Source organism: Arthrobacter sp. NPDC080031, assembly GCF_040702485.1.
GTDB lineage: Bacteria > Actinomycetota > Actinomycetes > Actinomycetales > Micrococcaceae > Arthrobacter.
The window spans coordinates 115343-173013 of sequence record NZ_JBFBLA010000003.1; the positions used below are offsets into that span (position 1 = coordinate 115343).

Sequence of the window (57671 nt, forward strand, 5' to 3'; positions counted from 1 at the left end):
GCATTGGATAGGAGATGGCCGAAATTGGCGTGGAGCAAGGGGAACGTCAGGATGTCGAACACCCCGTCCACGCTCCGCGGCCGCAGCCCGAACAAGACGTTGAGGCTGTGCGACATCAAGGTGTTGACCAGTTCAATCACAGCCAACAGCGCCACGAAGCCGCCCATGAACAGCAATCCGCCCTTGGCGCGGGCGGCCAGTGATTCCTTGGCCGGAATCTGCCCGTCCCCGTTGCGGTAAAGCGCCATGGTCAGCGGCCCGTCAGTGCACCACGATCGGGTGGAAGCCTTCGGCCCGAAGGGCCGCCAGGACCTGCTCACTGTGCTCGTGGCCTTTGGTTTCCAGGTTGACGGTGATGGAGACGTCGCCCATGCTGATCGCGCCGCCCACGCGGGTGTGGTCCAGTCCGGTCACATTGGCATCGTTTTCGGCAATGATGCGGGCGATGGTGGCCAGGGAACCGGGCCGGTCGTCCAGCATCATGCGCACGGTCATGTAACGTCCGGCCGCGGAGAGGCCGCGCTGGATGACCTTGAGCATCAGCATGGGGTCGATGTTGCCGCCTGACAGGATAACGGCAGTGGTTCCGGGATTTTCGATCTTGCCGTCCATGAGGGCAGCGACGCCGACAGCACCGGCCGGCTCGACCACCATCTTGGCCCGCTCGAGCAGGAAGATGAGCGCCCGGGCCAAGGAGTCTTCGCTCACGGTCACGACGTCGTCCACGAGTTCGCGGATGATGCTGAAAGGCAGCTGGCCGGGGCGACCGACGGCGATGCCGTCCGCCATCGTGGAAACCTTCTTGAGCGGCACCAAGGCATCAGCGGCGAGCGACGGCGGGTAGGCGGCCGCATTCTCGGCCTGCACTCCGATGATCCGGATCTCGCGTCCGAGCTCCCTGGCCCTCGCTTTGATCGCGACGGCGACTCCAGCCAGCAGGCCACCGCCACCGACGCCCATCAGGACAGTGTCGACATTGGGGACTTGATCCAGGATTTCGAGCCCGACGGTGCCCTGCCCTGCGACGACGTCGACGTTGTCGAAGGGGTGGACGAAGACGGCACCTGTTTCGTTCGCGTAGCGCTGCGCCTCGGCCAGTGCCTCATCGACGTTGTGTCCGTGCAGGACAACTTCGGCTCCGTGGCTGCGGGTCGCGGCAAGCTTCGGAAGCGCTACACCGAGCGGCATGTAGATGCGTGCCTTGATTCCCAGGCTTTTCGCCGCCACAGCAACGCCTTGCGCGTGGTTGCCTGCCGAAGCCGCGACCACACCGCGCTTCTTTTCCTCAGGAGACAGCCGCGCCATCCGGACGTAGGCACCACGGACCTTGAAGGAACCTGCCCGCTGGAGGTTCTCGCATTTGAAGAAGACCTCTCCGCCTACCATGGCTCCCAGTGCCCGCGAGGACTCGATGGGGGTCTTGGTAATAATGCCCTCGAGCAGCTCCCGCGCCTTAAGGACATCGTCCAGGGTGACGGGCAGGGTATCGAGGGTATTCACGGGTTATTCTCCTTTGTTGGTGTGCTCTGCGGCATCCTTGGGGAATGTCCGTTCCGCAGCCGCGTGCTGACCTGCGGCGCCTTCGCCGCTGTTGGACCGTGCGCCCGCGTTGGCGCCGGGACGGTGGATTTCCTTGATGGTGGGTTCCTCATCGGAGTCCGGTGGTGCAATCCCTGCGCCGGCGTACGCCGTCATCAGTCCTTGATCATGTTCCCACGTCCGCGCGGCAATATAGCGAACCGCCGTATTTGCTACGGCGAGGAGCGGGACGGCAAAGAGCGCTCCCGGGATTCCGGCGAGATAGGAACCGGCCGCAACGGACAAGATCACGGCGACAGGGTGCAGCGATACGGCTTTGCCCATGATGAGCGGCTGGAGGATATGGCTTTCGAGCTGCTGCACGAAGAGCACGATGGCCAGCATGACGAGCGCGTTGACGGGACCGTTGGCCACCAAAGCCAGCAGCACGGCGATGGCCCCCGTCACGAGGGCGCCGACCACCGGGATAAATGAACCGATGAACACCAGGACACCCAGCGGCAGGGCGAGGGGAACCTGGATAATCGCAGCGCCGACGCCGATCCCCACAGCGTCGACGAACGCCACGAACATCTGGATGCGCACGTAGCTGACCATGGACGACCATCCGCGCCGGCCGGCGCCGTATGCGGCTGCCCGTGCGGTCCTGGGCAGGAGCCCGACGATGAACCGCCAGATCCTGGAACCTTCCAGAAGGAAGAAGATCAGGATGAAGAGGGCCAGCAACATGCCAGCGGCAAAGTGCCCTGCAGTACTGCCGAAGGACAGGGCGCCGCTGAGGATGCTGCTGCTGTTGTTCTGCAGGGCCGAAGTGGCGCTCTGGATGTAGGTGTCGATCTGGTCCGCGGTCAGGTGCAGCGGCCCGTCAGCGAGCCACGCCTGGATTTGCTGGATGCCCGTGAGCGCTTCCTGCCACAGCTCACCAAATCCCACAGCGAGCTGCCGCCCCACCAACGCCAGGGCCCCCGCAATGACCCCGAGGAAACCCACCACCGTGATGGCAACGGCCGCTCCATTGGGCACCCTGAGCTTCCTGAGCCACACCGTGACCGGATAGAGCAAGCCGGCAAGCAGGGAGGCGACCATGAGCGGGATGATCAGGAAGCTGACCTTCCCCAACAGCCAAATAAAGGCTCCAACTACCACCAATATGAGGCCCACCCGCCAGGCCCAGGCGGCAGCGATCCGCACACCGTAAGGGATGTCCTGTGCAATGCGACGCTCAGGCACCGGCCTTGGCCCGGTCGAAACGGGATCACTTGACGGTGTGGCGTCCTGTGCTGGCGTCATTCACCCATAATTCCGCAGGGAGTGCCGGATGGGAAACCCATCTACAGCGCGCCCACAATTCCCCACCTCATGGTGAAGGTTCCGCCTGGTTCAAGCCACCGGAGGCCCTCCCCCGAGTTGAAGGCGTTCGCCGGGCCGGTCATGGGCTCGATCGCAACGGCTTTCGAGCGGCCCGGAAAAGTATCCGTGACGAAGACATGGACGTAGGCGCAGTTTTCGTCCTGCTCTAAGGAAACGCTCCGGCCGTCCGGCGCCGACAGCGTTTGGCGCGCGATGCCGCCGTCGAACGCCAGATCGGTGAACGCCACATCGATATCCAGGCCTCCCACGCTCCGGCCGCCGCCGAGGTCAAAATCGCCGTCGACAGGCACCGAACCACGCGGGATCATCCGCTCGTCAGCCACGAGCCGCGTGCCGGCGTGGATGGTCAGGACCGTCTCTTCCGGCGGAACGTCCCCCACGCGCAAATACGGGTGCGCCCCGAGCACGAAGGGCGCGGGGGCCGCCGAATCGTTGATGAAACTCTGGGAAACCCGCAACGCGAGCGCCTCGTCGATCTCGTAACGTACCTGGTGCCGGGCCAGGAAGGGATATCCGTGCTGCGGGAAGATCACGCCTTCGAGGGTCACGGAGAATTGGTATTCGGCCACGAGGGCGTAGGACGAGTTGCGCAGGAGCCCGTGGCTCGCGTTGTTGCGGGACACTTCCGTGATGTCCAGTTGCTGCTTCTTGCCGTCGAGGTACCAGATCCCGTCCTCGATCCGGTTGGCCCAGGGGGCCAAGGTAATTCCGGTGGCGCCGGGCGGAAGTTGCCCGTCGCCGTAGCTCTCGGTGAGCTGGACGCCGCCGCGGCTGAACAACCGCAAGCCTGCTGCAAGCTCGGTGACGACGGCGAGTGCGTCACCGCGGCGGATCTCGAACTGGCGTCCGCTGGCAAAGCGGCGGGATACGGTCTCTTCGCCCGGCGCGGAAAGCGGTGTGGTGGAAGGCATGGCACCACCGTACTGCATCCCGCGTGTTGCTTGACTTCCCAGCACAATGTTCACTTTTGTTAGTTCTTTTGCCTTTTTGAGCACTCTGTGGCACCATGAATCCATGACTCGCCTTACCAGCACGCGCCTCGCCGATGGCCGGGAGCTGATCTATTTCGACGACGCCGGCTCACCGGAGCGCGACCCCGGCTCGCTGACGGATCACCGTGAGCTGCCGCCGCGCGCTGATCCGGGCGAGCTGCGCTACGACGCGCTGAGCGGTGAATGGGTCGCCGTCGCGGCACACCGCCAGAGCCGCACCCACCTGCCCCCCGCGGACCAATGTCCGATCTGCCCCACTACGCCGGCAAACCCTTCGGAAATTCCCGCGCCGGACTACGACGTCGTGGTTTTCGAGAACCGCTTCCCGTCGCTGGGACCGGCGGTCGGGACGATTCCGGGCAGCCCTGCCTGGGGAACGGCAGGCCCCGCCTACGGCCGCTGCGAAGTTGTTTCGTTCACCCCCAGCCACACCGGATCTTTTGCCGAACTTGGCGAAACCAGGGCGCGCACGGTCATTGAGGCCTGGGCGCACAGGACCGAGGCGCTTAGCGCGCTCCCCGGAATCCAGCAGGTGTTTCCGTTCGAAAACCGCGGTGCGGACATCGGGGTAACGCTCCACCACCCGCACGGACAGATCTATGCCTACCCCTACGTCACGCCGCGGGCGGCAAGCCTTGGCGCCGCCGCCAGCCGGCACTTCGAGAACTCCAAGGGCCGGGAATCGCTGACGTCCTCGATCCTCCAGGCCGAACGGCACGACGGGAGCCGCATGGTGCTCGAAGGCGAGCACTTCAGTGCCTATGTGCCGTTCGCCGCCCGCTGGCCGCTGGAGGTACACCTCGTCCCGCATCGCCAGGTTCCAGACCTCGCAGCCTTGAGCGGCGAGGAACGGGACGAACTGGCCCACGTCTACCTCGAGTTGCTCAAGCGCATGGACGCCCTGTATCCAACTCCCACGCCGTACATTTCCGCGTGGCACCAGGCACCCCTCGACGCTTCATTAAGGTCCTCCGGCCACCTGCACCTGCAACTGACCTCCCCGCGCCGTGCCGCCGACAAGCTCAAGTACCTTGCCGGTTCCGAGGCGGCCATGGGAGCCTTCATCAACGACACAACGCCCGAATCCGTGGCGGAACGGCTCCGCGCCGTCGCCAGCGATTCGCAGCGCGCCATTCCCGAAGGGGCACCAGCATGACCTCCACTCCCGACGCCCCCGCCCTGAGCGACCTGTCCGGGCTTTTCGAATCGACGTTCGGTTCAGCCCCCGACGGCGTATGGCAGGCACCGGGACGCGTGAACCTGATCGGCGAGCACACCGATTACAACGAAGGTTTCGTGTTGCCTTTCGCAATCGACAAGACGGCGAAGGTCGCAGTCCGGATCCGCCGTGATTCACGCGTCCGGCTGCTGTCCACATTCGGCGGGCAGGGCCTGGTCGAAGCCGACGTCGACATGCTGGTTCCGGAAGCGGCCAGGGGCTGGACGAAGTATCCGCTCGGTGTGGCCTGGGCCTTGCAACAGCGCGGCATCCTTGTCCCTGGCTTCGATCTCCTTATGGATTCGGATGTCCCCCTGGGCGCGGGCCTGTCCTCCTCGCACGCCATCGAATGCGCGGTCATCTCGGCGCTCAACGAGCTGACTGGTGCGGGGCTGGCCGCCGAAGACATGGTCCTGGCAACGCAGAAGGCCGAAAACGACTTCGTGGGCGCCCCCACCGGAATCATGGACCAATCGGCGTCGCTTCGCGGGTCAAAGGGCCATGCGGTCTTCCTGGACTGCCGCGACCAGAGCGTACAACTGGTCCCCTTCGACGCCGAGGAAGCCGGTCTCGTGCTGCTGGTCATCGACACCAAGGTTTCCCATTCGCATGCGGACGGCGGCTACGCCTCGCGTCGGGCTTCTTGCGAATTGGGCGCCCAGGTACTGGGGGTCCCGGCCCTCCGCGACGTCGGCATCGGCGATCTGGAGGAAGCCAGCGGCCTCCTGGACAGCACGACTTTCCGACGGGTGCGGCACATCGTCACGGAGAACGACCGCGTGTTGCAGACCGTGGAACGACTCACCACGGACGGACCCGCCCATATCGGCAAGCTCCTGGATGCGAGCCATGCGTCCATGCGGGACGACTTCGAGATCTCGTGCGCGGAACTGGACCTCGCGGTGGAAACCTCCCGTGCCCACGGCGCCATCGGAGCCCGGATGACAGGAGGCGGTTTCGGCGGCTCGGCTATCGCCCTCACCCCGGTGGGCCACGAGCGGGAGGTGCGCGACGCCGTCGTACGCGCCTTCGGGGCGGCCGGTTTCACGACGCCGGACATCTTCACGGTGACCCCGGCCGCCGGGGCCAAACGCCTCGCCTGACTGGAGTGCACTCGCAGCCTTCGGCGAGCGGGCCCCGGCGTAAGCTGGGGGCATGACTGAGGCCGTCATCGTTTCCACCGCAAGAAGCCCCATTGGACGGGCCTTCAAAGGGTCCCTCAAGGACGAACGTCCCGATGACCTCGCGGCGGCGATGGTGACTGCTGCGCTGGAAAAGATTCCGGCATTCGACCCGGGAGCAAGCGACGGCCGCGGCCTCGATGACCTCTACCTTGGCTGCGCCGAGCCCAGCGGCGAAGCCGGTTCGAACATGGCCCGGGTGGTGACCGTCCTGGCAGGTCTGGACACTGTCCCCGCGGCCACGATCAACCGCTTCTGCGCCTCGAGCCTGCAGACCCTGCGGATGGCCTTCCACGCCATCCGCTCCGGGGAAGGCCATGTCTTCGTGTCGGCGGGGGTCGAGTCGGTGTCCCGCTACCAGAACTGGGTCGGCGCAGGGGAAACGGACACCAGCCTGCACAACCCCCTGTTTGAAGCAGCGCGTGCCCGCACGGCGGCCCGGGCGGCGTCCAACACCCCGTGGACGGATCCCCGCATGGGCGGACGGATGCCGGACATTTACATCGCGATGGGACAGACCGCCGAAAACGTCGCCACGAGCCACGGAATCAGCCGCGAGGAGCAGGACATGTGGGCGGTCCAGAGCCAGAACCGCGCCGAGGCGGCGATTGCCTCCGGTTTCTACGCCCGGGAGATCACGCCGTACACGCGCCAAGACGGCACAGTGGTGGAGCGCGACGATTCACCCCGCGCCGGCGTCACCCTGGAAGCGGTCAGCGCCTTGGAGCCGGTCTTCCGGAAGGAAGGGACCGTGACCGCGGGGAATGCCTGCCCGCTCAACGACGGCGCCGCCGCCGTCGTGGTCATGAGCGATGTCCGGGCGCGGGAGCTTGGCATCGAACCGCTGGCACGCATCGTCTCCACAGGCGTCAGCGCGCTTTCCCCGGAGCTCATGGGCATGGGACCCGTGGAATCCTCCCGCCGGGCCCTGGCCCTGGCGGGGTTGAGCATGGCAGACATTGACCTCGTGGAGCTCAATGAAGCCTTCGCCGTCCAGGTAGTGGCGAGCGCCCGCGAACTAGGCATCGATCCCGGGAAGCTCAACGTTCACGGCGGCGCCATCGCCCTTGGCCACCCCTTTGGCATGACAGGCGCCCGGATGACCACCACCTTGCTCAATGGCCTTCGCGAGCGGGACGGCCACTTGGGCCTGGCCACCCTGTGCGTCGGTGGCGGACAAGGCATGGCCGTGGTCTTCGAGCGGCTGTCCTAAGCCGCTCGAGGGCCACCCCGCGTTAGTTAGTCGTCGCCGCGCAGGATCGCCAGCAGGCGGATGATCTCCACGTAAAGCCACACGAGCGTGACGGTCAGGCCGAAAGCGGCCGTCCACGAGTATTTCTCCGGAGCGCCCTGACGGACACCCTGCTCGATGCTCGTGAAGTCCATGACCAGGGAGAACGCGGCCAGGCCGATAGCCAGGATGCCGATGAAAACGCCCAACGGGATGCCGAAGATGTGCACGCTGCTGCTCAGGCCGAACGGCGACTGGACGGCGCCGGTCCACACCAGGACCATGTTGATGACGGCGAAGACGAGGTAGCCGAGGGTGGCGATCATGAAGAAGCGGATCGCCTTGGGGGTGGCGCGTACCTTGCCGCTCTTGAAGAGAGCCAACGTCACGCCGAACACGGCAAGGGTACCGATGACTGCCTGCAGGCCGACTCCCGGGAACATGCCATCCAGGAGGCGGGTCAGGCCTCCGAGGAACAAGCCCTCAAGGCCGGCGTAAGTCAGGATCAGTGCCGGGGACGGCTGCTTCTTGAAGGAGTTGACCATGCCCAGGGCGAAGCCGCCCAACGCACCGACAATCATGAGGAGGCTTGCCGTGCCGGGAGCCACGAACAATGTGACGGCTGCGCCAAGCAACAGCACCGCAAGGCACGCCGCAGTCTTGACGATGACGTCGTCGAAAGTCATACGGCCGGTTTCGGCCGGACCGGCTGCGGGCTGGTTGTACATCTGCTGCAGCTGATCGCTCGTCATCGGCGGCTGTGCCGCCCAGGCGGGCTGGCCGTACTGGCTCTGGCCGTACTGGCTCTGGCCGTATTGGTTCGGGCCGTGGGAGTAGCTGGGAACAGGCGGAGCCTGTGTGGCTCCACGGAAATTCTTTCCGTTGAAGATCGGGTTGCCGCCGAGTGCCATGGTGGGTGTCCTTCTTGCTGTGGGTGCGAAGTGATAGTTCACGCTACCAATTCCCACGCTTGGTCCGCACCGAAAGTTCCACCGCCGCTGATGCCGGCACCCTGTTGTTGCGAGGGTGCCGGCACATGCGGCTATCCGACGCCGAGGTAGGCTTCCTTGACCGCCGGGTTGGCGAGCAGCTCCTTGCCGGTGCCCCGGTGCGTAATTGACCCGGTTTCCAGGACAAAGGCACGGTGTGCACGGGCGAGGGCCTGGTTCGCGTTTTGCTCCACCAGAAGCACCGTAGTGCCTTGGTTATTGATCTCGGTGACGATCTTGAAGATCTGGCGGATGAACTGCGGAGCAAGCCCCATGGAAGGTTCATCCAGAAGCAACAGCTTGGGGTTGGACATCAGCGCCCGGCCAATCGCGAGCATCTGTTGTTCACCACCGCTCATGGTGCCGCCGTACTGCTTGATGCGCTCCTTCAACCGTGGAAACAGGTCGAAGACACGCTCCAGATCGTCTGCCACCTTGGTCCGGTCCTTGCGGCCGTAGGAACCCATGTCCAGGTTCTCCTCCACCGTCATGCCGGGGAAGATTCCGCGTCCCTCAGGCGCCTGCGAAATGCCTTGGACGACGCGGATGTGCGCCTTCATCCTGGTGATGTCTTTGCCGGCGAAGGTGATGGAGCCGGCCGATGGAGTCAGCAATCCGGAGATGGTCCTCATGGTGGTGGTTTTTCCGGCACCGTTGGCGCCGATGAGCGAGACGATTTCGCCTTCTTCCACGCTGAATGACATGTCCGAAATGGCTTGGATCCGGCCGTAGTGGACGGATACGTTCTTCAGCTCAAGCAAGGTCATCTTCAGGCTCCCCGAGGTAGGCGGAAATAACTTTCGGGTCATCGCGGATAATTTTGGGCAACGCATCCGCGATCTTCTTCCCGAACTCCAGGACCACGATCCGGTCGGTCACGCCCATGACCAACTTCATGTCGTGCTCAATGAGCAGGACCGTGTAGCCGTCGTCACGGATGGTCCGGATCAGGGCCATGAGTTCTTCCTTTTCCGCCGGATTGAACCCGGCCGCAGGCTCATCCAGGCATAGGACCTTAGGGTCCGTGGCCAATGCCCGCGCGATTTCCAGGCGACGCTGGTAGCCATAAGGAAGGTGCCGCGACAAGAAATGCGCATGATCGGCGATGCCCACGAACTCAAGCAATGCCATGCCGCGTTCAATCGCGGTTTTCTCTTCCCTGACATGGGTGGGCAGACGCAGGAGTGCCCCGCCGACACTCGTGCGGTGGCGCGCATCGAGACCAACAACCACGTTTTCCAAAGCTGTCATCTCGCCAAAAAGGCGGATGTTCTGGAAGGTCCGGGCCAAACCTCGCCTGGTGATCCGGTGCTGCGGCAGTCCGTTGAGCAACTGGCCTTCGAGCAGGACCTTTCCCGACGTTGGTTTGTACACGCCTGTCATGGCATTGAAACACGTGGTTTTGCCGGCGCCGTTAGGACCGATCAGGCCGAGGATTTCGCCTCGGTTGATATCGAAGGTGACATTGTCCAAGGCTGTCAGGCCCCCGAACTTTATCGTCAGGTTTTGGACCTGGACCAAGGCTTCGCCCACCTTGGTGACAATTTCCCTTTCAGGCGCTACCTTCTCGGCGACTTCAAGGTCCACACCTTGTTCCTTGAGTGCGTCCACATCAATATCCGGCTCAATTGCTTCGCTCATTGCCAGCCCCCTTTCCCGGTTCCAAAACGACTTTGCCCGAAGCAGGGATGTCGCCTAGGGCGCCCTTGAGCTTGTTGTAAGCCAAGCGTCCGTAGGCGAGGAGGCTCTGGCGTGCCGGCAGGAGACCGCCGGGGCGGAAAATCATGATGACCACCAGCGCCGCACCAAAGATCAAATACTTGAACTCCGCAATTGCGGTAAAGCGGAGGGGTATATATGCCACCAACGCACCGCCAAGAAGCGCACCAACTTTGTTTCCCGTGCCGCCCATGACAACAGCGGCGACGAACAGGATTGAGGTGGCGATGTCAAATTTCTGGTTGTTCACAAAACCCACCTGGCCGGCGAACAACGCACCTGAGAGTCCGCCAACGGAAGCACCAATCGCGAAGGCCCACACCTTGTACTTGAAGGTGGGGACGCCCATGATTTCCGCGGCGTCTTCGTCTTCACGGATGGCAATCCACGCGCGTCCCACGCGGCTGCGCTCCAGGTTTCCGGCGGCCAGGAGCACCACAATGATGATGGTCAGCGTCAACCAATACCACGGAGTTCCGCTTGAGTTCAGGAAGATCGGTTGGCCGTTTGAATCCGTTCCAGGAGGGTGGCCAACATTCTGGAAGCCAACCTGGCCTTTCATCGCCGGAATGATGGTGGCCAGGATGCGCACGATCTCGCCGAAGCCGAGCGTCACGATAGCCAGGTAGTCGCCGCGGAGGCGAAGGGTAGGCACACCCAGGACCACGCCAAAGAACATGGCGACCGCCATCGCCACCGGAAGTGTCCACAAGTAGGGAATGTGCACATACGGCGAATCCGGGCTGGTAAGCATTGCTGCCGTGTAGGAGCCCAGGGCAAAGAATGCCACGTAGCCCAAGTCAAGGAGTCCCGCATAGCCCACCACGACGTTCAAGCCCACAGCCACCAGGGCATAGACGGACATTTGCGCGAGCGCAATTTGCCAATTGTTGCCCGGTTCCGTCGTGATCAGCGGCGGGTTAAGGATGGGAAGCAAGTACGCAATGACAACGACGACGATCAGGATCAGCCATTGGGTTTGGCGCGGGAGCGCATTCCATTTGTCGCTGAGCCCGGGGAACCAGCCTTTGCGGCGCCGCATCCTGGCTTCACGGTCGGCGATCTCCTGAGCTGAAGCATCATCGGGAATTAGCGTGGGGCCGTCTGTTGTGCTCATGCCTTACTCTTTCCTAGCGAGCTACCCAAGACACCTTCGGGTCGCACAATCAATACCAACACCAGGACCACGAACGCGACAACGTCCGTCCATTGGGAACTGCCCAGGAGCACCTGGCCGTAGTTGCCGATCAAACCGATCAGCAGGCCGCCCAGCAACGCGCCGCGCACGTTGCCGATGCCTCCGAGGACGGCGGCAGCGAAGGCTTTGACGCCAAGGATGAATCCGCCGTTGTATTGCACGCCGGACGGGATCTTCATGACGTAGAACAAAGCTGCCGCCCCGGCCAAGATACCGCCGATGATAAAGGTGGTCACGATGATCTTTTCCTTGTTGACACCCATCAAAGTTGCGGTATCCGGGTCCTGCGCCACGGCGCGGATGCCTCGACCGGTCCGGGACCTCCGAATGAACTGGTCTGTGGCGATCATGAGGATAATCGCAGCGATCACAATAACCACCTGCTGCGAATCGATGATGGTCCCGAAGACGTCAAAAATCGCGAGCGGCCGGAACATCGTCAGCGCTGCCTCCGGACTCGGTCCGCGCCACCAGTAGATGGTGTACTGAATAGCGAAGGACACACCGATGGCGGTAATCAAGAATGCCAGGCGAGGCGCTTTGCGCTGGCGCAAAGGCTTATAAGCCACCCGTTCCACAATCACTGCCATCAAGGCGGAGGCGATAATGGCGACCACGAGGGCGAGGACAAGGTTTCCCACGATGGCCCAAAAAGCCAGCCTCGGAGCAGAAGGACCGAAATTCAGGGCACTGAGGGTAAAGAACACCCCGTAACAGCCCGTGATGAAGACTTCGGAGTGGGCAAAGTTGATGAGGTTGAGAACGCCGTAGACGAGGGTATAGCCGAGGGCAACCAACGCGTAAATTGCCCCGAAGGTCAACCCGTCAAAGGTTGAACTCCAGAAGTTTTGGGTAAAGGAGTTTACGTCGAAGGTGATCCACGTGTCGTCCACGGGTACCGAGTGGAGCAGGTTGGGAATTACTTCACTGATCATGGCACTTCCTGATGTAATCAAAAGAAATGCTGGGGGTCGGCATGGATGCTAACCCCCAGCATTCATCTGGGCCCGGTGTTATTTTCCGATGACGCCGATGGGAACGATCTTGCCGTTCTCAACTTTGTAGCCGTAAACATCAGGCGTTGCCAGTTCGCCGGTTGAGTCCCACTTGTAGTGCTTCGACAGGCCGGCTGCGTCATAGGACTTGACCCAGGAAAGCAGGTCCGCGCGGGACTGCTTGCCCTTGTCGATACCTGAGAGCAGGACCGTGACTGCGTCGTAACCTTCGATGGAGTAGGTTCCGGGCTCAGCGTTGGCGAGCTTCTTGTACTCGGACTCGAAGCTCGGGATCAGCTCGCCGGGGATGCACGGGCAGGTGAAGTATGAATTGGACGATGCGTCGCCCGCCTGCTTGATGAACTGGTCATCCTTCACGCCATCCGGACCCACGAAGGAGCCGGTGAATCCCTTTCCAACCAGCTGCTGGTCGAAGGGAGCACCTTCTGCGTAGTAGCCGGCGTAGTAGACGGTGTCTGCCTTGGCGTTCATGATCTTGGAGATCACGGCCGAGAAGTCCTTCTGGCCGGTGACGACCTTGTCGGACCCGATCATTGCGGAGCCAAGAGCCTGGGACGTCGTGGTTCCCAGACCGATGCCGTAGTCAGAGTCGTCCTGGACCAGGTAGACCTTCTTTGCCTGCAGTTTGTCCGTGAGGAACTTTGCTGCAGCCGGACCCTGGACGGCGTCGTTGCCGAGGGCACGGAAGAAAGTGGTCCAGCCGTTCTTCGTCAGGCTCGGGTTGGTTGCGGAGGGCGTGATGTGCACCAAGCCCTTCTGTTCGAAGATGTTGCCCGTTGCCTTGGACTCTCCGGAGAACGGCAAGCCCACCACTCCGATGATGTCCGGCTCGGAAACAATTTGCGTCACCGGGCCTGTGGCCTTGTTCGGATCGCCTTCAGTATCGAATTTCTTGAACTGGACCTGGCAGCCGGGGTTCGCGGTGTTGTGCTGGTTAATAGCCAGCTGGATGCCGTTGAAGATGTTGATGCCCAGCTGGGCGTTGGGTCCTGTCTCGGCACCGGCATAGGCAATGGTGGTGGTAGACGGGCAATTTGCTTTGCCATCGCCTGCAGGCAAAACAGCTCCGGCAGGAACGTCGACTTTGGAAATCGCAGGGATATTGATCCTGCCGCCGCCGCCAGAGGTCTCCGTGCCGCTAGGGGCAGACTGATTCGCACAGCCCGCAACTAGCATGCCAAGGGTGGCTGCTGCTGCAATCGCCGAAATGACTTTCTTCCTGTACATAAATAGCCTCCGCGGTGCGTCTGATTCGTGGTCATTCGCCCGAAGTCACTTTCACTTCGAACATGTTCCATGAGAGTACTACCAAATATGTGTCCTGGAACACATATATGCAGGTCAGGATCTAATAACGGTGGATCACCACCCTGCTCGGAGAGCCCTTCGCATGAACGCGGGGTTAAATTCCTTTCACGGCACCAGCCGGCGCAACAAGGGAGGCGGCGCGGTCCGCATCTCGCGTGCACCTTCGTAGAGAGTTTGAGAGCCCTGGCCCCGCCCTGAAGACCGTGGTTTCTCGCTGGTCGCGGGGTCTCCACGATGAGTCCGACGGGCGGAGCATGGGATCTCCTCGAATAGTTAGGCCGTCAGCCCAGTGGGGTGATCGGGGTGACCGTGAACGGCTCTGCGAGCAGGTCCACCGAACCGCGTACGAATTCTTTGACGTGGGCCTGCTCGTTGTGGCTGTCGAGGTCGGCGCGGCTGTCCCAGCCCTCGATGAGGACGAATCGTCCATCGACCTCAAAGACGCTGTATTCGATGCAGCCTTGGTCCTTGCGGCTCGTATGCTGGAGCTCTTGGAGAGTCGTGCGCAGCTCAGCTCCGCGGCCTGATTTAGGGGTAAAGACCGGCATCAACCAGGCTTCTTGCGCCTCCGGTCCTGCTGGATTGCGGTCTGCTGGGGGTGAGGGGTTCATCTTTCCTCCTGTTGGCGGGAGAGGTGAGGGCGGCGTAACCGCTGCCCCCACCCCCTGGGTTGTGCGCCCTAGTCAGCGAGCTCCGCCACGCGGGCTACGTCGACCCAGGCTTCCTTCTCTGCCGATGCGAGGATCGCGTCGTCGATGAGGGCGGTCTGGTAGCCGTCGGCGAAGTTCGGACTCACGCTGGTGCCCTCGGCGATGGCCTTGAAGAAGTCGTGAGCCTCGATGATCTTCGTCTCTCCGTAGCCGACGCCAAGCGCGGGGATCGGCCACAGGCCATCTCCATACGGGTGGGCAGGCCCCGTGTAGACGGTCCGGAAGCCTCGGCGGTCGTCGCCGTCGTTCGCGAAGCAGACCTGGAGTTCGTCCCTGCGTTCGTAGTTGAACACGATGCTGCCTTCGGTGCCGTGGATCTCGAAGGTGATGAAGTTGTTCCGCCCCCAGCCGTTGCGGGTGGCCTCGATGGAGCCGACGGCCCCGTTGGCGAAGCGCACCATGGTCATGACCTCGTCGTCGACGTCGACCTCGCCGCGTGGGCCGTCGCCGCCGCGGACGTTGCCGAGCGCGTCGGCACCTCCGGACTGCAGGGGCCGGTCGGGGATCCAGGTCGAGAGGATCGAGTTCACGGAGGCGAACTCGCCGACGAGGTAGCGGGCCATGTCGATGACGTGGGTTGCGATGTCGCCCAGCGCACCGGAGCCGGCGATGGACTTCTGGAAGCGCCACGACAGAGGGGAATTGGGGTCGGCGCTCCAGTCCTGGAGGTAGGTGCCGCGGAAGTTGAGGATGCGGCCGATCGCGCCTTCCTCGATGTACTTCTTGGCCAGGGCGACGGCGGGCGTGCGGCGGTAGTTGAACGCGACCATGTGCACGATGCCGGCGTCCTTGACCGCGTCGTACATCGCCTTGGACTCCTCGCCGGTGCGGGCGAGCGGCTTCTCGCAGATGATGTGCTTGCCGGCCTGGGCTGCGGCGATCGCGATCTCCGCGTGGAGGTGGTTCGGCGTCGCGATGTCGACGACGTCGATGCTCGGGTCATCGATGATCCGGCGCCAGTCGGAGGTCGAGTTCTCGAAGCCGAAGCGGCGTGCCGCCTCGGCGGCGAGCTGGTCATTGGCCTCCGCGATCGTGTGTCGGATGGGCATGGCCGGGGCGGGCCAGAAGAACATGGGCATCGCGGAGTAGGCGAGAGAGTGGGCCTTGCCCATGAAGCCGCCTCCGATGAGGCCGACGTTGAGGTTCTTCATGATGATGGGTTCCTTTCGATGGGGCGTCAGGAGTGAAGGAGAGCGTCCAGATACTTCTTGCTGATCCCGGCGGCAGCGCGCGGGTCCCCGTCGTACTCGTCGAGCTCGACCATGAGCCAGCTGTCATACCCGCTCTCGCGGACGGCCTGGATGATGTCCGGGAAGTCGAGCTCGCCCTGCCCGAGGGGCAGGAAGGTGAAGGGATCCTGGCGGAAGTCCTTCAGGTGGACGTGGCGGAGTCGCTCGGGGTATTTGCGGATCAGGGCCGCGGGGTCGGCGCCGCCCGCGGCGAGGTGCGCGGTGTCGGGGCAGAAACCGATCCTGGTGAGGCCCATGAGCCGTTCGAGCTCCTCGGGGCCCTCGACGATGGTGGTGAGGTGTGGGTGGTAGCTGGCCGAGAGGCCGAAGCCCTCCGCGATGTCGGCTACGCGGTCGAGGGCGTCCCCGAGGCGCCGGTAGTCCTCGTCGGTCGTGCCCGCCGCGCGTCGCGCCCCGCCGCCGACGACGAGGCGTGCGGCGCCGAATGTGGCCGCCAGTTCCGCCGAACGCTGGATGCGGTGCAGCTCGTCGGGGAGGCTGTCAGCGTAGATGAAGTTCGCCCCGGTGTAGACGCTCACGAGCGAGACGCCCGCCTCCTCGAGGAGGCCGCGCAGCTCCCCGGGCCGGTCGGCGTACTCGGCGAGGTTGCCGTCGAACATCTCCACGCCCTCGTAGCCCACGGCGGCGATGTCCTTCACTGCCCGGTCCATGGACCCGTGGGTCATGTAGAAGAGATCTTTGACGCTCGTCACCCCGACCGGGTGGCCGACCACGCCGCCCCAGGTGATGGTGCAATATCCGAGTTTCATTGGCTGCGGCCCTTTCAGATGTTGGTGGAAGTCTTGTCGCGCGCGGGAATGCTGACCCATCCGCCGCCCCGCGCTGAGCTGATGAGCGCGTGCGTGAGCTGGGCTGCGCGGCGTGGGTCGAATTGGGGCTGCAGACGTGGACGACGTCGACGTCGTCGCGCTCGATCAGCGGCTCCTCCGCTTTGAGTATTCGCGTTCCGTGAACGTTCACGGTCTGTCTATCGTGAACGTTCGCGATTCGCTGTGTCAAGAGTCCCGCTCCGACTTTCTGTCGGCGAATTCCGGTTCAGGGGCTGGTCTGGCGAAGGCGCGCCGGGATGGCGCTCGCCCTCACCACGAGAGTGGGGACATTCGGGGTCCTGTCGACCTCGCGCCCCTCGACAGCCCCGAGGAGCACCTCGATGCTGGCCTGGGCGAGCTCCTGGAAGTCCTGGCGCACGGTTGTCAGTGGCGGGAGGAAATAGTCCGAGCCTTCGACGTCGTCGAAGCCGACAATGCTCACGTCCTCTGGGACGCGCACACCGTTCTCGGCGAATGCGCGGATGAGGCCCAGCGCCGTGTGGTCGCTCACAGCGAAGATCGCCTGCGGGACCCTTCCCTCCGATACGAGACGCAGTCCCGTCTCGTAGGCGAACTTCGGGCTCCAGTCGCCCTCAACGCACAGCCCGGGCTCCAGCCCGGCATCCCGGATCGCCGCCTCCCAGCCCCGCTTGCGGACACGGCCGTCGAACCACTCCATCGACCCTGCTATGTGGGCAATGTCCGTGTGGCCGAGGTCGATGAGGTGCTGAGTCGCCATCCGGGCGCCCAGTTCCTGGTTCTCCGAGTAGGTGAAGACGTTCGGCGTCGAGGAGGCCCCGGCCGCGATCATCTCGACCGGCACCCGGACATCCGCGTTCCAAACTGCGGCAGCCATGGCAAGGCGCGGCGCGATGACGATAATGCCGTCGACACCGACATCGTCGAGAGTGTCGAGCGCCTTGGGCACACTCTCCTCGTAAGGCTCGACGACGGTCACGACCGTCGTCGCGTAGCCGTTCTGCCGCGCCAGACTCTCTAGGGCCATGAGCGTCCCGACCGGCCCGAAACGCGGAGAGCCGTCCGTCAGGATCCCGATGACCGTCGACCGGCTGGTGACAAGGGCGGTGGCCGTCCGATTGCGACGGTAGCCGACCTCCTGAATCACACGCAGCACCCGATCGCGGGTCACCGCGCTCACATCCGGGGCATTGTTGATGACGCGAGAGACGGTCTGATACGAGACCCCGGCGAGCCGCGCCACATCGTTGATGCTCGGCTTGCGCCGTCGCGGGGAAGCCGTCGGACGCCACGATTCCTGTGCCAACCGCCCTCCTCTCCGAAGACCTCCCACTAAGGGAAACCTGGCCAAGCCTACAGCCAGAGCCTAGCCGCGCACCATCAGGCTACAGGGCAACACCGAGTCTCGGCGGTGAAGGCCGCGGTGCTCGGACGCTCGAAGTGAGTCTTGACACAACGCACCGCGCGCCTTCACGATGAATATACTCGTGAACGTTCACGGTCCTCAAGCAAAGGGAACCAGCCAATGAAACTCGAATACTGCGTCGCCACGCGGCTCCCGGTTGGAGCGGCGCAGGCGACAGCAGCGGTCAAGTTGCTGGAGGAGCCAGAGGAGACGGGCGTATGAACCCGGAAGGCGGAGTTAAGTCCCCTCCCCCGGAATTGACGCCGGAAGTCCCGTATGGCATGACCCGGGAGCAGGACCATTCCTAAGCTCGCCAGCACCTTCGATACCAATCAGGCTACGGCTCGCGCCTCATCGCCTGGGGACTGGGCCGGCCGGCTCAGAGGAGTCATGACCGATGCTTCTCGACTTCGGCTCTGGACGCGGCCCCTTCCGTCCAGCCACGGTGGGAACGACGGACGTGGAAGACCTGACAACGAGGTGGCCCTCTACGACCGCGTGGGTGACGACGTCCAAGCCGCGGATGATTGCCCCCAGCTGATCGATTGCAACGCGTCCGAGATCTGCAGAGCAGGTATCGAAGGTTGTGAGCGGAGGCAAGTGCAATGCGCTTTCCTCGACGTTGTCCGTGCCGACCAGGGAGATGTCCTCGCCGACGGTGAGCCCCTGCTCCCGGATAGCCGACGCGGCCCCGATCGCGCTCTTGTCGCTGACCGCATAGATTGCCGTGGGCGGTTCGGGAAGATCGAGGAGAGCCTTGGCCTGCTCGTAGCCCTTGCGGGCCGCATGCGCGGGCTGCGGAATCATCAGCTTCGGGTCCGGAGCGATTCCTGCTTCCGCCAGCGCCACCACATATCCCCGATGGCGCTCATGGAGCGACTCATATCGCTCCGATCCGGGAATGATCGCGATCCTCCTGTGGCCCAGCTCGATGAGGTGACGAGTTGACTCAAGGCCTGCCCGGAAGTTGTCCGAGCTCACCGAGGAAATGGCGCGCTCGACGCGGTTCTCGATCAGGACGGTGGGCAGCTTCGCCTCTGCCATCTGATCGATAGCCTCGGCATCGATGTCCCCTCCGTTTGCTATCAGGAGCCCATCGAGTGGACGGGAGGCGATGTCGGAGAGCTCAGCGACCGGGTCAGAGCCGGAGCGGTAGAGGCCGAGGACAACCTGGGCGCCGATCTCACGAGCACCCCTGTAGACGCCCTGAAGCAAGGTGTCTATGAAGCCGTCCGCCTTGGCCTGCGGCGACAGCTCTTCCATGACCAGGCCATAGAGGGGTTTGCGGGCTTTGGATGTGTGGTCATAGCCGATCGCCCCCGCAGCACGCAGGACAGCTTCACGCCGTTCGGGAGACACCCCAGGCTTGCCGTTGAGCGCGAGCGGCACTGCCGAAAGGGGCACTCCGGCTGCGGCTGCAACATCACGCATGGTCGCACGACGGTAAGACGTTCCCTCGGTCATCCAACATTCTCCGATCTCGACACAACAAGGACCTTCACCATGAACAGTAGCTGAACAAATCGGAACATTCGAGCTTCCCGCTGCCGCCGGTCATCGACTGCTGCAAGGCGCGAGCCTCAGGCGGGCCGAGGCAGCGGTCGTCTATGCCGTCGGTTCCGGAGCCAGCATGAACATCCTAGTCGATCGCCATGAACAATGAAAAGAACAAATCCAGATACAAACTAAGAACAAGTTCTTGACACCATGAGAACAGAGCATTAGGTTCGGATGTGCCGCCACACACATTCCATACATCGAGAAGGCGACAACGAAGTCACCCAGGAGGAGAACCCCATGAAGAGACGGCTCGCAACAGCTGTAGTCGCCGTCGTCGGAGCTGTAACTGCCCTAACCGGCTGCAGCTCCGGAGGCGGAGCATCGGCAAGCGCAAAGTCCAACTGCAGCAACACCATCGTCCAGAAGAACGCCCCTGTGGTCTCGGTCTGGGCGTGGTACCCGAACATGAAGAACGTCGTCGACAACTTCAACAACCAGCACACGGATGTCCAGGTGTGCTGGTCCAGCGTCGGGGAAGGCGTCGAGGAGTACAACAAGGTTCAGACGGCCGTCTCGGCCGGGAAGGGGCTCCCGGACGTGGTCATGCTGGAAGCCGACCACCTTCCCACCTTCGAAATCCAGAATGCGCTCGTCGATCTGAGCAAGTACGGCGCCAACGACGTGAGGTCGAACTTCAGCGCAGGCGCGTGGCGTGACGTGTCCCAGGGAGATTCCGTGTACGCGATCCCCGTAGACGGCGGCCCGATGGGGCTGATCTATCGTTCGGACATCTTCCAGAAGTACGGGCTCACTCCCCCGAAGACATGGGATGAGTTCGCCGCGAACGCCAAGAAGGTCAAAGACGCCGGGGGACCGATGTTCGGCGACCTTGGCGCCAACTCGCCCGCCCAGGTCATGGCTCTGATGATCCAGAAGGGGGCGGTGCCATTCCGGTACAACCTGGCCGACAAGAACACCATCACCATCAAGGTCAACGATGACGCGTCCAAGCAGGTTCTGAACTACTGGGCGGGCCTGGTGAAGGACGGCCTCGTAGGCACGACAGACCAGTTCACGACGGATTACGTCCAGGGGCTCATCGCCGGCAAGTACGCCACCTTCCCCTCGGCCGCGTGGACGCCCGGCTACATGACCGGTGCCGGCATCGGGAAGAGCGGATCCGGCTCGTGGGCTGTCGCTCCGATGCCCCAGTGGGATCCCTCCAACCCGGTCTCCGTCAACTGGGGCGGCTCGACGTTCGCAGTCACGAACCAGGCCAGCGACAAGGCGCAGGCAGCGAAGGTCGCCGAGCAGCTCTACGCAGATCCTGCGTCGCTGAAGGACGGCTGGTCGAACCAGGTCATATTCCCCCTGAACAAGCAGGCTCTGGACTCACCGGATTTCGCCAACAACAAGACCCAGTTCTTCAACGGAGAGACCTCGAATAAGGACATATACATCCCAGCGGAGAACGCCTACAAGGGCATGGACTATGCACCCTTCCAGACGTACTTCTACGCCCAGTTCCAGGACGTTCTCACGAAGATGAACCACCAGCAGCTGACAGGCGACCAGGCTGCCGACCAGCTTCAGCAGACTCTTGTGAAGTACGCCCAGGGCCAAGGCTTCACGGTCAAGGAGTAAGAAACATGGCTACGACCCTCTCTGCGTCCCCGAGCCGGCAAAAGCCGGTTTCGGATCCGGGGCCCAGACGTGCGGCCCGGGGCCGACGGCGCAACGTCGGCTGGCTCTTCGTCGCCCCCTTCGGAATCGTCTTCGTGCTGTTCCTCGTCGCGCCCCTCCTGTATGCGCTCTACCTGAGCCTGTTCAACAAGGGATTGGCGACCGGAACCACCTTCGCCGGGATCTCGAACTATGTGAAGGCCTTCACGGACCCGAACTTCCTCAACGGAGTCGTCTTCGTCCTGCTCTTCGCACTCGTACTGATTCCAGTCCAGATGGCGGTGTCTCTCGCAGTGGCACTGGTCCTCGACGCATTCAGCTCGCTCTTCGTGCGGTTCTCGCGCCTGATGATTTTCCTGCCTTATGCCATCCCGGCCGTCATCGGCGCACTGATGTGGGGCTTCCTCTACAGCCCTTCGTTCGGCCCGCTACAGCAGATCTTCGGAGCGAACGCGCCCGCCCTGCTCAGCCCGTCGAACATCTTCGGTGCACTCGTGAACGTCGTCACCTGGCAGTGGGCCGGATACTACATGATCATCATCTACGCAGCCCTCCAAGGGATCGACAAGAGCCTGTATGAGGCGGCCAGGATCGACGGCGCGAACGGCTGGCAGATCGCGTGGCGGCTCAAGGTGCCGATGGTGGCGTCCTCCTTGGTGCTGATCGTCGTGTTTGCCCTGATCGGCACGCTTCAGTTCTTCACCGAACCGGAGATCCTCGCCCCGATCTCCAACGGCAGCATCCAGCCGAACACGACCCCCAACATCTACGCGTACAACCAGGCGTTCTCGTATGCCAACTTCAATTACGCCTCCGCCCTGTCGTTCGCCCTCGGGATCGTCGTGCTGATCGCCATCTACATCTTCATGTTCGCCACTCGCAAGCGAGGGAGCATCCTGTCGTGAAATCCCCACAGCTCGCCCCCGGGCCAAGCGGAATCCGCCCTCGCGGCAACACCGAATCCACCGTCCGGGCTCTCCGCGGCCAAAGCGCCGTCCTCCCATACCTGTTCCTCGGGTTCCTGATCGTCTACTTCCTGATCCCCATCTGGTGGCTCTTCGTCGCCAGCACCAAGGACGCACAGGACCTGTTCACCAGCCCCAGCGCGCTGTGGTTCGGAAAGAGCTTCAACCTGATCCCCAACCTGTCCGATCTGTTCACCTATGACGAGGGCATCTACATCCGCTGGCTGTTGAACTCTGTGCTCTACGCAGTCGTCGGCGGCCTCGGCGCAACCTCCCTTGCCGTCCTCGCAGGCTATGGCTTCGCCAAGTTCAAGTTCAGCGGCCGCCGCTTGAGCTTCTCTATGCTGCTCGGCTCGGTCATGGTCCCAACCACCGCCCTGGTGATCCCCACGTTCACTTTCTTCTCGGACCTGGGGTTGACGGACACAATCTGGGCCGTGATCCTGCCCTCCCTGCTGAACCCGTTCGGGGTCTACCTCATGCTCGTCTACTCCTCGGACGCCGTTCCGGAGGAACTGCTCGACGCGGCCCGGGTCGATGGTGCGGGCGAATTCCGGACCTTCGTGCAGGTGGCACTGCCCCTGCTGCGGCCCGCGATCGTGACCGTTCTGCTGCTGTCGGTCGTCGCGAACTGGAACAACTACTTCCTGCCGCTGGCGATGCTCTCCGATAAGAACCTCTTCCCGATCACCGTGGGAATCGGCCTCTGGGAAGGCCAGGCCTCCGCCAACAACGGAGGCGGCCACTCCCTCTGGGGACTGATCATCGCCGGCTGCCTGATCTCGATCGTCCCCCTCGTGATCGCATTCCTCTCACTCCAGAAGTACTGGCGCGGCGGCCTTGCCGTCGGAGCCCTCAAGTAGAAACCCAGCCCAACCTCCACCCATTCGGCAGCGAACGCCGCTTTCAAAGGAGCATCGTGAATCAGACACCTATGGCCTCTATGGAAATCGACCCCCAGCGCAGGCAGGTCGAGTACAGCAGGCACATCTTCGGACAGTTCATCGAACACTTCCACCGCCAGATCTATGGAGGCATCTTCGATCCCGGCTCGCACCTGTCGGATGAGCGAGGATTCCGCGTCGACGTCCTCGAAGCCCTCCGGGAACTGAAGATCCCCAACGTGCGCTGGCCCGGCGGCTGCTTCGTCTCCGCCTACCACTGGCTTGACGGAGTCGGGCCCGACAGGTCCCCCGTCTACGACCCCGCATGGCGGGTGGTTGACCCCAATACCTTCGGCACTGACGAGTTCGTGGAATGGTGCCGCGAACTGGGAACCGACCCCTACATCTGCACGAATGCAGGCACAGGGACGCCCGAGGAGATGGCAAGCTGGCTCGAGTACACGAACCGCGAGAAGGGCAGCAAGTGGGCCAACCTGCGGGCAGACAACGGCCACAGCGAACCGTTCGCCGTACCGTTCTGGAGCATCGGCAACGAAAACTACGGAGACTGGGAAATCGGCGCGAAATCGGCGGCGGAATGGGCGTCCCTCGTCACCGAATCCGCCAAGCTCATGCGGCGCATCGATTCAGAAGTCAAACTCCTCGCAGCCGCAGTCGAGAAGCCGGACTGGGCCATCCCGCTGCTCGAGCAGGCCGGGAAGTACCTCGACTACATCAGCATCCACGGATACTGGGACAAGCTAGCCTACTCCAACAACCCCTCGTCCTACCTGGACTGCATGGGCCTGACCCTCGCACCCGAGAAGCAGATTGCCATGGCACGCGCCCTTATCGAGGCCTCCGGGCAGCGGCACGTGAAGATCGCCTTTGACGAATGGAACCTGAGAGGCTGGCACCACCCCTGGGGAAACGACGACGCTGCCATCGCCGCGCGCGACCTCAACGACAACAACGCCACCTACACGATGGCCGATGCGGTCTTCTCAGCGGCCTTCCTCAACAGCTGCATACGCAATGGTGACATCGTCGGAATGGCCAACCTCGCCCCCACGATCAACACCCGCGGGCCCCTGTTCGTCCACCCGGAAGGTGTCGTCAAGCGCACAACCTTCCATGTCATGAGCATGTACGCGAATCTCCTCGGCCCGCGGGTGGTCGATTCCGCCGTCTCATCCTCCAGCCTCAACACACCCGCCGGCGCAGTCCCGCTCGTGGACGCCATCGCCACAGCCGACGAAACCGGGCGAATCAAGGTGGCGCTTGTGAACAAATCCGATGTTGAGCACGCTCAAGTCCGGATCGGGATACAGGGCCAGTCGGTCAACGGAACGCGCACCGCCGTCATCCTGACCGGCCCCCACGCAGATGCATTCAACGACGTCGAGAGCCCGGAGAGAGTCAAGCCCGAGCCGGTTGAACTCCTCTTCAGCGACGGCGTGACCACCCTCCCGCCCCACAGCGTTTCCATATGCGAAATCGGCGAGTTCAAGGCCAATCACAACCCCTACCAGTGGAGCACCGCGATGGGAGTCTGGACGGCAAGCCCCACCACTCCATGACGCATCTGCTGCCCTCGGGAGGAGAGCCCGTTGGGAGTGTCAGGTGACATCGGAACCCCGAGCCGAGGGTTCGTCTCAGCCGGGGGAGATCGCCCTGAGGTAGGCCCTCTCCCCCGGTGTCGCCCGCTGCCACAGCTGCAGCACGACTACCTCAAGGGCACCGTCTACTGCGGTGCCGGCGCGTGCCCCAGGTGGGACTCGAACCCACAACACGCGGATTTTAAGTCCGCTGCCTCTGCCAATTGGGCTACTGGGGCGCCCGGATAATGGTAACCCAGCGCACTCCCCTCCCGGGTCTCCTAGAGCCGTTCGAATGGCGTCGCATAACGAAAGGTTCCGCTGACGCCGTCGGGCCATGCTTTGAGGGGCAACAACTGGAAATGGTCTCCCCACCCGGCGTCGGGGGCCATCACGCCCAGGGTGCGGGCGGGTAGAAACCCGAAGCGCGGATAGTACGCGGTGCTGCCCAGCAGGGCGATGCCCGGTTCTCCCGCATCGTCGGCCCGCCGCGCTGTTTCCCGCAAGAGCGCAGATCCGATGCCGCGCCGCTGCAGGTGCGGCTCGACGCTGAGGGGCCCTAGACCCAAAAGCCGTAGATCACCGATCCAACCGCGGGTACTGATGACGTGGCCCACGATCTCACCGGCAATTTCGGCCACGATGCTGAACTCCGGCAGGTACTCATCGCAGTCGAAAAGTTTGCGCAGCAGCGTCACTTCGGCCGGGACTCCTTCGACCGGCAGCCCGGTGACCGGGCTGGTGGAAAAGGCGGCAGCGGTGAGCGCCAGCACGGACTCGCGGTCGGCCGGCCGCTCCGTTCGAAGCACCACGCCTTGGCCCAGCAGTCCAAGGACTTCCATGGCGTGCCCGCGTTCGGCGGATGGAACCAAAAGGTGGTCGTGATGGAAGCCCGCCAGGACGTTGCAGCTGATACCGGCTGCCGTGAGGGCGGAGCTGACTGCCGCGGTGAGCCCCACAGCTTCCAGCGCAGAGTGGATTTGAAGGGTGATCCACGCCGCCACGAAATCGTAGGACAGTCCCAGGCGCCCGGCTTCCTCTCGGCGCAACACCACGGTGAGGCCTTCCGCTTCGCGGACAGCGGCTTCGATATGGCCTTCAAGCGGTTTCCCGTGCGGCCACAATGCGTACACGTAGTCGCCGTCTCGAAGCACGGGCTGCATGGATGTCAGAAGAGTCGTCAGATCGCTTTCGCCAGCCATGCTGCAAGTCTAGGACCCGCCGTCGCGGACCATGCCGGCATCCGCCGTCGAAGACAGGACCCGGGGCCAACGACGGGTAAACGACGACGGCGGCCGCCTCCCGCGTGGGGAGACGGCCGCCGTCGGCGGTACTACTTGGCGTTCGCTACTTGGCGTCAGCCGTGACCGGGGCCTTTGCTGCAGCGGGCTCAGCAGCCGGCGCGGGTGCGGCGGCCGGCTTGGGGGCCGGGGTGGCCGCGGCCACGAAGGCTCCGCGCGGGTTGTCGAGGTCCAGCAGCTGGGTGGTGTCCCGGCCCATGGTCATGCCCAGGAGCCAGTTGAAGATCACGCGGACCTTGCGCTCACCGGTGGGGATGGCCAAGCCGTGGTAACCGCGGTGGGCCAGCCAGGCGAGTCCGCCCTTGAGGCCGATACGGCCCAGGACGTTGATGTTGGCAACACCCTTCCATTCGCCGAAGCCGGCAACCGCACCGAGGTTCTTGTGCTTGTAGTCGGCCATGGGCTTGTCCCAGCGGGAGGCCCACAGGTTCTTGGCGAGGCGCTTGGCCTGGCGCAGTGCGTGCTGGGCGTTGGGAACGCAGGTGCCGTCCGGCAGGCCGCTGCCCGTGAGGTCCGGAACGGCAGCGATATCGCCGGCCGCCCAGGCGTTGTCGATGATGCCTTCGTCGCCTGCAATGCGCAGGTCCGGGAGGACACGGACACGTCCGCGCGGCTCGAGCGGGAAGTCGGTGGAACGGATCATCGGGTTGGCCTGCACGCCTGCCGTCCACACGAGGGTGTCGGCTTCGAACTCCTGCGCAGGGGACTTGTCCGGCAGGTTGATGAGCTTGAGGCTACCCTCCGCGTTGTCGAGGGAGGTGTTGAGCAGGACCTCGATGCCGCGGCTGCGCAGGTGTTCAACAACCCACTCGGCCTGGGCTGCGGTGACCTCGGGCATGATGCGGCCCATGGCTTCGACAAGAACGAAGCGGACTTCTTCCTGGCGGATGCGCGGGTTGTTCTTGACGGCAGCGCGGGCGAGGTCTTCCATCTCGGTGATGCACTCGATACCGGCGAAACCGCCACCCACGACCACGAAGGTCAGGGCCTTGGCGCGCTCGGCGGCGTTCGTCATCGTGGAGGCGACCTCGATGCGCTCAAGGACCTTGTTTCGCAGGGCCACCGCTTCTTCGATGGTCTTCAGGCCAATGCCCTCGTCGGCGAGGCCCTTGATCGGGAAGGTGCGGGTAATGGCGCCGGCGGCAACCACGACGTCGAAGTAGGGGACCTCGAAAGGCTCTCCACCGTCGGCCGGAGCAACAACAGCGGTGCGGTTCTGGTGGTCGATGCTGGTGACGCGGCCCTGGATGAGTTCCGTCTGCTTGAGGTGCTGGCGGTGGGAGACGACGGCGTGGCGTGCCTCGATGTTGCCGCCGGCCACTTCGGGGAGGAAGGGCTGGTAGGTCATGTAGGGAAGGGGATCAACGACGGTGACGATGCCGCCGGCGTTCGCGATCTTCTTCTGCAGCTTGAGTGCTACGTACAGGCCGACGTATCCGCCGCCGACAACGAGAACACGGGGACGGTCAATGAGCTCAGGGGTGGTTGCCATAACAATAGAGTACAGCACCTTGTGAAAATCTTCACTAACTATTTCCCGAAGCTACACACCAGCCCCGGAGGCTATTTCGGGCCGCTCGGATCCACGGTGTCCACCACGCCGGTCGCGGGCTCGTCGGGCAGTTCCGGGGAGCTCCGGTAGGCGCGCCTCAATTGGACCGAAGCGCCCGCAACGATCGCCACGAAAAGCGATCCAAAGCCGATGACCACCGCGGCCGGAACCGCAGTGTCGGCTTGCGAGGGCGCCTTCGCCGCGGGAACTGTGGGATCCGCCAAGGTGGCTGCGGGGATGCTCGGTTTCGACGTTGGCTGAGGCGTGGGGCTGCTGAGGTCCCCGCGTCGATGGACCCGTATCCATTCCGCAATGGATCCCACCGGATTGCTCGCCACTTCGGGCACATCGGCTTTCAGGGCCGCCTCGGCATTGAGGATGCCGTAACCGTAGATGGGGTCCTTGCCGGGCGCCCCGGCATCCCCGGCCGTGGACACAATCCTGTTGATGACCTGCTTGGCGCTCATATCCGGCCATTTCGAGCGGATCAGCGCTGCGACGCCGGAGACTATCGGTGCGGAGCCGGACGTGCCGGCCCAATCTTCATAGCTCCCCCCGGGCAAGCCACCCACCAGCTTTTCCGCGGGCGCCGAGACGGCGATGCTGATTCCCTGCGAAGAGGCGTCGACGCTGGCCGTACGGTTCCGGTCGAGTCCCGCAACGGTCAGGACGCCCGGAATCGTGGCGGGTGCGCCTACCTGGACGTTTCCGCCGATCCGGTTCCCCGCCGCGGCCACGATCACCACGTCCTTTTGTTCGGCATAGAGGAACGCCGCGTCCCAGCTTTGGGGCCAATCGGGCGAAGTGCTGCCGAGGGAAATGTTAATGACTTTGGCACCGTTGTCCACGGCCCATCGAACAGCTTCGGGAATCTGTTCCTGGTCCGTCTTGCCAGCGGGATTCGGCGAACCGAGCCAAGCGGAGACGGACAGGATCTGGGCTTCGGGGGCGACGCCCACGATTCCGTCCGGGCCAACGCTGGAATCGGGCGAAGAAGACGACGTCGGCGAAGGAGACGCCGATGGGCTGGCCGTAGCGTGTCCGCGCCCTGCAAGGAGAGTCGCAACGAGGGTCCCGTGCTCGGGCTTGGCCCCGATGCTCTTCTGTCCGTCCGGATCGCCCGCACCGGAAGTGTCGGTTCCGCCGACCACCGCGCCCTTGAGGTCGGGGTGTTGCCCGTCCACCCCGCTGTCGATGATGGCCACTTTCACTCCCGCACCTTTGGATACCTGCCAGGCTGCGGAAATGCCGTACTCGTTGAGCCAGTATTCCTTGTCCCGCCAAGAGTCGGCAAACGCCGATGGTGCGGTAAGCAGCGCCCCTGCAAGGGTTCCCCCGGCCAGCATGGCGGCCAGGGCGGCCGATGCTGTCCGGCGGCCCCAACCGTGTGGCAACGTCATCAGCGAATACCCACCTTTAACGAGTACTCCGAGTACTCCGAGTACTCCGGATGCTCAGCGCGATGCCGTCGAGGATGTCGTGCTCGCTCGCGGTGGCCGCAGTGATCGACCCCCCTCCCAGCTCAGCCAAGCGCTGAAGGATACGGCGCCATACGAGGGCGCCGGCTCCGATGACGTCCACGCGTCCGGGGTGCATGTAGGGCAGCCGGGCCCGTTCCTCGCGGCTCATTTCCAGCAGGCTGGTAGCGGCGTCGGTGATGGTCTCGAGGTCCAGGCTGGCACCGTGGATGAGTGCGGGATCGTACTCGCTCAGGCCCAAGGCGTGCGCAGTGATGGTGGTGACGGAACCGGCAACGCCCACGACGGCGGTGGCCCTGCCCAGCGGGACCGTGCGGGCGACGAGGTCAATGGCTGCGTCGACGTCGGCTTCCGCGGCGGCGATCTGCTCCGGCGTCGGAGGGTCGCTGCGGAGGTGCCGTTCGGTCAGCCGCACGCAGCCGATGTCGACGGACCTGGCGGCGATGACGCCGTCGGAGTCTCCGAGGACGAACTCGGTGCTTCCGCCGCCAAGGTCCACTACAAGGATCGGGTCCTTGCCGCGCGAAGGCAGCACGCTGCTCGCACCGGCGAAGGACAGGGCCGCTTCTTCGTCGCCGGAGATGACTTCGGGTTCGACGCCCAGCAGGTTCCGGATCCCGTCAACAAAGACGTCCCGGTTGCGGGCGTCCCTGCTGGCAGAGGTCGCCACGAAACGGACGCCCTTGGCGCCATGATGGCGGATCAGCTCGGCATAGTCGGCGGTTGCCGCAAAGGTGCGTTCGAGCGCCTCTGGGGCAAGTTCGCCGGTGGCGTCAACCCCTTGGCCGAGGCGCACCACGCGCATCTCGCGGACAACGTCCCGCAAGGGAGAGCCGGCGTCCGCACTGTTTGAATCCGCGATCAGGAGCCGGATCGAATTGGTGCCGCAATCGATGGCAGCTACCCGGTTCATACGTTGAGCTCCCCTGCGGCTGGTTCCCCTGCTGGCTCTGTTGCGTGGGAGGAGGACTTGGATTTGCGGACCGGAGCGGGACGGCCCACGATGTCCGGAAGGCCCTGCGGTCCGTGGCGGCTGAGCTCCCGGGACGGGGCCTCCCCCGCACTGTCCCAAGCGCCGTCGCAATAGCAGTGGTCCGCGGTCCACCATTCGCTGATCGCCACGATGGCCTCGTCGCCGAGCGGATTGACGCCGGGACCGGCGGCCAGGGAGTGTCCGACCAGTACGTGCAGGCACTTGACGCGGGTGGGCATGCCGCCGGCAGAGACGCCTGCGATCTCGGGGACGTCCCCGGTGCCGGCCCGTCCGGCAATCTCGTCACGAGCCTGGAGATAGGCTTCGTGGGCGCTCCTGTAGGCCGCTGCCAAAGCCTCGTCAGCCGTGAGCCGTTCGTTCATCTCATTCATGAGCCCCCCGGCTTCCAGCCGCGACACAGCGGCGGTGATGACGGGGTGCGTCAAGTAGAACGTCGTGGGAAACGGGGTGCCATTGCTCAAGCGCGGAGCGGTCGCGGCCACAAGCGGGTTGCCGCACACGCAACGCGCCGGGATTTCGACGACGTCGCGCACCGGCCGTCCGAGCTGGCGGCTGAGGATTTCGAGATCGTGTGCTGATGGCTTGCGGGACTCCTGCGATGCAGGTGCCGAGTTGTCTTCCACTGGCGCTGCCATCCTTCCTGCCCTGTTTGGCCGCGCCCGTCAGGGCGCGACGGCGGCGGGCACCGCGTCTAGTCTGTTGCCGAGCGCCTGATGGATTCCCACAGGCCATCCACCCATGGCAGATTGGACGGGCTCCCGGAAGCTCCCGAGCTGGTGCTTCCGCCCGGTGTTCCGGCGGGAACGTCTCCACCAAACACCCAGTAGCCTGCTTCACCCGGCATAACCATGTTAATGCGGTCTCGGGCTTGTTGTTTCACATAGTTGGGGTCCTGCCACCGCGTGATCTGTTTCTGGAGGCTGGCCTGCTCGGCCTGTTTACTGGCAATGTCGGCTTCCAGGCCGGAGATTTCCGCCTTTTTCTCCAACCAGATCTTGACTGTGGGCGCGAGCATGATGGTGATCGCAATCATCACCACGGCGAGGGCAAGCATGCGTCCGGAGAACGCCTTCGCGGGCACGGGACGCGCGCTGTGGTCCTTGTCGGGGTGGGCCGAGCCGGCACCGGAGGCTTTGTTGGATGCCTTGCCGACAACCGGGGTGTTTCCAGCCCTGCCCGGAAGCGAACCTCCCGGTTTCGCCGCAGAACCAGCCTTGGATCCGGACTGGCCCTTCCTTGGGGTGCCGCCCTCGGGCCTGGCATTGGACGACGTCCTAGACCCGGCGTTAACCTGGCTCTCTGGCTGGCCAGCGTTTGCCTTGCGGGACTCGCCGAAGTCGGCACGGATAACATGGCCGCCGTCGGGGTTCTTTTGTGGCGACCGGCCCAGGGCATCTGCCCGGGGGACCTTGGGGCGGCGGGTGGCCATGACACTCCTGTAATGCCTGGTGCTTGCCTGGCGGGTTGCTGCGCGTTGCGTGCCTCACGGAGCCTGCGGTTTGCCGAAGTGCTCGCACATTTCGTTAAACAGAACCGGTGGCTATGGTCTTTCCACCATAGCCACCGGTCAGCTGTTTCAGCGGATACTAGCCCTTGAAACGCGGGAAAGCGCTGCGGCCGGCGTAGCGTGCGGCGTCGTCGAGCTCTTCTTCGATGCGCAGCAGCTGGTTGTACTTGGCGACGCGCTCGGAGCGGGCCGGGGCACCGGTCTTGATCTGGCCCGCGTTGGTGGCAACGGCGATGTCAGCAATGGTGGTGTCTTCGGTTTCGCCGGAGCGGTGCGAGGTGATGGTGGTGTAACCGGAGCGCTGGGCCAGGGAAACGGCGTCCAGTGTTTCGGTCAGTGAACCGATCTGGTTGACCTTGACGAGCAGGGAGTTGGCCGTGGCGGAGTCGATGCCCTGCTGCAGGCGGACCGGGTTGGTGACGAAGAGATCGTCGCCCACCAGCTGGACCTTGTCACCGATGGTGTCGGTGAGGGTCTTCCAGCCTTCCCAGTCGTTTTCGTCCAGCGGGTCTTCGATGGAGACCAGCGGGTAGTCGGCAACGAGTTCGGCGTAGTAGGCGCTCATCTCGGTAGCCGAGAGTGCCTTGCCTTCGAACTGGTAGGCGCCGTCCTTGTAGAACTCAGAGGAGGCGACGTCCAGCGCGAGGGCGATGTCCTTGCCCGGGGTGTAGCCGGCGTTCTTGATGGCTTCCTGGATCAGGTCCAGTGCGGCGCGGTTGGACGGCAGGTTCGGCGCGAAGCCGCCTTCGTCGCCGAGGCCGGTGGAGAGGCCCTTGGCCTGCAGGACGGACTTGAGGTTGTGGTAGACCTCAACGCCCCAGCGCAGGCCTTCGGAGAAGGTCTCGGCGCCGATCGGGGCGATCATGAATTCCTGGATGTCGACGTCGGAGTCGGCGTGGGAGCCGCCGTTGAGGATGTTCATCAGCGGGACGGGCAGGACGTGGGCGTTAGGGCCACCGAGGTACTTGTACAGCGGCAGATCCGCGGAGGCGGCGGCTGCGTTGGCCACGGCGAGGGAAACGCCAAGGATAGCGTTGGCGCCGAGCTTGCCCTTGTTCGGGGTGCCGTCGAGGTCGATCATGGCCTGGTCGATGCTGCGCTGGTCCGTCGCGTCGAAGCCGATCAGGGCCGGGGCGATTTCGTCGATGACCGCGTCAACGGCCTTCTGGACGCCCTTGCCGAGGTAACGGCCCTTGTCGCCGTCGCGCAGTTCAACGGCTTCGTGCTCGCCGGTGGAAGCACCGGAGGGAACTGCGGCGCGGCCGATCTGGCCATCGGAAAGCAGAACTTCAACTTCTACTGTCGGGTTTCCGCGGGAATCAAGGATCTCGCGGGCGTGGATGGCATCGATAAGCGCCATGGACTGCTCCTTATGGTGAAGCGATTTACTGGGAATCTTGAGGGAAATTCTCGACGTCCTCGTCGCCACTAGCCTAGTCGAGACCGGCCAAGGTTACGGAACGGCGTCGGACCCCTCACGTTTTGTGGCTTCCCCGTCGCGCCCTTGATAGCGGCGGACGGCACCGCGCAAGGCCCGTTCGGCGTCGAAACCCTTCTTCCTCGAGCCCGCGACGACGGCAAGCAGCATGTCTCCGAGCGCGGCTTCGGAATCGGGAACCTCCACCGCCGCGACTGGATCGACACTGCGTTCCGGGCCGCCCGCGCGCTCGGCGCGCTCGGCACGGTCAAGCGACTTTTGCGCCAGGGCGAGGGCGGGAAGGTGTGGTGGTATTCCTTCAAAAGGATCCGAACGCCCGGGCTTTTCGGCCTTCTTCACGGCGTCCCACTTTTCGACGATCTCCTCCACGGTGGCCGGGAAGGATTCCTGCAAGGACCCGTCCGGCTTGAAGACGTGCGGGTTGCGCCGCACCATCTTCTCCGTGATGGTGCGCGCGACGTCGTCGAAAGTGAACTGTCCTTGCTCCTCGGCGAGCCGGGCGTGGAGCACCACTTGGAGCAGCACATCGCCCAGCTCGCCCCGGAGTTCGTCGGCGGTATCGGAACCGGACGCGCCGGCCTCGATCGAGTCGACCACTTCGTACGCTTCCTCGATCAGATACTCGACGAGGGACTCGTGGGTCAGCGCACCCATCCACGGACAATGCTCGCGCAGGGAGGCGATTGTTTGCAGCAGCTCCCCCACCTCGCAAACCCGGCCGGCGACCCCTGCTGCCGTGGGCCGTTCAGGGGAACCGGCGCGTGCAGGAGTTTGCTCAGCCAAGGTTGGCGTAGGCGTCGTTGATGTACTCCACCAACGCTTCTTTTTCGTCCAGCGGCAGGAACGAGGACTCGGCGGCGTTGAGGGTCAGTTCGAGGAGGTCGTCCAGATCGTAGTCGAAGGTCTCCACGAGAAGCTCGAACTCGTCCGTGAGCGTTACGCCGCTCATGAGCCGGTTGTCGGTGTTGATGGTGACGTTGAAGCCCAACTGGTAAAGCATGTCCAGCGGGTGGTTCTCGATGCCTTCGCCGAAGTTCGCGATTGCCCCGGTCTGCAGGTTGGACGAGGGGCAGATTTCCAGCGCGATTCCGCGATCGCGCACCCAGCCGGCCACTTCACCCAAGGTGACCATGCCGACGGTGTCCTCGGCGTCATCGTCGGCTTCTTCGCCCTCGGCATCTTCGAACTCAACGGTGATGTCCTCCGCGATACGTACGCCGTGGCCCAAGCGCAGGGCGCGGCCGTCCACCAGGGCGGACTGGATGCTTTCCAGGCCTGCAGCTTCGCCGGCGTGCACCGTAGCCGGGAAGTTGTGCTCGGCCAGGTAGGTGAAAGCGTCCTTGAAGCGGGAGGGCAGGAAGCCGTCCTCGGCGCCGGCGATGTCGAAGCCGACAGCTCCGTTGTAGCGGTGGCGTACGGCGAGCTCGGCAATTTCCTGGCCGCGGTCCGCGTGGCGCATCGCCGTGATGAGCTGGCCCACCTGGATCTGGCGGCCGGACTCCTCAACGATTTCCACGCCGGCGTCAAGGCCTTCCTGGACAGCGTCCACAACTTCGTCCAGGGTGAGGCCCTTCTGCAGGTGCTGTTCGGGTGCCCAACGGATCTCGCCGTACACGACGCCGTCGTCAGCCAGGTCCTCGACGAATTCCTTGGCGACGCGCGCCAGGCCTTCCTTGGTCTGCATGACAGCGATCGTGTGGTCAAAGGTTTCGAGGTAGCGGACCAAAGAACCGGAATCGGCGGACTCACGGAACCACTGGCCCAGCGCCACGGGATCCGTGGAAGGCAGGGTGTGGCCGACAGCCTCCGCCAGCTCAATGATGGTGGCCGGACGCAGTCCCCCGTCCAGGTGGTCGTGAAGGGAAACTTTCGGCAGGCTCTTCAGGTCGAAGTCAAGGGCAGGGGCGGCGTCAACAATAGGCTCAGTCACGTCTCAACTTTAGGGGGACGGAAGAAGCTTAGCCAGCGGGGTTCGAGCGCTCGACGCCGGCAGTCGCGTTAACCGCGGTGCCCTCGTCTGTTGCGGCTGCTTCCGCGGAAGCTGCTTCCTTCTTCCCGCCGTCCTTCTTTTCCCCGTCCTTCTTTTCAAGGTGCTTGTGCCACCAACGCAAGGTGTGGTCCACAATGACGCCGAGCACTACGGCGAATGCCACGGCAATTCCCACGCCGAGCAGCGGGTTGTTGTGCACCCAGTGGCCGGCCAGGGATCCAATGCCGATCGAATAACCTACCCACGTGAAGCATGCGAAGGCATCCAGGACGAAGAAGGTCTTGTGGCGGAAGCCGGTCTGTCCAGCGACGTAGTTCACCGCTACCCGGCCCCAGGGTATGTACCGGGCCGTGAAGATAAGCACTGCGCCGCGCTTGTCCAGCTCGTAATGTGCCCAGGCGAACATCTTCTGGACCTTCGGCTTGCGCATCCATTTCCAGCGGTCCAGGCCGATCTTGCGGCCCAGCATGTACGCCATGTTGTCGCCTGCCATGGCCCCGACGAGCGCAGTAGCGCCGAGGAGCCACAGGTTCGGCTCGCCCCGGTGCATGGCAAGGGCCGAGAGCCCGACGATCGCGGTCTCACTGGGAAGGATCGTGGCAAAGCCGTCGATGAAAAAGAAAACCAGGAGCACCGGGTAGATCCACGGTTGCCCGGCGGCATGCTCGAGCATGTGGTTCATGAATTCCACGCAGGCATTGCTCCTCAAGGAAAGTCACACGGTCGCGTGACATAGATCGCTATCCAGTGTCCCACGGCCCGGGCGTCGTTCGCTACGTCCCGGCCGGGGGTTGAACACAATTTAAGGCTAGCTCGAAAGCTGGGATGGAGGCATCCCCCCGTGGAGGGATCTTCGGGCGCCGGGGGCCTCATACCAAGGGAGGAGGCGGCGCCACCCTTGCTTGCGCAAGCTACACGACGGATTCCTCTTCGGGCTCGCCGGTTTCTTCGTCCTCTTCGGTGGAAGGCGTGGCCCCGCGGACTTTGCTGATGATCCGGTCCACGATGATTCCCAGGATGATGGCCGCGCCGATCGCGATGATCGCTCCGAGCAGGTGGTTGTGCTCGAACCATTGGCCGAAGAACACACCGATGGCCACCGAATAACTGGCCCACAGAACGGCGGACATGGCCGTGAGCCCCACAAACATGCCGTGCGGGAAATGGGTTGCACCGGCCGTCAGGTTGACTGCCACCCGGCCGATGGGAATGAACCGGGCCACCATGATCAGCGACGCGGCCCGGCGTCGAAGTTCCCTCCCGGCCCAGCGGAAGGCACCCTGCATCCGTTGGGAACGCATCCACCGCCAGCGGAGAACACCCGCTTTGCGGCCGATCAAGTAAGCGATGTTGTCGCCTGTGAAAGCCCCGAGGGCCCCCACAAGGATCAGCAGCCACGTGTTGGGCATCCCTGTGGTCACGGAGACTGCAGCGAGTCCCACCACCATCGACTCGCTGGGAACGGGCGGGAAGAAACCGTCGATCACGCAGCAGGCAAAAACCAGAAGCAAGACCCAAGGCTGCCCTGCCGCTGCGAGGATGAAGTCGTTGATGGCTTCCACGGTCTTCCTAACGATTGCCCGCAGGGATTATCTCCCGGGCATCCCAAAATGCCCGGGAGATCAACCTAGGAAATCCGGTCGATGATGAGCTGTTGCGCCGGCCGCGACCCTTCCGGTGCGATGAGGACGGCGCCCTCCAAGGCTTCCTTGGCCCTTTCGAACTTTTCCGGCGTGTCGGTCAGGAGGGTCATGAGTGGCTCCCCCGCCCGGACCAGGGCGCCCGGTTTGGCGTGCATCCGCACCCCTGCACCGGCCTGGACGATGTCTTCCTTCCGGGCACGTCCGGCGCCGAGGCGCCACGCAGCCACACCCACGGCCAGGGCGTCGAGCTCCACCAGGACGCCATCGGCCGGGGCCGGAATGACCTCGGATTCCTTGGCCACCGGCAGGGCGGCACGCGGATCGCCGCCTTGGGCTTCGATCATGCGGTTCCAGACGTCCGTCGCGCGGCCGTCCTTGAGGGCGGCCGCAGGGTCGGCGTCGTGCACTCCTGCGCAGGCGAGCATCTCTTCGGCGAGCCTGACGGTCAGCTCGACGACGTCTTCCGGACCGCCGCCCGCAAGCACCTCCACCGATTCCTCCACCTCGATGGCATTGCCCGCAGTCAAGCCAAGCGGCGTACTCATGTTCGTCAGGAGGGCCACCGTGTTGACGCCCGCATCCTTGCCCAGGGCCACCATGGTTTCGGCCAGCTCGCGGGCACGGGCTTCGTCCTTCATGAACGCCCCGGAGCCCACCTTCACGTCCAGCACCAGTGAGCCCGTGCCTTCGGCGATCTTCTTGCTCATGATGGAGGAGGCAATCAGGGGAATGGCTTCCACCGTGCCCGTGACATCGCGCAAGGCGTAGAGTTTCTTGTCCGCCGGAGCCAAACCCGTGCCGGCGGCGCAGATGACTGCACCCACGTCCTGCAACTGGGCCAGGATTTCCTCGTTGCTCAGGTTCGCCCGCCACCCGGGAATTGCTTCGAGCTTGTCGAGCGTGCCGCCCGTGTGCCCCAGTCCCCTGCCGGAAAGCTGGGGAACAGCCACCCCGAAGACCGCCACCAGCGGTGCCAACGGAAGGGTGATTTTGTCCCCGACGCCCCCGGTGGAGTGTTTGTCGGTGGTGGGCTTCACGCCGCCGTCGGGACGCCGAAGGCTGGAGAAGTCCATCCGCTCGCCCGAGGCGATCATCGCCTCGGTCCAGCGTGAGATCTCGGCACGGTCCATCCCGTTGAGCAGGATGGCCATGTTCAGGGCCGCCATCTGCTCGTCGGCAATGACGCCGCGGGTGTAGGCATCGATGGTCCAGTCGATCTGCTCGGGGCTCAAGGTGCCCTTGTCCCTCTTGATGCTGATGATCTGTACGGCATCAAACGCTTCAGTCTGTGTCACCGGTTCTCCTCCAGGTTGTCGGGACCGAAGGCATCTGGCAGCACTTCGTCCATGGTCTTGATGCCCTGCGTTGTCATGAGTTGCATGCCAGGTGCCCTGAATTCATGGAGCAATTGCCTGCACCGGCCGCACGGCATCAGGACATTGCCTTTTCCGTCGACGCAATAGAACGCCCGCAGCCTGCCGCCGCCACCCATATGGAGGTCTCCCACCAGGGCGCACTCGGCGCACAGGGTGAGTCCATAGCTGGCGTTCTCGACGTTGCAGCCGCTGACGATCCGTCCGTCCTCGGTGAGGGCGGCTGCCCCCACCGGGAACTTCGAATAAGGAGCGTAGGCCTTCCCCATGGCGGTAACCGCAGCGGCCTCGAGGGCTGCCCAGTCCACGTCGGTATCTGTGAGCGCCACGGTCAGCCCTTGACGTACGGTATGCCGCTTGCCGCCGGCGGCCGGGACCTGCCCACCAATCCGGCGACGGCGAAGACCGTCAAGGCGTACGGCAGCATCGCCATGAATTGGCTCGGCACGGGCGATCCGATGATGGTGATGACGCTCTGGAGGTTGTCCGCGAAGCCGAACAGCAACGCGGCAAGGAAGGCGCCGATCGGGTTCCAGCGCCCGAAGATCAGCGCCGCCAGGGCGATATACCCACGGCCACCGGACATGTCCTTGCTGAACGCATCCACGGATACCAGGGTGAAGAACGAGCCGCCGATGCCCGCGATCGCACCGCCCATGAGCACGTTCCAGAAACGGGTCCGGTTGACGTTGATGCCCACTGTGTCGGCTGCCTGCGGGTGTTCGCCGACGGCCCTGACGCGCAGTCCCCACTTCGTGTGGAAAAGGCCGAGGTAAACGACGATCACGGCGATGTACATCAAATAGCCCACGAGGGACTGGTGGAACAGGATGGGGCCGATGATGGGGATATCGGACAGGAAGGGAATGTCCACCGGGGGCAAGCGGCCCGGCTTGTTGAGTCCGTCCGGGTCAGCCGTCAGCAGCGTCGAAAAGAGGAAGCTCGTCAGTCCGCTGATGAGGACATTGAGCACGACGCCGACGATGATCTGGTTGACGAGGTACTTGATGCTGACCACGGCCAGGACCAAGGAAACAAGCGTTCCAGCGACGGCCGCCGCGACCAGCCCGGCATAGACATTGTGCGTCACTGTGGCAACAACGGCCGCCGAGAATGCTCCCAGCAGGAGCTGCCCCTCAATGGCAATGTTGACCACACCGACGCGTTCGCACAGGACGCCGGAAAGGGATCCGAAGACCAGCGGCACGGCCAAGGTTACGGATCCTGCGATCAGTCCGGCGAGGGAGATCGACGGTTCGTCGCCATTTCCGCCAGCCACGATCCAGACCATGAATCCGATGAGGAACACCGCGGCAAAGGTACCGCCCACCCAGCGGGGAGCGGCCGTCTTCGCCTGGGTGAGATACACCGTGTAGCCGGCCAGGGCCAGGAGAATCACCGCGGCGGTCCAGCCGATGGCCGCCGATGGAAGCGTGATCTTGGAAACCTTTGCCACTCCGAGCACGGCAAGGCCGAGGACCACCACGGCGGCGACAGTGGATGCGGGCAACCAACCCGGTACGGTGCCTGAACCCGACGCGAGGCCCGAACGACGGCGGGTGAACCACAGGTATATAAACCACACGGAAAGAAGAAGGGCCAGGACGAACGTGACCAACGCAGCAACGCTGGAGGCCGCTTCATTGGCCGCCTCGGCTATGCCGAAGCCTGCCGACTTCGAATTGGACATGAAACCGAACAGCACGGTTCCCAGGATTGCGAGCAGGGACAGTCCGATTCCGGCCTTCCAGCTCACCAGCTCGGTGGCACCCGCTTTTCTGCGGCTCGCCGGGGCGTTGCCGGCGGGTGTGCCACCGCCGGGCTGAGTTGTTGTGGTGCTCATGCTGTTGCAGCTCCGCTCTCGATTTTTCCGGAGGGGATGCTTCCGGAGCCGGGGCCGCCTGTGGCCTTCTTCTTTTTCCGCGGGTTCAGCCCGAAGATCGCGCGCACCAGTGGAGGTGCCGCAATGAACAGGACGATCAAGGACTGGATGACCAAGACGATGTCGATGGGGGTCTGGGTTTGAGCCTGCATCGCGACGCCTCCGGCACGGAACGCCCCGAACAGGAGCCCGGCGAAGAAGGTTCCCCACGGCGTCGAACGGCCCAACAAGGCGACCGTGATGGCATCGAATCCGATGGACGCCGCGACGCCTCCGGAGAGATATTTCTCCGTTCCGGATACCTGCGCGATGCCGGCCAGGCCTGCAAGCGCGCCCGCAATCGCCATCACCAGGATCACGGCCCGGGGAACGTTGATTCCAGCGGTGCGTGCCGCGCTCTGGTTGGCGCCCACGGCCCGGAATTCAAAGCCGAGCGTGGATCGCTTGAGGAGCCACCAGACGAAAACCGTTGCCAGCACTGCAAGGAGGAAGCCCGCGTGGAGCCTGAACTGGGGGCCGAGCAACTCCGGGAACAGTGCCGATTGGTCCAGGAAGGGCGAGATCGGGTTGGTCGAGCCCTTGCGCTGGAAAGCCGGAGTGGTCAGGAGGAACAGGAGCAGGAAGTTGGCGATGTAGTTCAGCATGATGGTCACGATGACCTCATGCGCGCCGGTCCGGGCCTTGAGGAGGCCGACGACGCCGCCCCAGACCGCGCCGCCGACCAAACCGGCAACGATGACGAGCAGCAGGTGAACCAGGAAAGGCAAGTGCCAGGTGAAGCCCACGTAGGCGCCGAACAGCGCGCCAAAGATGATTTGCCCTTGCGCACCGATGTTGAACAGGCCCGCACGGAAGGCCAAGGCCACGCCGAGTCCGGCCAGGATCAGCGGCGTCGACACCGTCAGGGTTTCAGTGATCGGGTACAGCTGGGCTGCGGCGTCGGCGCCGGCCCAGTTGAATATCGAGCCCTGGACAAGCGCCACGTAGGGCCTGAAGACCTCGGTGAGCATGTCCCCCGGTTGCGCGAAGAAATAGCCTGCGGTTTCGGCCACTTTGGGGTTGGTCACCGCCATCAGGATTCCGCCGAGAACAATCGCGAGCAGCACGGACAACACCGAGACCATGGCGTTTCCCGTCACGATCTGCCGGAAGACCGAACCACCGGCGGCATGCGGGATCTGTCCGCCCTGGCTGGTAGCCGGAATCACGGACGGGGCCATTGTGCCGTCGGCCGTGTCCAGTGCGACGTCCAGGACGACCTCGTCGTCCAATGTTTCCGGGCGCTCCGGCTCGACTTCGTTTTCTTGTCGAGGGGTGGTGGACTCAGACATGTGTTCCTCCCTCGAGGGTCTTGTGCGCAGTCAGTTCTGCCTCATGTTCCGGAACGCCGGCCATCATCAAGCCCAGCACATCGCGGGAGGTACCGGCGGGAACGATGCCGACCAGCTTTCCACGGTAGAGAACGGCGATCCTGTCAGCGAGCTCGAGCACTTCATCGAGCTCCGTGGAGACGATCATCACGGGAGTTCCGTTGTCCCGTTCGGCAATGACCCGCTTGTGCACGAATTCGATGGAGCCGACGTCGAGGCCCCGGGTGGGCTGCGATGCGATGAAGAGCCTCAATGGCCTGGACAGCTCCCTGGCCAGGACCACCTTTTGCTGGTTGCCTCCGGAGAGCGTGCCCACCGCGACATCGATCGACGGCGTCCGCACATCGAACTCCTCGACCTTCTTCTCCGCGTGGGAAGCAATCAGGGCCGGTTTCATGCCGATGCCCTGGGCAAAAGGCTGCTTGTCGTACAAGTCCAGGATCATGTTCTCGGAAATGGAGAACGTTCCCACCAGGCCGTCGATCTTGCGGTCCTCAGGGACGAACCCGACGCCGGCGGACAACACCTGTTTGACGCTCTTGCCGAGCAATTCGACGCCGTCAAGGACGATGGACCCGGTGACGTGCTGCTGGACGCCGAGGATGGCTTCCGTGAGCTCCGTCTGGCCGTTGCCTTGGACACCGGCGATGGCAAGCACTTCGCCCTTCGCGATGTCGAAACTCAGCCCGTCCACGACGTGCTGGCCATTGTGGTCCACAACGGTCAGGTCGCGGACCTTGAAGGTCGCTTCACCCGGTTGGGCCGGCTTCTTTTCCAAGGTCAGGCTGACCGCCCGGCCCACCATCGCCGAGGCGAGTTCCGTCGGGGAGGCCGAGGGATCAGCCGAGCCCACTACTTTGCCCCGCCGGATCACCGTGATGATGTCCGATATTTCCTTGACCTCACGCAGCTTGTGCGAAATGAAGACAATCGATTTTCCGGCTGCCTTGAGCTGGCGGATGATGTCCAGGAGCTCATCGGTTTCCTGCGGAGTGAGAACGGCGGTCGGTTCATCGAGAATCAGGACCTCGGCGTCGCGCACGAGTGCCTTGATGATCTCGACCCGTTGCTGCACGCCCACAGGCAGGTCTTCCACGAGGGCATCGGGGTCGACGTGGAATCCGTACTGCTTGGAAATCTCGGAGATCCGGCGGCGGGTTTCATCCAGGTTCAGGAACCCGGCTGCCTTGGTGGATTCATTTCCCAACGCAACATTTTCGGCGACGGTGAATACCGGAATCAGCATGAAGTGCTGGTGGACCATTCCGATCCCTGCCGCCATGGCATCTCCGGGACCCTTGAAAACGACCGGCTTTCCGTCGACCAGGATTTCGCCGTCGCTGGGGTCGTAGAGTCCGTAAAGGACATTCATCAGGGTGGATTTACCGGCACCGTTTTCGCCCAGGAGGCAATGGACTTGGCCGGGTTCAACCACGAGATCGATGTGGTCATTGGCTACGAGGGATCCGAAGCGCTTCGTGATCCCTTTCAGTTCGAGTTTCAAAACTCCAACCCATCTATAAAGGATGGCTCCTCGTCATCACCGTGCTCCCAGCATAGTGCTCGGCCAAGGAGTGTCGAAGAGCAAAAGTGGAGGCAACGCAGAACGCGCTGCCCTTCTGCCAAAATTCGGCTGAAGGGCAGCGCGACGCGGTTTAGCCCGGATTTTTACTTGGGGCTGGACTTCGATTCGACCTTGACTGCGCCGGAGATGATGTCCTTCTTCAGCTGGTCAAGATCGCTCTTCATGTCAGCCGGCACTGCGGAGTCGAGATCGTGGAACGGGGCAAGCGCCACGCCCCCGTTGTCGAGCGTGCCAACGTAGGGGCTAGGGTCGAACTTGCCGTCCTTGTCGGCCTTGATGACCGTTTCGACGGCGGTCGCCATGGTCTTCTGGACCGAAGTCAGGATGACCGACTTGTAGGCGGGTGCGGTCAGGTAGCCATCCGAGTCGACCCAGATCAGCTTTGCGTCCGTGCCCTTTGCCTTGGCGTCAAGGATCGCACTTCCGGCGCCCGCTCCAACCGGACCAGCGACGGGAAGGACGACGTCGGCACCCTGGTCCAGGAATCCCTGGGTGAGGACCTTGCCCTTGTCGACCTGCTTGAAGTCGCCGACGAAGGTTCCGTCCTGCTTGTCCTTGTCCCAGCCAAGCAGCTGGACGGACTTGCCCTTCTTCTGGTTGTAGTACTTCACGCCGTCGGAGAAGCCGTCCATGAAGATGCTCACGGTGGGGATGTTGAGACCACCGAAGGTGGCAACCTTGCCCGTCTTGGAAGTGCCGGCGGCGAGGTACCCGGCCAGGAACGCGGCCTGGGCCGTGTCATAGACAATCGGCTTGACGTTCTTCGGGAAGGTGGGGTCCGAGTAGTCGATGATGGCGAAGTGGCTGTTCGGGTTCGCCGTCGCAATATTCTTGGTGGCGTCGCCCAGCAGGAAGCCGACGGTCACCGTCAGCTTGCAGCCTTGCTGGACCATGGAACGAAGGTTGGGGTCGTAGTCCGTGTCGGCCTTGGACTGGACGTGCTTCTCCTGGATGCTCAGGTCCTTGGCTGCCGCCTGGAGGCCCTCGAAGCCTGACTGGTTGAACGACTTGTCATCGAAGCCGCCGGAGTCGGACACCATGCATGCGGTGTAGTCGGATTTGGTGGCGCTGCCCGAGCTCGACGCCGACGGTGCGCTACCGCAGCCTGCCAGCAAAAGTGCAGCGGCGCCCGCAGTTGCGACGCCCGCAAATGAACCGCGCTTTAGTGTGGCACGCAGTGATTGCTTCAATTTTCCTCCAGGAAGAAAGTGATTGATGCTACGACAGTTGGTCAATGAGTGTCCGTTTCGAAAACTCGAGTCTGAAATTCTGTTTTCACTGATGCTTCGCAGCACTGCGCCTTGGGCGCACTGATGGCACAACCTTAGTGGGATTGGACACACCCGGCTAACACAAAAGCCCAACAACCCGAAGATTGTTGAGCTTTTGTTACCAAGCAGTAGAGGAACTCCCAGCCAACGGTTCTAGGATGCCCGCCCGCCGGGGCCGGTAGTCAGTGCAGTCTCAGTGCAGGCGGACCAGCATCTTGCCTGTGTTGGCTCCGTCCAAGAGGTCGATGAAGGCCTTCGGCGCGTTTTCGAGCCCGTCGACGATTGTCTCGTCGTAGCGGACCGTTCCGTCGGCCAGCCATCCGGCCATGTTCTCGGCGAACTCGGCGGCGTGTTGCCGCTGGCCGCCCACGAGGAAGCCACGGAGGGTCAGTTGTTTTCCGATCGCCACGGCCAGGTTCCGCGGGGCCGGTGTGGGCTCGGTGGAGTTGTACTGGGAAATAGCACCGCACATTGCCACGCGGCCACCCACAGTGAGGACCGCGAGGGCGGCCTCAAGGTGTTCGCCGCCGACGTTGTCAAAGTAGACGTCGATGCCGCGCTCTCCCGCCGCCTCACGGAGCTGCTTCGCCACCGGACCGTCGTGGTAGTCGAAGGCCGCGTCGAAGCCGAGTTCCAGCAAGCGCGCCACCTTCTCCGGGGAACCGGCGCTGCCGATCACCTTGGAGGCGCCCATGGCCTTGGCGACCTGGCCGACAATCGAACCCACTGCGCCTGCGGCACCGGAAACGAAGACGACGTCCCCGGCTTTGAACTCAGCTACCTTGAGCAGCCCGGCATACGCCGTCAGGCCCGTCATGCCAAGCGCTCCGAGGAACGCCGACGTCGGCGCCAGGCCGGCCGGAACCGGCGTCGCGCTTGCTGCATCCACCACTGAATATTCGCGCCAGCCGAGCTGGTGCACGACGACGTCACCCACCTTGAGCGCCTCGGAACGGGACGCGATCACCTCACCCACCGCACCGCCGTCGAGCGCTGCGTCGAGTCGGAAAGGCGCCGAATAGGACTTCGCGTCGTTCATGCGGCCGCGCATGTAGGGATCGACCGACATGAACTCGTTGCGGACCAGGATCTGGCCGTCCTGCAGCTCCGGTAGATCAGTCTCGTCCAGCCGGAAGTTCTCCTGGACTGGGCGTCCTTGCGGGCGGGATGCCAGCTGGATTTCGCGGGTGCTCTTGGGAACAGCGGCGCTCATGCGGCCACCTCCACAAGCTTGATGTCGACGGCGATGTTCCCGCGGGTCGCGTTGGAGTAGGGGCAGATCTGGTGGGCCTTGGCCACGAGTTGCTCGGCGGTTTCCCTGTCGAGGGCAGGCAGCGCGATCTCAAGCTCCGCGGCGAGGCCGTATCCCTCGCTGCCCTCCAAGGCACCGAAATGGATCTTGGCGGCGACGGCGGAATCAGTCAGATCCACCCGGGCCTTGCGTCCCACCAACCTGAGTGCCGAATGGAAGCATGCAGCGTACCCGGCTGCGAAAAGTTGCTCGGGGTTGGTGCCCTGGCCATTTCCGCCCAGTTCCACCGGGCTGGCGAGCGCTACGTCCAGCTTGCCGTCATTGGTGCGTGCGTTGCCTTCGCGGCCTTCGCCCGAGGCAAGCGCCTCGGCTGTGTACAAAGTCTTCACTGTGGTTCCTTTTCCTTCGATGGGATGGACGATCAGATGGCTGAATGGAGGGCTGCGGTAAGCCGGCCCAGGGTGTCGTGAAGCTGCGCGAGCTCAGCGGTGCTCAAGCCCGCGGCGTCGGCGAGGCGTTGCGGGACAGCCCCCGCCCGGGCACTAAGGGCCCGCCCGGCATCGCTCAAGTGGATCTCGACGCGACGCTCATCCTCGGCTGAACGCCGGCGCTCCACGAAGCCCAACGCTTCAAGCCTCTTGAGGAGCGGTGACAAGGTGCCCGAGTCGAGTCCCAGCTCGACGCCCAGTTCCCGGACGCTTCGAGGCTCGTTTTCCCAGAGCACCAGCATCACGAGGTACTGCGGATATGTCAGCCCAAGCTCATCCAGCACCGGCCGGTAGACCGCCGTGGCCGCCTTCGAGGCGGAGTAGAGCGCGAAACAGACCTGGCGGTCGAGGCGTGGGGCTTCGTTCATGATCATAACGATAGCTCACAATTAAATTGTGCACAACTCAACTGGGCCGCAACCCCCGCTCACAAACAACCCCAACCCCACCAACCCCCGCTCACAAACAACCCCAACCCCACCAACCCCCGCTCACAAACAACCCCAACCCCACCAACCCCCGCTCACAAACAACCCCAACCCCACCAACCCCCGCTCACAAACAACCCCAACCGACGGGATCCTCCTGCAGATAATCTGCAGGAGGATCCCGTTGTTTTCGCCGATCGACCCACATAAGTGAGCGAGCGACCGCCGATTGGACGATATAAGTGAGCGGGCGTCGCAGTTTTAGAGATCCCGGATGGTTCGCAGCGCGGCGGCGGCCAGGACCTGGATCGCGAAGCCGAGGGCACGCTCGTCGACGATGAAGTCACCGCGGTGGAGATCGTATTCCTCGCCGCCGGGCGTGTGGGTCCCGAGCCGCATCATGGCACCCGGCAGGTCGGCCAGGAACCAGGCAAAGTCCTCCCCACCCATGGACTGGGGCGTCAGGACGACGGCGTGCTCGCCGAGTTCCGCGCGGGCCGCGGCCTCGATGATGGCAGTCTCGTGTTCCGAGTTGACCACGGGAGGGACGCCTCGGGTGTGCTCGAGGTGCACGTCCACACCGTACGGCGCGGCAACCTGCTGGACGACGTCGTCGAGCAACTCCCCTGCGCTATGCCAAGCGTCCCTGTCGAGGCAACGCATGGTGCCGGCCATGTAGCCGTTGGCCGGGATGGCGTTGGGTGCCGAACCTGCCGCGATCTGGCCCCACACCACCGAAACGCCGCTGCGCACATCCACGCGACGGGACAGGACGGCCGGGACGTTGACGGCAATTTGGGCCAGCGCAAAGACCAGGTCTTCGGTCAAATGCGGTCGGGAAGTATGGCCGCCACGTCCGGTCAGTTCGATTTTGATGGTGTCCGAGGCCGAAGTGATGGCGCCGATGCGGGTGCCGATCTTGCCGACGTTGATCCGCGGATCGCAGTGCAGCGCCAGAATTCGCGGGACGCCCTGGAGCACGCCCTGCTCGATGCAGGACAGGGCACCGCCGGGCATGGTTTCCTCTGCCGGCTGGAAGATGATGCGCACCGTGCCGCCCAAAGGGGACTCCTGGTGCATGGCGTGCAGCACCAAGGCAATGCCAAGCATGCTCGTGGTGTGGACGTCATGCCCGCAAGCGTGGGTGACACCGTGGTTCTTCGACGCGAACGGAAGGCCCGTCTCTTCGATGATGGGGAGGGCGTCGATGTCTCCGCGCAGGGCCGTGGCGATGGGCCCCTCGCCGACGTCGACCGTCAGCCCCGATCCTTCCAGCCGGCGGGGTTCAAGTCCTGCCGCTTCGAGCCGTTCAACCAACTTGTCCGTGGTGCGAAATTCCTTGAAGGAAAGCTCAGGGTGCGCATGCAGATCCCTCCGGAATTCAATGAGTTCCGGCAGGAGATCGTCAAGCCACGGCTTCACCACTGGGGTCGGCTCGGTTTCGGTAGTGAAATTGCGCACCTCACAACTCTAGTCATCCGCGCCCTCCGAATAGCGAAAGGGGTCTCTTGGTTACGGACAGTGCCGCAAGCGGGCGCTAGAGAACGGGCGCTAGAGAACGTCGGTGTCCCCGCTGGCCTTGAGTGCGTCCACTGCACCCTTGACCCGCTGGGCATGCTCCTTCGTGGTGACAAGCAGCGCGTCCGGCGTATCGACAATCACGACGTCCTTGATCCCGATAAGGGCGATCACGCGCTTGGTGTCGGAGACAACCACGCCGCTGGCGTTCTCGGTGAAGACACGGGCGCCTTCCCCGAGGACCGTCACTTCATCGACGTCGCCGGCATTGTTGAGGCGACCGATCGCGGCGAAGTCTCCGACGTCGTCCCAGCGGAAGGTACCGGGCACGACGGCGACATCCCCCGCCGCTGCGGCGGGTTCCGCCACGGCATAGTCAATGGCAATCTTCGGCAGCGTGGGCCACACCCGAGCGGTCACTTCGTCGCGTTCCGGGGTGTCCCAGGCGTCGGCGATTTCCTGCAGCCCGGCAAACAAGACCGGCTGGTTTGCCTCCAGGTGCTTGAGCATGAGTGCAACGGGGGCGACGAACATACCGGCATTCCAGACGTAGTCGCCCGTTTCGAGGTACTTATTGGCGATGTCCTCGCTCGGCTTCTCGACGAATTCGACCACAGCGTGCGCGTTCGGTGCGTCGTCGATATTGAGCAAGTCGCCGGTGCGGATGTAACCGAACCCGGTCGAAGGGTGCGTGGGCTTGATGCCGATGGTGACGATTTTTCCGGCAGCCGCAGTGTGGATGGCCTCGCGGACCGTTTCCTGGAAGAGGTTGTCCGGGCTGATGACGTGGTCGGCGGCGAAGGAGCCCATGATGGTGTCCGGGTCGCGACGGTACAGGATGGCGGCGGCGAGGCCGATCGCTGCTCCCGAGTCCTTCGGTTCGCTTTCGAGGACCAGTTCGTCGTCGCCCACTTCGGGAAGCTGGCGGCAGACAGCAACCCGGTGCGCCACGCCCGTAACCACCAGCACGCGGTTGCCGGCCAACGGTTCGAGACGGTCGTAGGTAGCCCGTAGAAGGGTGCTTCCCGAACCCGTGAGGTCATGCAGGAATTTGGGCGCGGCCGCACGCGAAAGCGGCCACAGGCGCGTGCCCACTCCGCCGGCCGGAATAACCGCATGGAAGTGACGCAGGGGCGATTCGGGGCTTGCAGCGTTTTCTGTACTCACCGCAACACCTTATCGGACACCCGCGCAAGTCCCACTTTGTGGTCTTCGTCTCACCCTCGCGGCGAAAAGACCGGAATTCAGGCGAACACCAGCGCTCTCGTTACAAAAAGGGGTACCAAAATTGAATAAGCTGTGAGCGAAGCCTAGATTTAGGCTGAGCTACGAGTGCTCTCGCGGCTGGCGTTCCCCCCGCATGGATCCCGTGCAAGCGCCGCTGTGTTGCAGGAAGGTTTATTCAGTGCCGACAAAACCAGCTGGCACCTTGTACCGCGGCCGTGAAGGCATGTGGTCCTGGGTTGGACACCGCATTACCGGTGTTGTGATCTTTTTCTTCTTGTTGGTCCATGTGCTGGACACCTCATTGGTGCGTGTGTCCCCGGAGGCCTACACGGCCGTTATCGGCGCCTACAAGAACCCCCTCATGGCCCTGGGCGAAACGGGCCTCGTCGCAGCGATCGTTTTCCACGCCTTCAATGGCCTGCGCGTTATCGCCATTGACTTCTGGAAGAAGGGCGCAAAGTACCAGCGCCAGATGCTGTGGACCGTCCTGGTACTGTGGCTGGTCGTTTTCGGGGCCTTCGCCATCCGCCACCTGTCACTCGCACTGGGAGGCCACTAAGCCATGAGCACTGACATTCAAACCCCGCGCAGCGGAAAAAACGGCAGCGGAAAAATCGGCAGCGGGAAGATTGCTCCGCAGTACCGTCGCGGCACCGGTTCCAAGGGGAACTTCGAGATGTTCGCGTGGTTGTTCATGCGGCTCTCCGGCGTCGTGCTCGTGGTCCTGATCTTCGGCCACCTCTTTGTGAACCTCATGGTGGGCGAGGGCATCCACGGCATCGATTTCGGCTTCGTTGCCGGCAAGTGGGCCGACCCGTTCTGGCAGTTCTGGGACCTGGCCATGCTGTGGCTCGCCATGCTGCACGGCACCAACGGCGTTCGCACCATCATCAACGACTACGCCGAGAAGGACGCCACCCGCCTGTGGCTCAAGGTGATCCTTTACGCGGCTACCGTCGCCATCGTCGTCCTTGGCACGCTGGTGATCTTCACGTTCAACCCGTGCCCCGTCGTCAACGGCGTTCAGCTGCCGGGCGGGTTCTGCCCGGCGCCGTAGCGGCTCCGCTGCACCACCGGCTAGTCCGGCGGTGCACAACACGCGGAGCAGGCTCCGCCGACCATCTGACTTAGAGAGAAAGAGCATCTGGTATGCAGGTCCATAAGTACGACGTCGTTATTGTCGGTGCCGGCGGCGCCGGCATGCGCGCCGCGATCGAATCCGGCCAGCGCGCACGCACCGCAGTACTGACCAAGCTCTACCCCACCCGTTCCCACACCGGCGCGGCCCAGGGCGGCATGTGTGCAGCCCTCGCCAACGTCGAAGAGGACAACTGGGAGTGGCACACATTCGACACCGTCAAGGGTGGCGACTACCTGGTTGACCAGGATGCAGCCGAGGTCATGGCGAAGGAAGCCATCGACGCCGTGCTGGACCTGGAGAAGATGGGCTTACCGTTCAACCGCACGCCCGAAGGCCGCATTGACCAGCGCCGTTTCGGTGGCCACACCCGTGACCACGGCAAGGCTCCCGTCCGCCGCGCCTGCTACGCGGCAGACCGCACCGGCCACATGATCCTGCAGACGCTGTACCAAAACTGCGTCAAGCACAACGTTGAGTTCTACAACGAGTACTACGTCCTGGACCTGCTGACCGTCGAGGAAGACGCCGTCCGCGAAGACGGAACGCCGTACAAGCAGAAGCGCGTCGCCGGCGTCGTGTCCTACGACCTCGCCTCCGGCGAACTGCACGTCTTCCAGGCCAAGTCCGTGGTGTTCGCCTCGGGCGGCGCAGGAAAGGTCTTCAAGACCACCTCCAACGCCCACACCCTGACCGGTGACGGCATGGGCATCGCTTTCCGCCGCGGAATCCCGTTGGAGGACATGGAGTTCTTCCAGTTCCACCCGACCGGTCTCGCAGGCCTGGGCATCCTCCTCTCGGAAGCTGCCCGCGGCGAGGGCGCGATCCTTCGCAACTCCGAGGGCGAGCGTTTCATGGAACGCTACGCCCCCACCATCAAGGACCTCGCTCCCCGCGACATCGTGGCCCGTTCCATGGCGAACGAAGTCCGCGAAGGACGCGGCTGCGGCCCGAACAAGGACTACGTCCTCCTCGACCTCACCCACCTTGAGCCCGCCCACATTGACGCGAAGCTTCCGGACATCACCGAATTCGCGCGCACGTACCTCGGCGTCGAACCGTATACGGAACCGGTACCGGTGTTCCCGACTGCGCACTACGCCATGGGCGGCATCCCCACCAACATCACCACCGAGGTCCTGCAAGACAACGACACCATCGTGCCGGGCCTGTACGCGGCCGGCGAAGTTGCTTGTGTCTCCGTCCACGGCTCCAACCGTTTGGGTACCAACTCGCTGCTGGACATCAACGTCTTTGGCAAGCGGGCGGGTATTGCTGCCGCCGAATACGCCAAGACGGCTGACTTCGTGGAACTCCCGGAAGACCCGGAGGCCTACACACTTGACCTCCTGAACCACGTCCGCACTTCCGACGGCGGCGAAAGGGTTGCCGCGATCCGCAAGGAACTGCAGGACACCATGGATGCCAACATGCAGGTGTTCCGTACCGCGGACACCTTGAACCAGGTGCTCAAGGACATCGCGTCCCTCGAAGAGCGCTACCAGCGCATCAGCGTCCAGGACAAGGGAAAGCGCTTCAACCTTGATCTGCTCGAAGCGGTGGAACTGGGCTTCCTGCTGGAACTGGCCAAAGTCATGACAGTTGCTGCCCTGCACCGCGAGGAGTCCCGTGGAGGCCACTTCCGGGAGGACTTCCCGGAGCGCGACGACGAAAATTTCATGAAGCACTCCATGGCGTATAAGGATGAGCACGCCCCAGCGGACGGATCTGCGGAAGCAATCGCGGGCATCCGGCTCGGCACCAAGCCTGTTGTCTTTACGCGCTACGAGCCGATGGTGAGGAAGTACTAAGATGTCTGCTGAACTTGCTGAGCCAGCATCCAAGATCGAACTGCCCGCGCACATTGGTGGGGGTGGGGAAATCCCCACCTTCAACATCACTTTGCGGGTGCGACGCTACAATCCTGAGGTCTCGGAAGAGCCCGTATGGGAAGACCACCAGCTCACGATGTACGGCACCGACCGCGTGCTGGACGCCCTGCACAAGATCAAGTGGGAAATCGATGGCTCGCTGTCCTTCCGCCGTTCCTGTGCACACGGCGTGTGTGGCTCCGACGCGATGCGCATCAACGGCCGTAACCGCCTCGCATGCAAGACCCTGCTGAAGGACCTGGACACTTCCAAGCCCATCACCGTTGAACCGATCAAGGGCCTCCCGGTGGAGAAAGACCTGATCGTGGACATGGAGCCGTTCTTCCAGTCCTTCCGCGAGGTCATGCCGTTCCTGATCAACAAGGGCCACGAGCCCACCAAGGAACGCCTGCAGTCGGTGGAGGACCGTGAACGGTTCGACGACACCACCAAGTGCATCCTGTGCGCTGCCTGCACGTCGTCCTGCCCCGTGTTCTGGACGGACGGCCAGTACTTCGGCCCGGCCGCCATCGTGAACGCGCACCGTTTCATCTTCGATTCCCGCGACGACGCCGGTGACATGCGCTTGGAAATCCTCAACGACAAGGAAGGCGTGTGGCGCTGCCGCACCACCTTCAACTGCTCGGAGGCTTGCCCGCGTGGCATCCAGGTGACCCAGGCCATCGCCGAGGTCAAGCAAGCCATCCTGGCACGCAAGATCTAGTCGAGAATTCAGAATACGACGACGACGGCGCCGCCCACCGCTCTGGTGAGGGGCGCCGTCGTCGTTGTTTAAGAGTCGCCCGGGAAGGCCGGGCAAACTCGCCCAACGAAAGGCGGACAAGGTGTCCAAATCCGTGAAGATCAGCTTCGAAGGCAGCACCGGAGATCTCCTGGCAGGGATCGTGGACGTTCCTGAGGGCCCGGTCCGGGGCTGGGGCGTGTTCTCCCATGGTTTGACCCTCGGCAAGGACAGTCCCTCTGCCTCGCGGATCTGCAAGGGCCTGGCGGATCTCGGAGTCGGCATGCTTCGCTTCGACAACCTTGGACTGGGCGACTCCGCCGGCGAATGGTCCGCCGGATCGTTCAGCGTCAAAGTGGCGGACACCATCCGCGCCGCAGAGTTCATGCGCGCCGATGACAAGAAAATCTCCCTGCTGGTGGGCCACTCCTTCGGCGGAGCGGCTGTACTGGCGGCCGCCCTCAGCCTGCCCGAGGTCCGTGCCGTTGCGACTGTGGGCGCCCCGTTCGAGCCCAAGCACGTGGAGCACATGTTCGACGCCGAAGTGAGCACGATCCTCAGCGAAGGCAGAGCCGAGGTCAACCTGGGCGGCAGGCGCATGGAGGTTCGCAGGCACTTTGTGGAAGACGTGGAGAAGGCCGACCTCAGGGACTGCATCCGTACCCTGCACAGGCCCCTCATGGTGCTGCACTCCCCCACTGACAACACCGTGGGCATCGACAATGCCAGCGAGATCTTCCAAACGGCGCGGCATCCGCGGAGCTTCATTTCGCTCGAAGGCAGTGACCACCTCTTGACGGGCAAAGGACAGGCCGCCCGTGTGGCAGGGATCATCTCGGCCTGGGCCGGGCAGTACCTCGGCGACTAGCGCGAGACCCAGCCCAACTAGCTCGCAGTTGTTGTCGTTATGAAGCTCCAAAACGACAACAACTGCCAGTCAGTTGGGGCTCTGGCTGCCCTCAGCAGCCCTTGCGTGGAACGTGTGCGGCGACGGGTGCCGTGATCCGAGGGCCGGCTTGGGGTGCTCGTGCACGCCCGTATCCGCTTCCCTGACGGCCGCCCACGAGGCGGACACCAAGTAGACCTGGCTGACCAGGTTGAACCAGATGAGAAGCCCGATGATGATCGCAAATGAGGCCAGGATGGGGTTCCGTCCGGCATTCGCCAGCAACTCCGTGCTGAAGATCTGCAGGATGGTGGTCGCGACACCGGCCAGCACCGTGCCTTCCAGGAACGCTTGGCGGCGAAGTTTCAGGCGGCCTGCGAAGCGGAACATGATGACCGCCGTCGCCCAGTTGAGGACCAGTGGAACGGCCGTGCGGACGAGCCAGGTGACGGGGCCGGCAACGGCGTCCGCCAAGCCGAGCCGTTCGATAATCCATCCGGCCGCTGTCCCGAACACGAGCGAGACACCGGCGCTGACCACCAAGGCTGCGCCGAGCAGCAGGAGTGTACCGGCGTCGCGGGCCTTCATCAGCAGCGGATTCTCCTGCACGGGCTCAAGCCCGCAGACTCCGCGAAGACCCTCCCGGATCCCCGCGATCCAGCCGAGCGCGGTAAATACCGTGACGACCGCGGCGATGGCAGCCGTCCAGCCGAGGCCTGTGGGGTTCAGGAGATCATGCGGATCCACCAGGCCGTTGCCTCCGTTGGCTTTCAGGAGCCCAGGGGCCGCCGTGGCAACGCTTGAGACGATTGAATCAACCAGTTGGGGCTGCCCGTTGAGGACCAAGCCGGTCACGGCGAATCCCGTGGCCAGCAGGCCCGTGATGGAGAAGAACATGGTGAAGCCTATGCCGGCGCTCAAGAGCGGACCGTGGCGGAGGTTGTAGAGGTTGAAGGCGCGCATGGGCCGGAAGTTGCTCAGCCGGGCGAGGGCGAGGTTGATAAACGCCGGTATTGAGGCGCTTCTATTGCCTGAGCGCCGGGCTTTACCCCATTCGACCTGACGGTGAATGAGCTGCAGCTTCAGCTGCGCCCCGTCAGTCGGCAGTGGTGGCGTTTCCGCCTGCCGGTCGTTGTGCTGTGCTTTTCCGTGATTGGTCTGCGTCGCCGCCAAAGTCGAGCTCTTCCCGTAGCTGCCAAATGCCGTTGTCATCGTGCTCGTAAAGTCCCATGCTAGCCACCGGGAAGGTGGCGGTGTAGTTCTTCAGCACCGTTTCGGCCTCGTCCAGGCTTTCGGGAGCGACGTCGTGGGCTACCGTCACGTGCGGGTGGTAGGGGAAAGGAAGATCGCGTTCCAGGGGGCCGCTCTGCAGTTGTTCGTGCAGGCCCACGCACTCCTCGAAACCGTCTTCGACCTTCAGGAACACCACCGGTGATACCGGCCTGAAGGAACCCGTGCCGGAAATCGTGATCTTGAACGGTGTCTGGCGACGGGCGACGTCGCGAACATGCTCGAGGGTGGCTTCCCAGTCCTGGGCAGGCGTGGTGGTCACGAGGGTGATGTGGGCCGGGATCACGTCCGCCATGGGATCACCGAAGGAAGCGCGCCATTGCTTCAGTTCCTGGGCGACTTCCCGGGGGAAACCCAGGATGACCCCCACGCACAGGTTGCCCCCGCACGCGCTGGCAGACTCGTGTGCCCCCGCGTCCAGGCGGGCATCAGAGGCCTGGCCGGCCCCCCTTGAAAGGGAGCCGGCCTGCACGCTGAGCTTGGCAGCTGCGCACATGGCTTTAGCGGATTCCTTGTGCTCCGCCGTATGGCAGGAAGCCCACCTTGGCGTAGACGTCGGCGAGCGTGGCCGCGGCTATCTCCCGGGCTTTGTCCGCCCCGTGGGCGAGGAGCCGGTCGAGCTCGGCAGGATCGGCCAGAAGCTCGTTGGCGCGGTCCCGGATCGGCCCGAGGTGGGTTGCAACGAGTTCAGCGAGGTCCACCTTCAGGTGGCCGTACATCTTGCCTTCGTAGTCCGCAACGATTTTCTCCACCGGCTGGCCGCTGATGGACGAGTAGATGCTCAGCAGGTTGGATACCCCTGGCTTGGTTTCGCGGTCGAAGCGGATTTCCGTCTCGGTGTCCGTGACTGCCGACTTGATGCGTTTGGCCGTGATCTTCGGGTCGTCGAGCAGGTTGATCAGGCCGGCCGGCGACTCCGCGGACTTGGACATCTTGGCCGTGGGGTTCTGGAGATCGTAGATCTTTGCCGTTTCCTTCTGGATAAAGGCCTGCGGCACCTGGAACGTCTCTCCGTAGCGGCTGTTGAAACGCTGGGCGAGGTCGCGGCTGAGTTCAATGTGCTGCCGCTGGTCTTCGCCTACGGGTACCCCGTGTGGCTGGTACAGCAGGATGTCCGCTGCCTGCAGGATCGGGTACGTGAAGAGCCCGACGCTCGCGTGGTCGGAGCCGTGTTGCAGCGACTTGTCCTTGAACTGGATCATGCGCGAGGCTTCGCCGAAGCCGGTGATGCAGCCAAGGACCCACGCCAGCTGGGCGTGCTCAGGAACCTGGGACTGGACGAAGAGCGTGCACTTGTTCACGTCTACGCCGCCGGCGATGTACTGCGCAGCGGTGACGCGGGTCCGGCGGGCCAGCTCGGCGGGATCCTGCGGCACCGTAATGGCATGCAGGTCCGGGATGAAGAAGATGGCGTCATATTCGTCCTGCATCCGGACCCAGTTGACCAAGGCACCAAGGTAGTTGCCCAGGTGGAGGGAGTCAGCAGAGGGCTGCATGCCGGAGAGCACGCGGTGCTTTGCTCCGGCGGCCAGTTTGGTGGATGTTGCCTTGGCTGCGGCTGCAGCGGGTTCAGTCGTGGTGGAACTGGTCATGAGGAAAACTTTCGAAAGCCTAGAGCTGGTAGTCGACTACCAGCGGTGCGTGGTCGGAGAAACGGGTGTCCCACGAAGGCGCCCGGTCGACGACGGCCGAAAGTGCGGCTGCCGCGAGTCCGGGAGTGGCCAAGTGGTAGTCGATGCGCCAGCCCGTGTCAGTGTCAAAGGCCTTACCGCGCTGGGACCACCAGGTGTAGGGGCCATCGACATTTCCTGCCAGGCCCCTGTGGACATCCCTCCATCCGATCTCGTCGCCGAAGAAGCGGTCGAAGTACGCGCGCTCCTCAGGAAGGAAACCGGCACGCTTGGTGTTGCCCTTCCAATTCTTGATGTCGAGCTCGGTGTGGCCCACGTTGAGGTCGCCGACAACCAGTGCATGCTCGCTGTGCTTGGCAAGTTCCGGAAGCCTCGTAGTCATGACATCCAGGAAGCGGTACTTGTCCACCTGCTTGGGCGTGTCCGCTTCGCCGGAGTGCACATAAGCGCTGACGACCGTCAGGGTGGTGTCCTTGCCGGCGCCGTCCCGAACGACGTAGTCCGCCTCGACCCAGCGTCCAGTGGTGGCGAAGTAGTCGTCACCGATGCCCACGCGGGTGGCACCCGGTTCCTGCCGGGAGGCAATCGCAACGCCGGCACGGCCCTTTGCCTCGGCTTCTGCGTGCAGGATGTACCAGCCTTCGCCGATGAGCTGTTGAACCACCTCATCGGGCGCGCGGACTTCCTGCAGACACAGGATGTCGACGTCGCGCGGTTCCAGCCACTCCGCCATGCCCTTCTTGAAGGCGGCGCGAATGCCGTTGACGTTGACCGTTGCGATGCGAAGGAAGTCCTTCTTCAATGCCGAGCTCACCCCGCCTACTCTAGTCGATGATGGTGCCCGAGACGGGCTCGTCACCGCCGCCGGAGGACTTGATCATGTCCCGGGCATTGCTCGACGTGATGGCGATGGTCTCCAAGGCGCGGTCTATGGTGTCCTGATCGGCGGCGTCGCCCTTGGCGCGTTCGTCCTCCACCACGCGTACTTGCACCTGGACGATCTTAAAAGAGTGGTCCAGTTTGAGGTCCCGGATTTCATCGGCTTCGTTCCGTTCCGAGACCACCCGTGTGCCCCCGTGGTCCGCGCTCGACGACGACGGCGCCCGGCCGGTTGCCGCGTTGAAGGCGTTCTGTGCCTCGGTGAGTTTTTCACCGGCGCGCCTGGCAGCCTTCTGGATGCTGAAGACCACGAAGGCGGCGAGCGCAAGCCAGCCGAAGGAGACAACGGCGACGATCCAGCCGACGACGTCGTTATGGTTGGCAGCGAAGA

At 63.7% G+C, this 57671-nt stretch carries 54 protein-coding genes and 1 tRNA gene (2 of these 55 running past the window's edge); 12 read left to right on the forward strand and 43 right to left on the reverse strand.

Annotated elements, in window-relative coordinates; translation table 11 throughout:
* The 4 genes in view from AB0323_RS03580 to AB0323_RS03595 are tightly spaced (at most 41 nt apart) and all read right to left on the reverse strand, a layout consistent with a single transcriptional unit that may run on beyond the window.
* Positions 1 to 248: the start of a rhomboid family intramembrane serine protease gene (locus AB0323_RS03580; protein WP_366176144.1), read on the reverse strand. The gene continues 376 nt to the left of window position 1, outside the view; the window shows 248 of its 624 coding nt (coding positions 1–248); the start codon lies at positions 246 to 248; its stop codon lies beyond the left edge, outside the window.
* A 13-nt stretch (positions 249 to 261) separates the two neighbouring features.
* Positions 262 to 1500, reverse strand: coding sequence for a threonine ammonia-lyase (gene ilvA, locus AB0323_RS03585; protein WP_284752474.1), 1239 nt, complete (start codon positions 1498 to 1500; stop codon positions 262 to 264).
* 3 nt (positions 1501 to 1503) lie between these two features.
* Entirely contained in the window at positions 1504 to 2829 is a 1326-nt protein-coding gene (locus AB0323_RS03590; protein WP_366176145.1) for an AI-2E family transporter, read from the reverse strand.
* A gap of 41 nt (positions 2830 to 2870) precedes the next feature.
* Positions 2871 to 3821: an aldose 1-epimerase family protein gene (locus AB0323_RS03595; protein ID WP_366176146.1), complete on the reverse strand. Its 951-nt coding sequence runs from the start codon at positions 3819 to 3821 to the stop codon at positions 2871 to 2873.
* A gap of 103 nt (positions 3822 to 3924) precedes the next feature.
* On the opposite strand from AB0323_RS03595, the gene galT reads away from it, so the two are divergent.
* The 3 genes from galT to AB0323_RS03610 are packed head-to-tail and all read left to right on the forward strand — an operon-like array spanning position 3925 to position 7515.
* A complete protein-coding gene (galT, locus tag AB0323_RS03600; protein WP_366176147.1) occupies positions 3925 to 5058 on the forward strand; it encodes a galactose-1-phosphate uridylyltransferase in 1134 nt (377 codons plus the stop codon).
* Positions 5055 to 6224, forward strand: a complete 1170-nt coding sequence (gene galK, locus AB0323_RS03605; protein WP_366176148.1) for a galactokinase — start codon at positions 5055 to 5057, stop codon at positions 6222 to 6224. Before galT ends, galK begins: the two co-directional genes overlap by 4 nt.
* Before the next feature lie 52 nt (positions 6225 to 6276).
* A complete protein-coding gene (locus AB0323_RS03610; RefSeq protein WP_366176149.1) occupies positions 6277 to 7515 on the forward strand; it encodes an acetyl-CoA C-acetyltransferase in 1239 nt (412 codons plus the stop codon).
* A gap of 26 nt (positions 7516 to 7541) precedes the next feature.
* On the opposite strand, the gene AB0323_RS03615 is transcribed toward AB0323_RS03610, so the two are convergent.
* From AB0323_RS03615 to AB0323_RS03665, 11 genes are all read right to left on the reverse strand, one after another.
* On the reverse strand, positions 7542 to 8444 hold the full coding sequence (locus tag AB0323_RS03615) for a Bax inhibitor-1/YccA family protein (protein WP_366176150.1): 903 nt from the start codon (positions 8442 to 8444) through the stop codon (positions 7542 to 7544).
* 131 nt (positions 8445 to 8575) lie between these two features.
* Positions 8576 to 9283 carry an ABC transporter ATP-binding protein gene (locus AB0323_RS03620; protein WP_366176251.1) on the reverse strand — a complete coding sequence of 236 codons (708 nt, stop codon included), beginning with the start codon at positions 9281 to 9283 and terminating at the stop codon, positions 8576 to 8578.
* The gene (locus tag AB0323_RS03625) at positions 9276 to 10163 is read right to left on the reverse strand and encodes an ABC transporter ATP-binding protein (protein ID WP_364532568.1); all 888 of its coding nucleotides are present in this window, start codon (positions 10161 to 10163) and stop codon (positions 9276 to 9278) included. The genes AB0323_RS03620 and AB0323_RS03625 overlap by 8 nt, the downstream gene beginning before the upstream one ends.
* Entirely contained in the window at positions 10147 to 11358 is a 1212-nt protein-coding gene (locus AB0323_RS03630) for a branched-chain amino acid ABC transporter permease (RefSeq protein ID WP_366176151.1), read from the reverse strand. The genes AB0323_RS03625 and AB0323_RS03630 overlap by 17 nt, the downstream gene beginning before the upstream one ends.
* Positions 11355 to 12374 (reverse strand): branched-chain amino acid ABC transporter permease, encoded by a 1020-nt coding sequence (locus tag AB0323_RS03635; RefSeq protein ID WP_364532574.1) that lies wholly within the window; start codon positions 12372 to 12374, stop codon positions 11355 to 11357. The genes AB0323_RS03630 and AB0323_RS03635 overlap by 4 nt, the downstream gene beginning before the upstream one ends.
* Positions 12375 to 12452: 78 nt before the next feature.
* Positions 12453 to 13682 carry a branched-chain amino acid ABC transporter substrate-binding protein gene (locus tag AB0323_RS03640; RefSeq protein ID WP_366176152.1) on the reverse strand — a complete coding sequence of 410 codons (1230 nt, stop codon included), beginning with the start codon at positions 13680 to 13682 and terminating at the stop codon, positions 12453 to 12455.
* Between the two features lie 362 nt (positions 13683 to 14044).
* Entirely contained in the window at positions 14045 to 14374 is a 330-nt protein-coding gene (locus AB0323_RS03645; protein WP_364532580.1) for a putative quinol monooxygenase, read from the reverse strand.
* A gap of 68 nt (positions 14375 to 14442) precedes the next feature.
* A complete protein-coding gene (locus AB0323_RS03650) occupies positions 14443 to 15624 on the reverse strand; it encodes a Gfo/Idh/MocA family oxidoreductase (RefSeq protein WP_366176153.1) in 1182 nt (393 codons plus the stop codon).
* Between the two features lie 26 nt (positions 15625 to 15650).
* On the reverse strand, positions 15651 to 16472 hold the full coding sequence (locus AB0323_RS03655) for a sugar phosphate isomerase/epimerase (RefSeq protein WP_366176154.1): 822 nt from the start codon (positions 16470 to 16472) through the stop codon (positions 15651 to 15653).
* Between the two features lie 286 nt (positions 16473 to 16758).
* Positions 16759 to 17817 carry a LacI family DNA-binding transcriptional regulator gene (locus tag AB0323_RS03660; RefSeq protein ID WP_366176155.1) on the reverse strand — a complete coding sequence of 353 codons (1059 nt, stop codon included), beginning with the start codon at positions 17815 to 17817 and terminating at the stop codon, positions 16759 to 16761.
* A 450-nt stretch (positions 17818 to 18267) separates the two neighbouring features.
* Positions 18268 to 19347 carry a LacI family DNA-binding transcriptional regulator gene (locus AB0323_RS03665; protein WP_366176156.1) on the reverse strand — a complete coding sequence of 360 codons (1080 nt, stop codon included), beginning with the start codon at positions 19345 to 19347 and terminating at the stop codon, positions 18268 to 18270.
* A gap of 366 nt (positions 19348 to 19713) precedes the next feature.
* Between AB0323_RS03665 and AB0323_RS03670 the strand changes: the two genes are divergently transcribed.
* Genes AB0323_RS03670 through AB0323_RS03685 form a run of 4 tightly spaced genes read left to right on the forward strand, consistent with a single transcriptional unit; the run spans position 19714 to position 24528 of the window.
* Positions 19714 to 21060, forward strand: a complete 1347-nt coding sequence (locus AB0323_RS03670; protein WP_366176157.1) for an extracellular solute-binding protein — start codon at positions 19714 to 19716, stop codon at positions 21058 to 21060.
* A gap of 5 nt (positions 21061 to 21065) precedes the next feature.
* Positions 21066 to 22004 carry a sugar ABC transporter permease gene (locus AB0323_RS03675; RefSeq protein ID WP_366176158.1) on the forward strand — a complete coding sequence of 313 codons (939 nt, stop codon included), beginning with the start codon at positions 21066 to 21068 and terminating at the stop codon, positions 22002 to 22004.
* Complete coding sequence (locus tag AB0323_RS03680) at positions 22001 to 22927, forward strand: carbohydrate ABC transporter permease (protein ID WP_366176159.1); 927 nt, start codon at positions 22001 to 22003, stop codon at positions 22925 to 22927. Before AB0323_RS03675 ends, AB0323_RS03680 begins: the two co-directional genes overlap by 4 nt.
* A 56-nt stretch (positions 22928 to 22983) precedes the next feature.
* The gene (locus AB0323_RS03685; RefSeq protein ID WP_364532603.1) at positions 22984 to 24528 is read left to right on the forward strand and encodes an alpha-L-arabinofuranosidase C-terminal domain-containing protein; all 1545 of its coding nucleotides are present in this window, start codon (positions 22984 to 22986) and stop codon (positions 24526 to 24528) included.
* A gap of 183 nt (positions 24529 to 24711) precedes the next feature.
* Here the strand turns inward: AB0323_RS03685 and AB0323_RS03690 are convergent.
* The 23 genes from AB0323_RS03690 to AB0323_RS03800 form a co-directional block, all read right to left on the reverse strand.
* Positions 24712 to 24785 (reverse strand) — tRNA-Leu (locus AB0323_RS03690).
* Between the two features lie 42 nt (positions 24786 to 24827).
* Entirely contained in the window at positions 24828 to 25748 is a 921-nt protein-coding gene (locus AB0323_RS03695) for an N-acetyltransferase (protein ID WP_366176160.1), read from the reverse strand.
* A 145-nt stretch (positions 25749 to 25893) separates the two neighbouring features.
* Entirely contained in the window at positions 25894 to 27339 is a 1446-nt protein-coding gene (locus AB0323_RS03700; protein ID WP_366176161.1) for an FAD-dependent oxidoreductase, read from the reverse strand.
* A 71-nt stretch (positions 27340 to 27410) separates the two neighbouring features.
* Entirely contained in the window at positions 27411 to 28799 is a 1389-nt protein-coding gene (locus AB0323_RS03705; RefSeq protein WP_366176162.1) for a S8 family serine peptidase, read from the reverse strand.
* A gap of 16 nt (positions 28800 to 28815) precedes the next feature.
* Positions 28816 to 29790: a Ppx/GppA phosphatase family protein gene (locus tag AB0323_RS03710; protein ID WP_366176163.1), complete on the reverse strand. Its 975-nt coding sequence runs from the start codon at positions 29788 to 29790 to the stop codon at positions 28816 to 28818.
* On the reverse strand, positions 29787 to 30506 hold the full coding sequence (locus tag AB0323_RS03715; protein ID WP_366176164.1) for a DUF501 domain-containing protein: 720 nt from the start codon (positions 30504 to 30506) through the stop codon (positions 29787 to 29789). The genes AB0323_RS03710 and AB0323_RS03715 overlap by 4 nt, the downstream gene beginning before the upstream one ends.
* Positions 30507 to 30562: 56 nt before the next feature.
* Positions 30563 to 31300: a septum formation initiator family protein gene (locus AB0323_RS03720; protein ID WP_366176165.1), complete on the reverse strand. Its 738-nt coding sequence runs from the start codon at positions 31298 to 31300 to the stop codon at positions 30563 to 30565.
* 157 nt (positions 31301 to 31457) lie between these two features.
* A complete protein-coding gene (gene eno, locus AB0323_RS03725; RefSeq protein WP_078105972.1) occupies positions 31458 to 32738 on the reverse strand; it encodes a phosphopyruvate hydratase in 1281 nt (426 codons plus the stop codon).
* A gap of 93 nt (positions 32739 to 32831) precedes the next feature.
* Positions 32832 to 33470 carry a MazG nucleotide pyrophosphohydrolase domain-containing protein gene (locus tag AB0323_RS03730; protein WP_366176252.1) on the reverse strand — a complete coding sequence of 213 codons (639 nt, stop codon included), beginning with the start codon at positions 33468 to 33470 and terminating at the stop codon, positions 32832 to 32834.
* A 121-nt stretch (positions 33471 to 33591) separates the two neighbouring features.
* Positions 33592 to 34746 carry an adenosine deaminase gene (locus tag AB0323_RS03735; RefSeq protein ID WP_366176166.1) on the reverse strand — a complete coding sequence of 385 codons (1155 nt, stop codon included), beginning with the start codon at positions 34744 to 34746 and terminating at the stop codon, positions 33592 to 33594.
* Between the two features lie 28 nt (positions 34747 to 34774).
* Positions 34775 to 35479: a DedA family protein gene (locus AB0323_RS03740; RefSeq protein WP_366176253.1), complete on the reverse strand. Its 705-nt coding sequence runs from the start codon at positions 35477 to 35479 to the stop codon at positions 34775 to 34777.
* Positions 35480 to 35717: 238 nt separating this feature from the next.
* Positions 35718 to 36368: a DedA family protein gene (locus AB0323_RS03745; RefSeq protein WP_366176167.1), complete on the reverse strand. Its 651-nt coding sequence runs from the start codon at positions 36366 to 36368 to the stop codon at positions 35718 to 35720.
* 65 nt (positions 36369 to 36433) lie between these two features.
* Positions 36434 to 37744 (reverse strand): thymidine phosphorylase, encoded by a 1311-nt coding sequence (locus AB0323_RS03750; protein ID WP_366176168.1) that lies wholly within the window; start codon positions 37742 to 37744, stop codon positions 36434 to 36436.
* Positions 37741 to 38151 carry a cytidine deaminase gene (locus AB0323_RS03755; RefSeq protein ID WP_366176169.1) on the reverse strand — a complete coding sequence of 137 codons (411 nt, stop codon included), beginning with the start codon at positions 38149 to 38151 and terminating at the stop codon, positions 37741 to 37743. The genes AB0323_RS03750 and AB0323_RS03755 overlap by 4 nt, the downstream gene beginning before the upstream one ends.
* Before the next feature lie 2 nt (positions 38152 to 38153).
* A complete protein-coding gene (locus AB0323_RS03760; protein WP_366176170.1) occupies positions 38154 to 39665 on the reverse strand; it encodes an ABC transporter permease in 1512 nt (503 codons plus the stop codon).
* The gene (locus AB0323_RS03765) at positions 39662 to 40924 is read right to left on the reverse strand and encodes an ABC transporter permease (RefSeq protein ID WP_366176254.1); all 1263 of its coding nucleotides are present in this window, start codon (positions 40922 to 40924) and stop codon (positions 39662 to 39664) included. The genes AB0323_RS03760 and AB0323_RS03765 overlap by 4 nt, the downstream gene beginning before the upstream one ends.
* Positions 40925 to 41027: 103 nt before the next feature.
* Positions 41028 to 42578, reverse strand: coding sequence for an ABC transporter ATP-binding protein (locus tag AB0323_RS03770; RefSeq protein ID WP_364532640.1), 1551 nt, complete (start codon positions 42576 to 42578; stop codon positions 41028 to 41030).
* Between the two features lie 164 nt (positions 42579 to 42742).
* Complete coding sequence (locus AB0323_RS03775) at positions 42743 to 43849, reverse strand: BMP family ABC transporter substrate-binding protein (RefSeq protein ID WP_284752450.1); 1107 nt, start codon at positions 43847 to 43849, stop codon at positions 42743 to 42745.
* A 274-nt stretch (positions 43850 to 44123) separates the two neighbouring features.
* Entirely contained in the window at positions 44124 to 45143 is a 1020-nt protein-coding gene (locus AB0323_RS03780) for an NADP-dependent oxidoreductase (protein WP_366176171.1), read from the reverse strand.
* Positions 45140 to 45571 carry an organic hydroperoxide resistance protein gene (locus AB0323_RS03785; protein ID WP_366176172.1) on the reverse strand — a complete coding sequence of 144 codons (432 nt, stop codon included), beginning with the start codon at positions 45569 to 45571 and terminating at the stop codon, positions 45140 to 45142. Before AB0323_RS03785 ends, AB0323_RS03780 begins: the two co-directional genes overlap by 4 nt.
* A gap of 32 nt (positions 45572 to 45603) precedes the next feature.
* Positions 45604 to 46038 (reverse strand): MarR family transcriptional regulator, encoded by a 435-nt coding sequence (locus tag AB0323_RS03790; protein ID WP_366176173.1) that lies wholly within the window; start codon positions 46036 to 46038, stop codon positions 45604 to 45606.
* Positions 46039 to 46359: 321 nt separating this feature from the next.
* Positions 46360 to 47559: an amidohydrolase gene (locus tag AB0323_RS03795; RefSeq protein WP_284981096.1), complete on the reverse strand. Its 1200-nt coding sequence runs from the start codon at positions 47557 to 47559 to the stop codon at positions 46360 to 46362.
* Positions 47560 to 47649: 90 nt separating this feature from the next.
* Positions 47650 to 48783, reverse strand: coding sequence for a sugar phosphate nucleotidyltransferase (locus tag AB0323_RS03800; protein WP_366176174.1), 1134 nt, complete (start codon positions 48781 to 48783; stop codon positions 47650 to 47652).
* A gap of 238 nt (positions 48784 to 49021) precedes the next feature.
* On the opposite strand from AB0323_RS03800, the gene sdhC reads away from it, so the two are divergent.
* The 5 genes from sdhC to AB0323_RS03825 all read left to right on the forward strand — a co-directional run bounded on the left by sdhC (position 49022) and on the right by AB0323_RS03825 (position 53462).
* Positions 49022 to 49402, forward strand: a complete 381-nt coding sequence (sdhC, locus tag AB0323_RS03805; RefSeq protein WP_078105987.1) for a succinate dehydrogenase, cytochrome b556 subunit — start codon at positions 49022 to 49024, stop codon at positions 49400 to 49402.
* 3 nt (positions 49403 to 49405) lie between these two features.
* The gene (locus AB0323_RS03810) at positions 49406 to 49900 is read left to right on the forward strand and encodes a succinate dehydrogenase hydrophobic membrane anchor subunit (RefSeq protein ID WP_366176175.1); all 495 of its coding nucleotides are present in this window, start codon (positions 49406 to 49408) and stop codon (positions 49898 to 49900) included.
* A 92-nt stretch (positions 49901 to 49992) separates the two neighbouring features.
* The gene (gene sdhA, locus AB0323_RS03815; protein WP_366176176.1) at positions 49993 to 51792 is read left to right on the forward strand and encodes a succinate dehydrogenase flavoprotein subunit; all 1800 of its coding nucleotides are present in this window, start codon (positions 49993 to 49995) and stop codon (positions 51790 to 51792) included.
* A 1-nt stretch (position 51793) separates the two neighbouring features.
* Positions 51794 to 52576 (forward strand): succinate dehydrogenase iron-sulfur subunit, encoded by a 783-nt coding sequence (locus tag AB0323_RS03820; RefSeq protein WP_078105990.1) that lies wholly within the window; start codon positions 51794 to 51796, stop codon positions 52574 to 52576.
* Between the two features lie 121 nt (positions 52577 to 52697).
* A complete protein-coding gene (locus AB0323_RS03825) occupies positions 52698 to 53462 on the forward strand; it encodes an alpha/beta fold hydrolase (protein WP_366176177.1) in 765 nt (254 codons plus the stop codon).
* A gap of 69 nt (positions 53463 to 53531) precedes the next feature.
* Here the strand turns inward: AB0323_RS03825 and AB0323_RS03830 are convergent, their stop codons facing one another.
* The 5 genes from AB0323_RS03830 to AB0323_RS03850 all read right to left on the reverse strand — a co-directional run.
* Complete coding sequence (locus tag AB0323_RS03830; protein WP_366176178.1) at positions 53532 to 54443, reverse strand: YihY/virulence factor BrkB family protein; 912 nt, start codon at positions 54441 to 54443, stop codon at positions 53532 to 53534.
* A 133-nt stretch (positions 54444 to 54576) separates the two neighbouring features.
* On the reverse strand, positions 54577 to 55266 hold the full coding sequence (locus AB0323_RS03835; RefSeq protein ID WP_366176179.1) for a 2'-5' RNA ligase family protein: 690 nt from the start codon (positions 55264 to 55266) through the stop codon (positions 54577 to 54579).
* 4 nt (positions 55267 to 55270) lie between these two features.
* A complete protein-coding gene (gene trpS / locus AB0323_RS03840; protein WP_364538335.1) occupies positions 55271 to 56362 on the reverse strand; it encodes a tryptophan--tRNA ligase in 1092 nt (363 codons plus the stop codon).
* A gap of 19 nt (positions 56363 to 56381) precedes the next feature.
* On the reverse strand, positions 56382 to 57215 hold the full coding sequence (locus tag AB0323_RS03845) for an exodeoxyribonuclease III (RefSeq protein WP_366176180.1): 834 nt from the start codon (positions 57213 to 57215) through the stop codon (positions 56382 to 56384).
* A gap of 10 nt (positions 57216 to 57225) precedes the next feature.
* Positions 57226 to 57671: the 3' portion of a hypothetical protein gene (locus AB0323_RS03850; RefSeq protein ID WP_364538339.1), read on the reverse strand. 127 nt of this gene lie beyond the right edge of the window; 446 of the gene's 573 nt are visible here — the last part of the coding sequence; its start codon lies beyond the right edge, outside the window; the stop codon is at positions 57226 to 57228.

Bases quoted from the DNA above. Each gene is read 5' to 3' on its own strand.
- AB0323_RS03650 (WP_366176153.1), bottom strand. From the start codon at position 15,624: ATGAAGAACCTCAACGTCGGCCTCATCGGAGGCGGCTTCATGGGCAAG.
- AB0323_RS03630 (WP_366176151.1), bottom strand. From the start codon at position 11,358: ATGAGCACAACAGACGGCCCCACGCTAATTCCCGATGATGCTTCAGCT.
- sdhA (WP_366176176.1), top strand. From the start codon at position 49,993: ATGCAGGTCCATAAGTACGACGTCGTTATTGTCGGTGCCGGCGGCGCC.
- AB0323_RS03635 (WP_364532574.1), bottom strand. From the start codon at position 12,374: ATGATCAGTGAAGTAATTCCCAACCTGCTCCACTCGGTACCCGTGGAC.
- galT (WP_366176147.1), top strand. From the start codon at position 3,925: ATGACTCGCCTTACCAGCACGCGCCTCGCCGATGGCCGGGAGCTGATC.
- AB0323_RS03765 (WP_366176254.1), bottom strand. From the start codon at position 40,924: ATGGCCCCGTCCGTGATTCCGGCTACCAGCCAGGGCGGACAGATCCCG.
- AB0323_RS03780 (WP_366176171.1), bottom strand. From the start codon at position 45,143: ATGAGCGCCGCTGTTCCCAAGAGCACCCGCGAAATCCAGCTGGCATCC.
- AB0323_RS03715 (WP_366176164.1), bottom strand. From the start codon at position 30,506: ATGGCAGCGCCAGTGGAAGACAACTCGGCACCTGCATCGCAGGAGTCC.
- AB0323_RS03700 (WP_366176161.1), bottom strand. From the start codon at position 27,339: ATGGCAACCACCCCTGAGCTCATTGACCGTCCCCGTGTTCTCGTTGTC.
- AB0323_RS03670 (WP_366176157.1), top strand. From the start codon at position 19,714: ATGAAGAGACGGCTCGCAACAGCTGTAGTCGCCGTCGTCGGAGCTGTA.
- AB0323_RS03625 (WP_364532568.1), bottom strand. From the start codon at position 10,163: ATGAGCGAAGCAATTGAGCCGGATATTGATGTGGACGCACTCAAGGAA.
- AB0323_RS03705 (WP_366176162.1), bottom strand. From the start codon at position 28,799: ATGACGTTGCCACACGGTTGGGGCCGCCGGACAGCATCGGCCGCCCTG.
- AB0323_RS03810 (WP_366176175.1), top strand. From the start codon at position 49,406: ATGAGCACTGACATTCAAACCCCGCGCAGCGGAAAAAACGGCAGCGGA.
- AB0323_RS03595 (WP_366176146.1), bottom strand. From the start codon at position 3,821: ATGCCTTCCACCACACCGCTTTCCGCGCCGGGCGAAGAGACCGTATCC.
- AB0323_RS03640 (WP_366176152.1), bottom strand. From the start codon at position 13,682: ATGTACAGGAAGAAAGTCATTTCGGCGATTGCAGCAGCAGCCACCCTT.
- AB0323_RS03830 (WP_366176178.1), bottom strand. From the start codon at position 54,443: ATGCGCGCCTTCAACCTCTACAACCTCCGCCACGGTCCGCTCTTGAGC.
- AB0323_RS03790 (WP_366176173.1), bottom strand. From the start codon at position 46,038: ATGAACGAAGCCCCACGCCTCGACCGCCAGGTCTGTTTCGCGCTCTAC.
- AB0323_RS03720 (WP_366176165.1), bottom strand. From the start codon at position 31,300: ATGGCCACCCGCCGCCCCAAGGTCCCCCGGGCAGATGCCCTGGGCCGG.
- AB0323_RS03730 (WP_366176252.1), bottom strand. From the start codon at position 33,470: ATGGGTGCGCTGACCCACGAGTCCCTCGTCGAGTATCTGATCGAGGAA.
- AB0323_RS03710 (WP_366176163.1), bottom strand. From the start codon at position 29,790: ATGAACCGGGTAGCTGCCATCGATTGCGGCACCAATTCGATCCGGCTC.
- AB0323_RS03665 (WP_366176156.1), bottom strand. From the start codon at position 19,347: ATGCGTGATGTTGCAGCCGCAGCCGGAGTGCCCCTTTCGGCAGTGCCG.
- AB0323_RS03590 (WP_366176145.1), bottom strand. From the start codon at position 2,829: ATGACGCCAGCACAGGACGCCACACCGTCAAGTGATCCCGTTTCGACC.
- AB0323_RS03760 (WP_366176170.1), bottom strand. From the start codon at position 39,665: ATGAGCACCACAACAACTCAGCCCGGCGGTGGCACACCCGCCGGCAAC.
- AB0323_RS03645 (WP_364532580.1), bottom strand. From the start codon at position 14,374: ATGAACCCCTCACCCCCAGCAGACCGCAATCCAGCAGGACCGGAGGCG.
- AB0323_RS03610 (WP_366176149.1), top strand. From the start codon at position 6,277: ATGACTGAGGCCGTCATCGTTTCCACCGCAAGAAGCCCCATTGGACGG.
- eno (WP_078105972.1), bottom strand. From the start codon at position 32,738: ATGGCGCTTATCGATGCCATCCACGCCCGCGAGATCCTTGATTCCCGC.
- AB0323_RS03615 (WP_366176150.1), bottom strand. From the start codon at position 8,444: ATGGCACTCGGCGGCAACCCGATCTTCAACGGAAAGAATTTCCGTGGA.
- AB0323_RS03835 (WP_366176179.1), bottom strand. From the start codon at position 55,266: ATGTGCGCAGCTGCCAAGCTCAGCGTGCAGGCCGGCTCCCTTTCAAGG.
- AB0323_RS03740 (WP_366176253.1), bottom strand. From the start codon at position 35,479: ATGCTCGAGCATGCCGCCGGGCAACCGTGGATCTACCCGGTGCTCCTG.
- AB0323_RS03820 (WP_078105990.1), top strand. From the start codon at position 51,794: ATGTCTGCTGAACTTGCTGAGCCAGCATCCAAGATCGAACTGCCCGCG.
- AB0323_RS03655 (WP_366176154.1), bottom strand. From the start codon at position 16,472: ATGAAACTCGGATATTGCACCATCACCTGGGGCGGCGTGGTCGGCCAC.
- AB0323_RS03675 (WP_366176158.1), top strand. From the start codon at position 21,066: ATGGCTACGACCCTCTCTGCGTCCCCGAGCCGGCAAAAGCCGGTTTCG.
- trpS (WP_364538335.1), bottom strand. From the start codon at position 56,362: ATGACCAGTTCCACCACGACTGAACCCGCTGCAGCCGCAGCCAAGGCA.
- galK (WP_366176148.1), top strand. From the start codon at position 5,055: ATGACCTCCACTCCCGACGCCCCCGCCCTGAGCGACCTGTCCGGGCTT.
- AB0323_RS03695 (WP_366176160.1), bottom strand. From the start codon at position 25,748: ATGGCTGGCGAAAGCGATCTGACGACTCTTCTGACATCCATGCAGCCC.